Source organism: Flavobacterium sp. B167r (genome assembly GCF_056824315.1).
Window position 1 is genome coordinate 1,146,400 of the sequence record NZ_CP124859.1, and the last position, 57,671, is coordinate 1,204,070.

Annotated in this window: 55 protein-coding genes; 13 read left to right on the forward strand and 42 right to left on the reverse strand. The window is 33.6% G+C overall.

Translation table 11 applies throughout. From position 1 onward, the window contains the following. The first annotated feature begins 130 nt into the window (after nucleotides 1-130). The 10 genes from QLQ96_RS05265 (at nucleotide 131) to QLQ96_RS05310 (ending at nucleotide 10,483) form a co-directional block, all read left to right on the forward strand. Entirely contained in the window at nucleotides 131-577 is a 447-nt protein-coding gene (locus tag QLQ96_RS05265) for a GNAT family N-acetyltransferase (RefSeq protein WP_482495276.1), read from the forward strand. Nucleotides 578-672: 95 nt separating this feature from the next. Then, nucleotides 673-2,133, forward strand: coding sequence for a lipopolysaccharide biosynthesis protein (locus QLQ96_RS05270; RefSeq protein ID WP_482495278.1), 1,461 nt, complete (start codon nucleotides 673-675; stop codon nucleotides 2,131-2,133). A gap of 28 nt (nucleotides 2,134-2,161) precedes the next feature. After that, complete coding sequence (gene dut / locus QLQ96_RS05275) at nucleotides 2,162-2,596, forward strand: dUTP diphosphatase (protein WP_482495280.1); 435 nt, start codon at nucleotides 2,162-2,164, stop codon at nucleotides 2,594-2,596. A gap of 62 nt (nucleotides 2,597-2,658) precedes the next feature. Next, nucleotides 2,659-3,675: a sugar phosphate nucleotidyltransferase gene (locus tag QLQ96_RS05280; RefSeq protein WP_482495282.1), complete on the forward strand. Its 1,017-nt coding sequence runs from the start codon at nucleotides 2,659-2,661 to the stop codon at nucleotides 3,673-3,675. 51 nt (nucleotides 3,676-3,726) lie between these two features. Continuing rightward, nucleotides 3,727-5,076: a tetratricopeptide repeat protein gene (locus QLQ96_RS05285; protein ID WP_482496918.1), complete on the forward strand. Its 1,350-nt coding sequence runs from the start codon at nucleotides 3,727-3,729 to the stop codon at nucleotides 5,074-5,076. 12 nt (nucleotides 5,077-5,088) lie between these two features. Further along, on the forward strand, nucleotides 5,089-5,868 hold the full coding sequence (gene lolB1 / locus QLQ96_RS05290) for a lipoprotein insertase outer membrane protein LolB1 (RefSeq protein WP_482495284.1): 780 nt from the start codon (nucleotides 5,089-5,091) through the stop codon (nucleotides 5,866-5,868). 24 nt (nucleotides 5,869-5,892) lie between these two features. Next, nucleotides 5,893-7,149 (forward strand): murein hydrolase activator EnvC family protein, encoded by a 1,257-nt coding sequence (locus tag QLQ96_RS05295; protein WP_482495286.1) that lies wholly within the window; start codon nucleotides 5,893-5,895, stop codon nucleotides 7,147-7,149. Nucleotides 7,150-7,289: 140 nt separating this feature from the next. Beyond that, nucleotides 7,290-7,682, forward strand: coding sequence for a 30S ribosome-binding factor RbfA (rbfA, locus tag QLQ96_RS05300; protein ID WP_144216310.1), 393 nt, complete (start codon nucleotides 7,290-7,292; stop codon nucleotides 7,680-7,682). Nucleotide 7,683: 1 nt separating this feature from the next. Then, the gene (locus QLQ96_RS05305) at nucleotides 7,684-8,883 is read left to right on the forward strand and encodes an ABC transporter permease (protein ID WP_482495288.1); all 1,200 of its coding nucleotides are present in this window, start codon (nucleotides 7,684-7,686) and stop codon (nucleotides 8,881-8,883) included. Between the two features lie 172 nt (nucleotides 8,884-9,055). Then, entirely contained in the window at nucleotides 9,056-10,483 is a 1,428-nt protein-coding gene (locus QLQ96_RS05310) for an MATE family efflux transporter (protein WP_482495290.1), read from the forward strand. A 45-nt stretch (nucleotides 10,484-10,528) separates the two neighbouring features. Here QLQ96_RS05310 and dusB read toward each other — a convergent pair whose 3' ends face one another. The 33 genes from dusB to flxA all read right to left on the reverse strand — a co-directional run bounded on the left by dusB (nucleotide 10,529) and on the right by flxA (nucleotide 43,635). Further along, entirely contained in the window at nucleotides 10,529-11,521 is a 993-nt protein-coding gene (gene dusB / locus QLQ96_RS05315; protein WP_482495292.1) for a tRNA dihydrouridine synthase DusB, read from the reverse strand. 258 nt (nucleotides 11,522-11,779) lie between these two features. Beyond that, nucleotides 11,780-13,066, reverse strand: a complete 1,287-nt coding sequence (gene flxY / locus QLQ96_RS05320) for a flexirubin biosynthesis putative acyl-CoA ligase FlxY (protein ID WP_482495294.1) — start codon at nucleotides 13,064-13,066, stop codon at nucleotides 11,780-11,782. Further along, nucleotides 13,063-14,727 carry a C45 family autoproteolytic acyltransferase/hydrolase gene (locus tag QLQ96_RS05325; protein WP_482495296.1) on the reverse strand — a complete coding sequence of 555 codons (1,665 nt, stop codon included), beginning with the start codon at nucleotides 14,725-14,727 and terminating at the stop codon, nucleotides 13,063-13,065. Before QLQ96_RS05325 ends, flxY begins: the two co-directional genes overlap by 4 nt. Nucleotides 14,728-14,732: 5 nt before the next feature. Further along, nucleotides 14,733-16,250, reverse strand: a complete 1,518-nt coding sequence (locus QLQ96_RS05330; RefSeq protein WP_482495298.1) for a phytoene desaturase family protein — start codon at nucleotides 16,248-16,250, stop codon at nucleotides 14,733-14,735. Continuing rightward, a complete protein-coding gene (locus QLQ96_RS05335; RefSeq protein WP_482496920.1) occupies nucleotides 16,251-19,925 on the reverse strand; it encodes a 1-acyl-sn-glycerol-3-phosphate acyltransferase in 3,675 nt (1,224 codons plus the stop codon). 161 nt (nucleotides 19,926-20,086) lie between these two features. Beyond that, nucleotides 20,087-21,262 carry a DUF2062 domain-containing protein gene (locus QLQ96_RS05340; RefSeq protein ID WP_482495300.1) on the reverse strand — a complete coding sequence of 392 codons (1,176 nt, stop codon included), beginning with the start codon at nucleotides 21,260-21,262 and terminating at the stop codon, nucleotides 20,087-20,089. Nucleotides 21,263-21,278: 16 nt separating this feature from the next. Next, on the reverse strand, nucleotides 21,279-21,764 hold the full coding sequence (locus QLQ96_RS05345) for a hypothetical protein (protein ID WP_482495302.1): 486 nt from the start codon (nucleotides 21,762-21,764) through the stop codon (nucleotides 21,279-21,281). Nucleotides 21,765-21,766: 2 nt separating this feature from the next. Further along, entirely contained in the window at nucleotides 21,767-22,138 is a 372-nt protein-coding gene (locus QLQ96_RS05350; protein WP_482495304.1) for an ApeI family dehydratase, read from the reverse strand. 5 nt (nucleotides 22,139-22,143) lie between these two features. After that, the gene (locus QLQ96_RS05355; protein WP_482495306.1) at nucleotides 22,144-22,737 is read right to left on the reverse strand and encodes a porin family protein; all 594 of its coding nucleotides are present in this window, start codon (nucleotides 22,735-22,737) and stop codon (nucleotides 22,144-22,146) included. Nucleotides 22,738-22,774: 37 nt separating this feature from the next. Further along, on the reverse strand, nucleotides 22,775-23,410 hold the full coding sequence (gene lolB2 / locus QLQ96_RS05360; protein ID WP_482495308.1) for a flexirubin biosynthesis protein LolB2: 636 nt from the start codon (nucleotides 23,408-23,410) through the stop codon (nucleotides 22,775-22,777). Further along, a complete protein-coding gene (lolA2, locus tag QLQ96_RS05365; protein WP_482495310.1) occupies nucleotides 23,376-24,011 on the reverse strand; it encodes a flexirubin biosynthesis/transport protein LolA2 in 636 nt (211 codons plus the stop codon). Before lolA2 ends, lolB2 begins: the two co-directional genes overlap by 35 nt. Beyond that, nucleotides 24,001-24,693 carry a polysaccharide deacetylase family protein gene (locus QLQ96_RS05370; RefSeq protein WP_482495312.1) on the reverse strand — a complete coding sequence of 231 codons (693 nt, stop codon included), beginning with the start codon at nucleotides 24,691-24,693 and terminating at the stop codon, nucleotides 24,001-24,003. Before QLQ96_RS05370 ends, lolA2 begins: the two co-directional genes overlap by 11 nt. An 80-nt stretch (nucleotides 24,694-24,773) precedes the next feature. Next, complete coding sequence (locus QLQ96_RS05375; RefSeq protein ID WP_482495314.1) at nucleotides 24,774-25,835, reverse strand: beta-ketoacyl synthase N-terminal-like domain-containing protein; 1,062 nt, start codon at nucleotides 25,833-25,835, stop codon at nucleotides 24,774-24,776. Further along, nucleotides 25,835-27,031: a beta-ketoacyl-[acyl-carrier-protein] synthase family protein gene (locus tag QLQ96_RS05380; protein WP_379700463.1), complete on the reverse strand. Its 1,197-nt coding sequence runs from the start codon at nucleotides 27,029-27,031 to the stop codon at nucleotides 25,835-25,837. The genes QLQ96_RS05375 and QLQ96_RS05380 overlap by 1 nt, the downstream gene beginning before the upstream one ends. Nucleotides 27,032-27,168: 137 nt before the next feature. Then, nucleotides 27,169-27,426 (reverse strand): phosphopantetheine-binding protein, encoded by a 258-nt coding sequence (locus QLQ96_RS05385; protein ID WP_482495315.1) that lies wholly within the window; start codon nucleotides 27,424-27,426, stop codon nucleotides 27,169-27,171. 2 nt (nucleotides 27,427-27,428) lie between these two features. Further along, nucleotides 27,429-28,046 (reverse strand): 3-oxoacyl-ACP synthase, encoded by a 618-nt coding sequence (locus QLQ96_RS05390; protein ID WP_482495317.1) that lies wholly within the window; start codon nucleotides 28,044-28,046, stop codon nucleotides 27,429-27,431. Between the two features lie 28 nt (nucleotides 28,047-28,074). Continuing rightward, on the reverse strand, nucleotides 28,075-28,899 hold the full coding sequence (locus QLQ96_RS05395; RefSeq protein WP_482495319.1) for a hypothetical protein: 825 nt from the start codon (nucleotides 28,897-28,899) through the stop codon (nucleotides 28,075-28,077). A gap of 20 nt (nucleotides 28,900-28,919) precedes the next feature. Further along, nucleotides 28,920-30,059 carry a beta-ketoacyl synthase N-terminal-like domain-containing protein gene (locus QLQ96_RS05400; RefSeq protein ID WP_482495321.1) on the reverse strand — a complete coding sequence of 380 codons (1,140 nt, stop codon included), beginning with the start codon at nucleotides 30,057-30,059 and terminating at the stop codon, nucleotides 28,920-28,922. Nucleotides 30,060-30,178: 119 nt separating this feature from the next. After that, nucleotides 30,179-30,628 (reverse strand): acyl-CoA thioesterase, encoded by a 450-nt coding sequence (locus tag QLQ96_RS05405; protein WP_482495323.1) that lies wholly within the window; start codon nucleotides 30,626-30,628, stop codon nucleotides 30,179-30,181. Continuing rightward, complete coding sequence (locus QLQ96_RS05410; protein ID WP_482495325.1) at nucleotides 30,603-31,868, reverse strand: ABC transporter permease; 1,266 nt, start codon at nucleotides 31,866-31,868, stop codon at nucleotides 30,603-30,605. Before QLQ96_RS05410 ends, QLQ96_RS05405 begins: the two co-directional genes overlap by 26 nt. A gap of 7 nt (nucleotides 31,869-31,875) precedes the next feature. Next, the gene (locus tag QLQ96_RS05415; protein WP_482495327.1) at nucleotides 31,876-32,574 is read right to left on the reverse strand and encodes an ABC transporter ATP-binding protein; all 699 of its coding nucleotides are present in this window, start codon (nucleotides 32,572-32,574) and stop codon (nucleotides 31,876-31,878) included. Between the two features lie 63 nt (nucleotides 32,575-32,637). Continuing rightward, nucleotides 32,638-33,636: a BtrH-related acyltransferase DarH gene (gene darH, locus QLQ96_RS05420; protein ID WP_379700472.1), complete on the reverse strand. Its 999-nt coding sequence runs from the start codon at nucleotides 33,634-33,636 to the stop codon at nucleotides 32,638-32,640. Further along, the gene (gene DarG / locus QLQ96_RS05425) at nucleotides 33,637-34,041 is read right to left on the reverse strand and encodes a flexirubin biosynthesis protein DarG (protein WP_482495329.1); all 405 of its coding nucleotides are present in this window, start codon (nucleotides 34,039-34,041) and stop codon (nucleotides 33,637-33,639) included. A 334-nt stretch (nucleotides 34,042-34,375) separates the two neighbouring features. Continuing rightward, nucleotides 34,376-34,846, reverse strand: coding sequence for a hotdog family protein (locus QLQ96_RS05430; RefSeq protein WP_482495331.1), 471 nt, complete (start codon nucleotides 34,844-34,846; stop codon nucleotides 34,376-34,378). Nucleotides 34,847-34,853: 7 nt separating this feature from the next. Next, entirely contained in the window at nucleotides 34,854-35,285 is a 432-nt protein-coding gene (locus QLQ96_RS05435) for a hotdog family protein (protein ID WP_482495333.1), read from the reverse strand. Next, nucleotides 35,285-36,418 (reverse strand): dialkylresorcinol biosynthesis protein DarB, encoded by a 1,134-nt coding sequence (darB, locus tag QLQ96_RS05440; protein WP_482495334.1) that lies wholly within the window; start codon nucleotides 36,416-36,418, stop codon nucleotides 35,285-35,287. The genes QLQ96_RS05435 and darB overlap by 1 nt, the downstream gene beginning before the upstream one ends. 17 nt (nucleotides 36,419-36,435) lie before the next feature. Continuing rightward, nucleotides 36,436-37,338: an NADPH-dependent FMN reductase family protein gene (locus QLQ96_RS05445; protein ID WP_482495336.1), complete on the reverse strand. Its 903-nt coding sequence runs from the start codon at nucleotides 37,336-37,338 to the stop codon at nucleotides 36,436-36,438. Between the two features lie 134 nt (nucleotides 37,339-37,472). Next, nucleotides 37,473-38,372 (reverse strand): LpxL/LpxP family acyltransferase, encoded by a 900-nt coding sequence (locus QLQ96_RS05450; protein ID WP_482495337.1) that lies wholly within the window; start codon nucleotides 38,370-38,372, stop codon nucleotides 37,473-37,475. Further along, a complete protein-coding gene (locus tag QLQ96_RS05455; protein WP_306154150.1) occupies nucleotides 38,372-38,626 on the reverse strand; it encodes an acyl carrier protein in 255 nt (84 codons plus the stop codon). The genes QLQ96_RS05450 and QLQ96_RS05455 overlap by 1 nt, the downstream gene beginning before the upstream one ends. Then, on the reverse strand, nucleotides 38,619-39,854 hold the full coding sequence (locus QLQ96_RS05460) for a beta-ketoacyl-[acyl-carrier-protein] synthase family protein (protein ID WP_482495339.1): 1,236 nt from the start codon (nucleotides 39,852-39,854) through the stop codon (nucleotides 38,619-38,621). Before QLQ96_RS05460 ends, QLQ96_RS05455 begins: the two co-directional genes overlap by 8 nt. 169 nt (nucleotides 39,855-40,023) lie before the next feature. Beyond that, complete coding sequence (gene flxB, locus QLQ96_RS05465) at nucleotides 40,024-40,755, reverse strand: flexirubin biosynthesis SDR family reductase FlxB (RefSeq protein ID WP_482495341.1); 732 nt, start codon at nucleotides 40,753-40,755, stop codon at nucleotides 40,024-40,026. 95 nt (nucleotides 40,756-40,850) lie between these two features. Further along, nucleotides 40,851-42,074, reverse strand: coding sequence for a WG repeat-containing protein (locus QLQ96_RS05470; RefSeq protein ID WP_482495343.1), 1,224 nt, complete (start codon nucleotides 42,072-42,074; stop codon nucleotides 40,851-40,853). A 40-nt stretch (nucleotides 42,075-42,114) separates the two neighbouring features. Then, on the reverse strand, nucleotides 42,115-43,635 hold the full coding sequence (gene flxA / locus QLQ96_RS05475; protein WP_482495345.1) for a flexirubin biosynthesis tyrosine ammonia-lyase FlxA: 1,521 nt from the start codon (nucleotides 43,633-43,635) through the stop codon (nucleotides 42,115-42,117). Between the two features lie 102 nt (nucleotides 43,636-43,737). Between flxA and QLQ96_RS05480 the strand changes: the two genes are divergently transcribed. After that, a complete protein-coding gene (locus QLQ96_RS05480; RefSeq protein ID WP_482495346.1) occupies nucleotides 43,738-44,988 on the forward strand; it encodes an NAD(P)/FAD-dependent oxidoreductase in 1,251 nt (416 codons plus the stop codon). A 209-nt stretch (nucleotides 44,989-45,197) separates the two neighbouring features. Here the strand turns inward: QLQ96_RS05480 and QLQ96_RS05485 are convergent, their stop codons facing one another. The 4 genes from QLQ96_RS05485 to QLQ96_RS05500 form a co-directional block, all read right to left on the reverse strand. Further along, nucleotides 45,198-45,533: an L-rhamnose mutarotase gene (locus QLQ96_RS05485; RefSeq protein WP_144216235.1), complete on the reverse strand. Its 336-nt coding sequence runs from the start codon at nucleotides 45,531-45,533 to the stop codon at nucleotides 45,198-45,200. Nucleotides 45,534-45,544: 11 nt separating this feature from the next. After that, a complete protein-coding gene (locus tag QLQ96_RS05490) occupies nucleotides 45,545-46,399 on the reverse strand; it encodes a fumarylacetoacetate hydrolase family protein (RefSeq protein ID WP_482495348.1) in 855 nt (284 codons plus the stop codon). Between the two features lie 183 nt (nucleotides 46,400-46,582). Then, on the reverse strand, nucleotides 46,583-47,347 hold the full coding sequence (locus tag QLQ96_RS05495) for an SDR family NAD(P)-dependent oxidoreductase (RefSeq protein WP_482495350.1): 765 nt from the start codon (nucleotides 47,345-47,347) through the stop codon (nucleotides 46,583-46,585). Nucleotides 47,348-47,385: 38 nt separating this feature from the next. Further along, entirely contained in the window at nucleotides 47,386-49,041 is a 1,656-nt protein-coding gene (locus tag QLQ96_RS05500; RefSeq protein WP_482495352.1) for a UxaA family hydrolase, read from the reverse strand. A 149-nt stretch (nucleotides 49,042-49,190) separates the two neighbouring features. Between QLQ96_RS05500 and QLQ96_RS05505 the strand changes: the two genes are divergently transcribed. Further along, nucleotides 49,191-50,054: an AraC family transcriptional regulator gene (locus QLQ96_RS05505; protein ID WP_482495353.1), complete on the forward strand. Its 864-nt coding sequence runs from the start codon at nucleotides 49,191-49,193 to the stop codon at nucleotides 50,052-50,054. A 162-nt stretch (nucleotides 50,055-50,216) separates the two neighbouring features. Here the strand turns inward: QLQ96_RS05505 and QLQ96_RS05510 are convergent, their stop codons facing one another. From QLQ96_RS05510 to QLQ96_RS05530, 5 genes are all read right to left on the reverse strand, one after another. Further along, a complete protein-coding gene (locus QLQ96_RS05510; RefSeq protein ID WP_482495354.1) occupies nucleotides 50,217-50,996 on the reverse strand; it encodes an L-fucose dehydrogenase in 780 nt (259 codons plus the stop codon). A 246-nt stretch (nucleotides 50,997-51,242) separates the two neighbouring features. After that, nucleotides 51,243-52,928 carry a sodium/sugar symporter gene (locus QLQ96_RS05515; RefSeq protein WP_482495356.1) on the reverse strand — a complete coding sequence of 562 codons (1,686 nt, stop codon included), beginning with the start codon at nucleotides 52,926-52,928 and terminating at the stop codon, nucleotides 51,243-51,245. A gap of 251 nt (nucleotides 52,929-53,179) precedes the next feature. After that, complete coding sequence (locus tag QLQ96_RS05520) at nucleotides 53,180-54,238, reverse strand: UDP-glucose--hexose-1-phosphate uridylyltransferase (protein ID WP_482495358.1); 1,059 nt, start codon at nucleotides 54,236-54,238, stop codon at nucleotides 53,180-53,182. 17 nt (nucleotides 54,239-54,255) lie between these two features. Then, the gene (galK, locus tag QLQ96_RS05525; RefSeq protein WP_482495360.1) at nucleotides 54,256-55,416 is read right to left on the reverse strand and encodes a galactokinase; all 1,161 of its coding nucleotides are present in this window, start codon (nucleotides 55,414-55,416) and stop codon (nucleotides 54,256-54,258) included. Nucleotides 55,417-55,452: 36 nt separating this feature from the next. After that, nucleotides 55,453-56,505, reverse strand: a complete 1,053-nt coding sequence (locus tag QLQ96_RS05530) for an aldose epimerase family protein (protein ID WP_482495362.1) — start codon at nucleotides 56,503-56,505, stop codon at nucleotides 55,453-55,455. 101 nt (nucleotides 56,506-56,606) lie between these two features. On the opposite strand from QLQ96_RS05530, the gene QLQ96_RS05535 reads away from it, so the two are divergent. Next, complete coding sequence (locus QLQ96_RS05535) at nucleotides 56,607-57,605, forward strand: GntR family transcriptional regulator (RefSeq protein ID WP_482495364.1); 999 nt, start codon at nucleotides 56,607-56,609, stop codon at nucleotides 57,603-57,605. Nucleotides 57,606-57,671 lie beyond the last annotated feature (66 nt).

Sequence of the window (57,671 nt, forward strand, 5' to 3'; positions counted from 1 at the left end):
TTTAAAGATAAGTATTTTATAAAACAGTTTGTACAAAAATTCTTCTTTTTTTAAAATTTATTTTTTCATATATAACTTCTATTTTTCTTAGCCTATATTTTAAGTATTTTTGAATTCTATTTTTAAAACGATGACTTTACAAATAAAAGAGCTTACTACCATTGAAGATATGGAGGCTCAAATAGATACGATTCGATTTTTATATCCGAATATATCTCTTGAAAAATATAGATCATTTCTTTCTGAAATGCTTCCACATAATTATATTCAAATCGCAATATTTGAAGATGAGATTTGTCTTGGTCTAACGGGCTGTTGGTCAGCGACAAAACTTTGGACAGGAAAATATCTTGAGATTGACAATTTTGTTGTTAATCCTAAATATAGATCTAAGGGAATTGGAAAAATGCTTACCGATTTTGTCGAGAAAAAAGCGATAGAATTGAATTGCAGCAGTATAGTTTTGGATGCATTTACGGGAAATTTTGGTGCTCATAGATTTTATTACAATCAAGGCTATGCTCCAAAAGGATTTCATTTTGTAAAAATCTTAGACGAAAGTAAAATGACTGTTTAAAAACAAACATAAGTTTTCTTTATTGCATCAACAAAAGCACCATTAAACAAAAGAAATGGTTATTTTTGTCTTACAAACATTATTAGAATCATATTTTGGGATTATATAAAAATCTATTCAAGCAGACAGCAATTTATGGACTGGCGACAGTTTTACCAAGAATGCTGAGTTTTTTATTAGTGAGATTATATACAGGAATTTTACCTACAGCAGAGTATGGTGAAGTTTCGATTGTATTGTCTTGGATGGTTTTCTTTAACGTAGTTCTTTCTTACGGAATGGAAACTGCATTTTTTAGATTTTACAGTGCTGAAGATGATAAGAAAAATGTAATTGCAACGTCTACCATTTCAATATTTTGGACTTCTATTTTATTTCTTTTTGCTGGTTTGATTTTTAGAAATACGCTGGCAAACTTAGCAGAAGTCGATGTTCAGTATATTACCTATACAGTGTGGATTTTAGTATTAGACGCCTTGGTTTTAATTCCGTTTTCTAAGCTCAGAGCCAACCAAAGGCCAATGGTTTACGCGGCAATTAAAATAGGAAATGTTGTAATTAATTTATTACTGAATATATTTTTCTTGATTTACCTTCCAAAATTAGCAGAATCAAATCCGAATTCTGTTTGGGATAATTTATATGTACAAAATTTCCAGATTGCTTATATTTTCATTGCAAACCTTCTGGCAAGTTTGGCAACATTTATTGTGCTTTCTCCAAATTATCTTTCGCTTGGGCGAAAATTCGATCCAGTGCTTTGGAAAAAAATGATGAAATACGGACTTCCAATTTTGGTAGCTGGATTGGCTTTTGCTGTAAATGAACATTTCGATAAAATTTTATTAGGTTATCTGCTTCCTGAAAATTTAGCAAAGTCGGAAGTAGGAGCGTATTCTGCTTGTTACAAATTAGGATTATTTATGGTTCTTTTTGCAACGGCTTTCAGATTAGGAATTGAGCCTTTCTTTTTTAGTCATGCAAAAAATGAAAATGCACCGCAGACTTATGCTGTGATTACCAAATATTTCGTGATTTTAGGATCATTGATTTTGCTAGGTGTAATTGTTTTCGCAGACGTTTTAAAATATTTATTGTTAGAAAACAAATCGTATTGGGAAGCAATGAAAGTTGTGCCATTAATTATTTTGGCAAATTTCTTTTTAGGGATTTACAATAATTTATCAGTTTGGTATAAATTGACTGATAAAACAAAAATTGGAGCTTACATTTCTATCGTAGGAGCGATTGTTACCTTGATTTTAAATTATTTATTAATTCCGAAATATAGCTATTATGGTTCTGCAATTGCGACCATTTCGGCTTACGGAAGTATGATGCTTATTTCTTATATTTTAGGAAATAAATATTATCCGATTCCTTACGATATGAACAAGATTGGTGCTTATTTAGGTGTTTCAATAGTATTTTCAATAATCTCATTTTACGGATTTAGAGAAAAATATTATGTTGGAATTCCGCTTCTTTTAATTTTTATGTATATGGTTTACCATTTTGAAAAAGATACTATTAAAGGAATAATGAAAAGAAAATAAGACGTTTTAAAAAATTATATTCAAAACAATGAAAATTCAAATTATCAATAAATCACAGCACGATTTACCAAATTATGAAACGATTGCATCTGCAGGAATGGATTTGCGTGCCAATATTATAGAACCAATTACGTTAAAACCTTTAGAAAGAACTATTGTAAAAACAGGACTTTTTATAGAATTGCCAATTGGTTACGAAGCACAAGTAAGACCAAGAAGCGGTCTGGCTGCAAAAAAAGGCGTAACTGTTTTAAATTCGCCAGGAACTATTGATGCAGATTACAGAGGAGAAATAGGAGTAATTTTAGTAAATTTATCTAATGACGATTTTGTAATCGAAAATGGAGAACGAATTGCACAGCTGATTATTGCTAAACACGAAAGAGCAGAATGGATTGAAGTTGAAACACTTTCTGAAACATCAAGAGGTGAAGGAGGCTTTGGAAGTACTGGAGTGAAATAAAAAAAAGGAAAGACCAAACCCAATGAAGATTTTTTAATCTTCCCATAAAAATCAAATAAAGAATGAAAATAATTGTGCCAATGGCAGGCCGCGGATCAAGATTGAGGCCTCATACTTTAACAGTTCCAAAACCGTTAATTCCAGTTGCTGGAAAATCTATAGTACACCGTTTAGTTGAAGATATTGCCAAAATATTGAAAGAACCAATTGAAGAAGTTGCTTTTATTTTAGGTGACGAAGCTTTTTTTGGAGATGATGTTGTAGCAAGTTTAGAAAATTTAGCAAAAGGATTGGGAGCAAAAGCATCAATCTACCGTCAAGATCAGCCACTAGGAACTGGACACGCTATTATGTGTGCAAAAGATTCTTTGTCTGGGCCAGCTGTAATTGCTTATGCTGATACTTTAATCAGAGCAGATTTCGAATTGGATCCAGAAGCAGATGCTGTAATTTGGGTAAAACAAGTTGATCAGCCGGAGGCTTTTGGTGTTGTAAAACTAAATCAGAATAATGAAATTATAGAATTGGTTGAAAAACCAAAAGAATTTGTTAGCGATTTAGCCGTTATCGGAATTTATTATTTTAAAGAAGTTGGAATTTTAAGAAACGAACTTCAAAATGTTTTAGATAATAATATTCAGAATGGTGGAGAATACCAGATTAATGACGGTATCAAAGCAATGATGGCTAACGGAAAGGTTTTTAAAACTGGAAGCGTTGATGAGTGGATGGACTGTGGTAATAAAGATGTTACAGTTGAAACTAATACAAGAATGCTAGGTTTTCTTCATAACGATGGAGAACATTTAGTAGATTATGGTGTTACTTTAGAAAATTCAACAATCATTCCTCCTTGTTATATTGGAGAAAATGTGGTTTTGAAAAACACTACAATTGGTCCCAATGTTTCTCTTGGAAAAGGATGCCATGTAACAGACAGTACAATCAAAAATAGTCTTGTTCAAACGTATTCTAAAATTAAAAATGCTAGTCTTGATAATGCAATGATTGGAAATCATGTAAGTTACGATGGTAAATTTACAAGCGTTAGTATTGGAGATTACGCTGTATTAGAATAAAATAAAAATTAACAAAATTTCGTTTTGTTTAGAAAGTAGTTTTTACAAATGATGAAAAAAAGAGTTTTTACAGTTTTGTTTTTTGCTTTATTTAGCACATCATTTTCGGTTTTTGCACAGACAGAACCCGAAGATATTGCTATGGCAACAGATGAATATCAAGACTCATTTTATGAATCTTTAAAACAAAAAGGAATTGAAAATTATGATAAAGCCATTGTATCATTGGAGAAATGTATTAAACTTAAACCCAATGATGCAGTTGCTTATTTTGAGTTAGGAAAAAACTATCTGGCGCTTAAACAATATCAGAATGCGCAAGATGCTTTTGAAAAAGCGACACAGCTTGATCCTAAAAACAAATGGTTTTGGCTTGGAATTTACGATGTAAGTTTCGAGACAAAAAACTATCCTTTAGCAATTGAAATTATTCAAAAAATAATTGTTTTTGACGAAGAATATAAAGACGATTTGATTTCGTTGTACATGATTACCAATCAGTTCGATAAGGCTTTGACTGCGATAAACGAAATGAATGATAAGTTCGGAAAATCTTCTGATCGCGAAATTTATAAAGCACAGATTTTATCGCAAGGAAAATATCAGAATGCTGAAATTAATAATTTAGTTGAACAGATTAAAAAAAATCCGAAAGAAGAATCGAATTATGTAAATCTGATTTTTTTGTATTCCAAGAATAACGAAAATGAAAAATCGCTAGAAGTTGCAAAACAATTGGCAAAAGAAATTCCAAATTCAGAATGGGCGCAGGTGAGTTTGTTCAAAGGATATTTGGATGCCAATCAAGCAGATAAAGCTATCAAGTCGATGAATGTGATTTTAGCAAGTTCAAAAATCGATTCAAAAATCAAACATAGAACTTTGAATGAGTTTTTGATTTACGCAAACAAAAATCCACAGTATTCTGCCGATTTAGAAAAAGCCATTTCTTATTTTGACAATGATAAAGATGTTGATGTTGCCAAAGAAATTGGAAAATTTTATCATAGCAAAGGACAGTTTGAAAATGCTATTAAATATTATGAAAAAGATTTAAGCGTCAATTCAGATACTGATCTTGAGACCAATATGTTATTATTAGAAGCATATTCTCAGGCGAAAAAATATGATCCAATGACAAAAAGAGCCATGATGTTGATTGAAGTTTATCCAAGTCAGGCTCAGTTTTATTACTATGCAGGTTTAGGAAGCAATCAGCTGAAACAATTTAAAAATGCCAAAACCGTCTTAGAAATGGGTCTTGATTATGTAGTGGATGACGTAAAATTAGAATCAAATTTTAATATTCAGTTAGGAGAGGCATACAATGGATTGGGAGATGCAAAGAAAAAAGAGGAATACTTTTTGAAGGCAAATGAATTATTAAAGAAGAAAAAATAAAAGAGAATTCAGATGAAAAAATATATATCAATACTAGTATTGTCTATTGCTGTAATTTCATGTAAATCAAAAGCAGTAGCGGTGCAAGGAAATACAAGCCAGGCAATTGCACCAAAAGAAGACAAAAAAGTAATCGAAAAGCATTACGATAATAAGTTAGATTTTTCGACTTTATACATAAAAGCAAGTGCAAGATACGCTGATGAAAAACAAAGTCAAAATGTTACAGCTGAAATCAGAATCCAAAAAGACAAACAGATTTTAATAAGCGTTCGTTTCTTAGGAATTACGATGGCAAAAGCCTTAATCACACCAGATGCAGTAAGCTATTATGAGAAAATAAACAGCACTTATTATGAAGGTGATTTTAGTAGCTTAAGCAAATGGTTAGGAACAGATTTAGATTATTCTAAAGTTCAGAATCTGTTGGTTGGAGAAGCTTTTGACGATTTAAGAAAAGGAAAATATACGCAAACTATTGTAGAAAATTTATTCAGATTAGACGAAGAAAAAGATGCTAATTTGAAGAAAACCTTTTTCTTAGATGGAGAAAAATATTTAATTCAGAAGGAAGAGATTTCGCAGCCATCAGAAAATAGAACGTTGCAAATTGCCTATTCAGACGCTAAAAATTTTGATCAAGGAACGTTGCCAACAAGTATCGAAATCAATGCAATTCAGCCAAAAGGCAAAACAAGTATTAACTTGAATTATAACAATATTTCATTTAATGAAGAACTTTCTTTTCCGTATAGTGTTCCAAGCGGTTATAAAAAAGTTACAATTAAGTAAATTTGCAAAAATAAAAACATAAACATGCCAAAATTTCTCCTAAGCCTAGTTTTAGTTTGTGCCACTACATTTGTGTGGGCGCAAGATTCTCAGCAAGAAAAACTGGAGCAGCGTAAAGCTCAAATTCAGCAGGAAATCAGAGATAACGAAAAGATGCTGCAGTCTGTTCGAAAAAAAGAGAAATCTGCTGTGAATGAATATTTGATTCAGGCAAACAAAATCAAGCTAAAAGAAAAATTAATTAATACAACGGCAAAACAAGAAAGACTGCTTAGTAATGACATGTACATTAATCAGGTTCAGGTTAATAAACTTAAAAAAGAATTAAAAGTTCTAAAAGAAGATTATGCTGAAATGATTTTAAAATCATACAAAAGCCGTTCGGAGCAAAGCCGTGCAATGTTTATTTTATCTTCTGAAAGTTTCTTGCAAGCTTACAAAAGAGCACAATATTTAAAGCAATACACTACTTTTAGAAAAAACCAAGGTATTGAAATTCAATCTAAAAGTGCTCAATTAGTTGAATTTAATGCAAAATTGGATGGACAAAGACAGGTAAAAAAGAAGATTATTGTTGAGAATCAAAAAGAAAAAGTTACTCTTGAAGTAGAGAAAAAAGAACAGCAAAAATTAGTTAATTCGCTTAAAAAAGATAAAAATAAAATTGCTGCAGATATTCGATCTAAGCAAAATGAGTCAAAACGAATTGACAAGCAAATTGACCGTTTAATTCGTGAAGCCATTGCAGAAGCAAACAGAAAAGCAGCTGCAGAAAGAGCAAAAGCTAATCCGGGTTCACCTGAAACAAAAACGGCACCAGTTTCTTCTTCTAAAATTGCATTAACACCAGAAGATAAAATCTTGGCTGCAGATTTTAAAGCAAACAGGGGAAGGTTGCCTTGGCCAGTAGAAAAAGGATTTATCTCTCTAGGATATGGAGATCAGCCACACCCGCTGCATCCTTCAATTACGGTTCATAATTCTGGAGTGGAGATTACAACAGAAGATGGTGCAAGTGCTAGATCAGTATTTGCTGGAGAAGTTTCTAAAGTAATCGTTTTGTCACCAGTGAACAAGGCAGTTGTGATTCAGCATGGAGATTTTTTCACAGTATATCAAAACTTAAGTTCTGTATCAGTTAGTCAAGGAGATAAAGTGACTATCAAGCAAAATATTGGAAAAGTGAGAACAAGTGGAGACACAGGAAAAACAATCATTAAATTCTTGATTCTACAAAACACTTCAAATAATAATCCGGAAGGTTGGCTGCAAAGCAGATAAAAATCAAAGGGAGCGTTTTTGCTCCCTTTTTTATAGAATAAAGAAAGCTTGATTTCAAATTGAAATCAGCATAAAAAGAAATTATTTCTTTCGTTAAGCTGAAATTATACGATTGAATTTAAAAATAGTATTTTTGCACTATGGAAACAAATAGACAGAAAAAAATAGGCGGTGTTCTTCAGAAAGATCTGGTTGACATTTTGCAAGGTGAAGTGAGAAAAAACGGAATTACAAACTTGGTAATTTCTGTATCCAAAGTGAGTGTTACTACAGATTTATCTGTGGCAACGGTATATTTAAGTATTTTTCCACAAGAAAAAGCCAAAGAAACTTTAGAGGCAATAAAAACAAATACAACTTTAATCAAACATGATTTATCGCAACGCGTGCGTTTACAATTACGCCGTGTTCCGAATTTGGTCTTCTTTATTGATGACTCTTTGGATTATATTGAGAAAATCGACAATGCACTTGCAGGAAAAGAAAACCCAATTGAAAATCGTGACCTTTTAGAAAAAAGAAGAAAGTCGTAATTTGAATTTCCCTTTATACATAGCCAAGCGTTATATTTTTAGCAGTAGTAAAAACAATGCTATAAATATCATTAATCGTATTGCCAGCATGGGAATCATTGTTGGTACGATGGCTTTGTTTGTAGTTTTATCTGTTTTCAGCGGGCTTAAAGTTTTTAGTCTTTCGTTTACCAATGAAATAGATCCCGACTTAAAGTTGGTGAGTACTTACGGAAAGTCTTTTTTACTTACACCCGATCAAGAAAATCAGGTAAAAAAAATAAATGGTGTTGCTTCTTACACAAAAATAATAGAAGAACGTGTTCTGTTTTTATTTAAAGACAAACAGCAAGTAACTTACTTAAAAGGAGTTGATAGTTTATATCCAGTTGTAAACGATATCAAGAAGAAACTCTTTAATGGTCAGTGGCTTAAGCCGGATAGTTTTCAAGTTGTAATTGGATACGGATTAGCTCAAAATTTCTCTATGGGAATTCTTGATTTTGAAAATCCGCTACAGATTTTTGCTCCTAAACCTGGAAAAGGAGCAATTGAAAATCCGGAAGAAGCTTTTACAAAAACAGATGTTTTACCTGTTGGTATTTATTCGATTAGCGAAGATTTAGATTCAAAATATGTATTTGCAGATTTAGGATTGGCGCAGGAATTGTTAATGTACAAACCCAATCAAATCTCTGGAATTGAATTTAAATTAAAGGAAAACGCAGATGAAGGAGCAATAAAGACACAGCTCAATTCTATTTTTAAAAATAAAATCACTTTAAAAAATAGAGCACAGCTGAACGAGTCTTTGTATAGAATGCTCAACACCGAAAATATTGCAGTTTATCTGATTTTTACATTAGTGATCATTGTGGCGCTTTTTAATTTGATCGGCGCCTTGATTATGATGATTTTAGAAAAGAAAGGAAATCTTAAAACCCTTTTCAATTTAGGAACAGATATCAGCGGCCTTCGAAAAATATTTTTGCTTCAAGGAACTTTATTAAGTGTTTTTGGAGGTTTAATCGGATTGGCTTTAGGGATAATACTTGTACTACTACAACAAAAGTTTGAACTTATCATGATTACGCCAATTTTGGCTTATCCAGTTGTTTTTACGGTAGAAAATGTTCTTATTGTCATGACCACAATTATTTCATTAGGTTTTGTGGCTTCATTAATTGCAAGCAGCCGAGTTAGTAAAAAACTGCTTGATTAATAACTTCTTAAGAAATATTAATTATATTTACCGCCTTAAAAAACTACAGCATATGATTGTTTCTGCCTAATCCTATTTTATTTTTTAAGAATAATTAGGATACTTACGTTTACTTTTTTAGTTCAGATTGCAACTACATCTGGACCAATTTTATCATTTATCCTAAAATATCATGACAGAAACAATTATAAAGAAAAGCTTCTTTTCTAAAATTTTTACCACTTTAAAACAAGCCTTAAAAGGCGACGAATCTTTTGACTATACTTCTGGAAGTATAAAAAAAGCTGTAATTCTACTGGCTATTCCGATGGTTTTGGAAATGATGATGGAATCGGTTTTTGCATTGGTCGATTTGTATTTCGTTGGACATTTAGAACATAGCAGCTTTGCTATTCAGACCGTTGGTTTAACTGAATCGGTATTAACTGTAATTTATTCTCTTGCCATCGGAATGAGTATGGCAGCAACAGCAGTTGTAGCAAGACGTATAGGAGAAAAAGATCCTGTCGCTGCAGCGAAAGCTGGAATGCAAGCGATTATTATTGCTTTTGCAGTTAATAGTTTATTGAGCATTTTCGGAATTATTTATGCCAAAGACATTTTGATTCTAATGGGATCCTCAATAGAATCAGCTGAACATGGTTTCCGATTTACACAAATTATGATTGGTTCAAGTTTGTGTATTATGCTTTTGTTTTTGATAAACGGAATTTTCAGAGGAGCTGGAAATGCAGCAATTGCAATGAAAAGTCTTTGGATCGCCAATATTTGTAATATTATTTTATGTCCGATTTTAATTAATGGTTTCGGATTCATTCCAGCTTTCGGTTTAGTGGGAGCAGCTTTGGCAACGACTATCGGAAGAAGTATAGGCGTTTTTTATCAAGTGTATCATTTGTTTTTTGGAAATGGAGTTTTAAAAATAAAGATTTCCTATTTCGTTCCAGATTTTAAACAGATAAAAGCTTTAGTAAAAATTGCAGCTCCAGGAATTTTACAATTTGTAATTGCATCTTGCAGTTGGATTTTCTTGGCACAATTAGTCGCAACAACAGGAGGCGATCACGGTTCTGCGGGATATCAAACGGCATTAAGAATTATGATGTTTTTCATCCTTCCAGCTTGGGGATTAAGTAATGCTGCAGCAACTTTGGTTGGGCAAAATTTAGGTGCGAAACAAATAGAACGTGCCGAAAAATCGGTTTATACGACTGCAAGATATAATGTGATTTTCATGGCTACGATTATGATTATTACTTTGGGTCTTGGACAGTATATCATTTCGTTTTTCACGAATGACGAACAAGTAAAAACCGTTGCAATTGAAGCATTGCAAATTATGAGCATCGGATTTATTTTTTACGGAATCGGAATGGTTCTCATCAATACTTTCAATGGGGCAGGAGATACTTGGACACCAACAGGAATTAATTTTTTCGGTTTTTGGTTGTTCCAAATTCCATTAGCTTTTGTATTAGCGAAACATTTCAATATGGGACCAACGGGAATTTTCATTGCTATTCCGGTTGCTGAAACCGCAATTACTTTGGCAGGAATTTTTTTCTATAAAAGAGGAAAGTGGAAGAGAGTTCAAGTATAATAAAACATAAAAAAGACCTTCAATATTGAAGGTCTTTTTTATGTTTTAAGCAAATTCGTATCCTGCGTAAACCTGTTCGATTTCTTTCATAATAGCGAATAAATCTTCAGGCGCATCAGTAGTAACTAATTTTTGTTTGAATTCTTTAAACGAATGAATTCCTTTGAAATAATTGGTATAATGGCGACGCATTTCTACAATACCTAAACGTTCGCCTTTCCAATCCATTGACCATTGCAAATGATTTCTAGCCGCTTCAACACGATCAATAACCGTTGGAGCAGGTAAGTGCTCACCCGTTTTAAAATAGTGTTTTATTTCGTTAAAAATCCACGGATAACCAATCGCAGCACGACCAATCATGATACCGTCAATTCCGTATTCGTTTTTATATTTTAATGCTTTTTCTGGACTGTCGATATCGCCATTTCCGAAAATAGGCATTGTAATTCTTGGATTGTTTTTTACACGCGCAATGTGCGACCAGTCAGAATGACCTTTGTACATTTGAGCACGAGTTCTTGCGTGAATCGTTAAAGCTTGAACACCAATATCTTGAAGTCTTTCAGCAACTTCATCAATATTAATCGAGTTTTCATCCCAACCTAAACGCGTTTTTACGGTTACAGGCAAATCAGTTCCTTTGATAACGGCTTGAGTCAAACGAACCATCAAATCAACATCTTTTAAAACTCCAGCTCCAGCACCTTTACAAACTACTTTTTTAACCGGACAACCAAAATTGATATCCACTAAATCAGGTTTTACGGTAGAAACAATTTTAGAAGACATTTCCATTGCTTCTTCATCACCGCCAAAAATCTGAATTCCGACAGGACGTTCATAATCAAAAATATCCAGCTTCATGCGGCTTTTTATAGCATCACGAATTAATCCTTCCGACGAAATAAATTCAGAGTACATCATGTCAGCACCATGCGTTTTGCATAATCTGCGAAACGGCGGATCACTAACATCTTCCATCGGTGCGAGTAATAAAGGAAATTCGGGTAATTCTATGTTGCCAATCTTGACCATCTTCAATATTTTTTGCAAAATTACAACATTTAGTTCAATTCACAGCAAAACAATTAAGAAGCTGAAATTAAACCATATAAGCGATATAAGTTCATTTAAATTGGAACGTAAATATTTTAACACATAGATACATAGAAAATTGCAACTTTAAAAAAAGGCGTTTCACTAATTTAAATTCACATAGTTTTGCGATTCGCATTTACACAAAGTTTTAAATGAACTTATATTACTTATATGGTGAAAATATTTATGGTGTAATTATCGGTAATCAAAAAATCGAATTGGTTTTCGACTCATTGGATTAAAAACGATAGGGTTAAGAATTTCTTTTGAAACCAATTCTATTTTTGGAGTTACTCTCAATTTTGCTCTAAAGTGATCTTTTATTTCCTGTAAAAATTCTGGAGACTGATTTTTTACAGCAATTTTAATTAATATTTCGTCTGTGCCTAAATCGTTCGTTGAAATTTCAATCAAATGATTTTCAATATTATCAAAACTGCTCAAAACATCATTCATCGCAGGCGGATACAATGTTGTTCCTTTATATTTGATCATTTGTTTTTTTCGACCAACAACAGGTCCGACACGTAAAGTATTTCTGCCGCATTCGCAAGGATCGTCATGAAACTGTACAATATCTCCAGTTTTAAAACGCAACAAAGGCATTGCTTCAATTCCTAAAGTGGTAAAAGTCAGCTCACCAGTTTCACCGTTTTTAACAGGCATATTATTTTCATCCAGAACTTCAACAATAATTAATTCTGGATGATGGTGCCCACCTTTTCCATGTTCACATTCTGTAAAAGCAGTACTCATTTCAGTAGAAGCATAAGTCGAAAACAAGTTAATATTCCATTTATCGGTGATTTTTTTCGATAGAATATTCATTGAAAAATCTTGTTCTCTCAAAGATTCTCCAATGCAAATTGCACCTTTTATACTTGAATTATTATAATCGATTCCGTGGATTTCGGCATATTCAATTAATTTCAAAAGGAAAGAAGGGACCGTAATTAAATAACTCGGATTGTATTTTAAAATCGAATCCCATTGCATTTCTGGAATTCCAGCGCCAACACGAATTACACCAACTTTCAATTTTCGAAGACCAAGAAAATAAGCCAAACCAGCCATAAATTTTCTATCAATTGTCGTCATTAATTGTACAACATCGCCTTCTGCAATTCCGGCGCAAGCGAAAGAAATCGCTTCATTATAAGCCAATCGATCTAAGTCAGAATCGGTTAAACCAAAAGTTACAGGATCTCCTAAAGTTCCAGAAGTTGTAGCATAATCGATAATTTTATGCTGTGGAACACACAAGAAATCATCATTATATTGTTGTAAATCCTCTTTGGTTGTAACAGGTAAAAATTGTAAATCTTCCAGTGTTTTAACTTTCGAAATATCAATATTTTGTCCAGCAAAAAGTCTTTTGTAAAACGGAGAATTCTCGCTGATATATTCTAGAAGTTCAACTAATTTTTGTTCTTGAAAAACTTTAATTTCTTCTAAAGAATCTTTTTCTATTGCTGGAATCATTTTAATTTTCTTTTGACTTTTTTTAAATATTTTTCAATTTCTTGTTTCTGAGGAACTGTAGTGACTTCATGACTCAAAGCCTTTTCAAAATTTAGCTTTGCCTGAAGAAATTCCTTTTTTTGGTAAAAGTACAATCCTGTCTTATAATATACAACCCAATAATTCGGGTTTAATGCTTGATAATTCTGAAGAAATTCTGGAGAAACGGTTTCTTTCTTTTCTAAAATAGAATCTAATTTATGATCTTCAATTTTGAACTTTTTAAAATTCTGAAAAGCAACAGTTTCCACAAAAGGATCTTTTGCAATATTCAAATTTTCTTTCTGAAACGATTTTGTTGAATTTTGGCTTTCGCCGAAAATCGAATTCAAATCATAACAAACAAATTCGCCCAATTGAAAAGGATTTGCAGAAACCCAAACCAATTTTTCTTTTGGTTTAAAGATAATTCCGTGATGCGCCAAAAGCTGATTTAAAGCTTTTTCGTTGCCAAAACCTAAAATTTCATTTTTTAAACCGTCTTTATTTCGAAGAATTTCCGAAGCAATTTCAGGATTTACTTTTGGGTTTTCAGACAGCAATTCCTGCATTCTTTCATATCGATATTCAGAATGGCTGTTGGCAATTTGCTCCAGATTTCGTTTGTCTGCTGCAAAAGCTTCGCCTTGAAAATGATTCGAACAAATTAATTGATCACTGTTCGGAACATCGTAAACGTCCATTTTATTTGGTGAAACTTCAATTAAAATGGCTTTGTTATCATTGGCGCTTCCGACCATAATCGATTCAGAAACAAATACTTTTCTTTTTTTTGCGATAGCAATTGCTTCATCTAGATTTTTGGCGTGCTGTAAAATTTCACGAGTTAAAATCGAAATCGGAGTTTTCGCGCTAAGCGGAATTTTAGATTTAGAAGCGTTTATCGTGACAGTCAAACCTTCGAGATTCATTCCAGAAACCGCGCCAATCATTCCAGGCCAAGTCACCATCATAAACGGAAATCCTTCTTTTGGTTTTATGAAGGCAGCTATTTTATTTTCCGCGAAAGCGTCATTCACATAAAAATCAAAATTTCGCGCCAAGATCAAATTTCCATCTTCCGATTTTTCATTCCAAGCGGCAAATGAAGAACAGCCAACCAAAGCCAAATCTTGCAATGCGTGGCCAATATCGTGTGCCGCGTGCAAATACAAACCACGCTGATATTGAGGAGCGATATTGTCAAATTCGTTTGAAGTATATTGAGAAACGCCATAAATCTCCGTTTGATATTCATCAGGAACATTTAAATACAGTTTGCGATTGTACCATTTTAGAAAATGCCGAAGCAGTTTCTGCTGAAATTTTGACGGAATAAGATCTGTAATCTTAGAGAAAAAAATACGTTGCTGTTTATGCAAAAGCGAATCAGTCAAAGCGCCAGTTGAAAGTCCGATTTCTAGTGGATCTCCTTCGACATACAATTCCCAAAGACCTTGTTTATTTTTTAAAAGTGAATTTTTTCCAGAAATGAAAACGCTGTCGGATAATTTCTCAACGACAGGTTTTGTATTGTTAAAAGCTGAAATATCAGGCGTATGTTTTTTTGATTTGGAAGTACCGCAGGAAATCAGCAAGCTTAAAAAACCGATGAGGAAGAGGTAAAAAATTCGGTTTTTCATAATGATTATTCTGATGCTTTTTTAATTTTTCCCAGCAGATATTCTTTTCCTACAATTTCTGAGCAAGTTAAGACCGCTCCAACCGTAACTCCCAAGACACCGTGCATGTTAATACTTTGGCCTGTAAGATAAAGATTTTCTACCTTAGTTTTAGTCGGAATCATCGTTTTCATCGGATTATTTGAATCTTTAACATATCCGTACATATTTCCACCGTCTCCGCCAATATAATCTCGGTACGAAAGTGGAGTAGAAGTATGCACCGATTTGATGCAATCTTTTATTCCAGGAAATTTTTTCTCGATTTCTTCTAAAAACTTTGCAGCTTTTTTGGCTTTGAAATCATCGTAACTTTCGCCTCTTTCGTTTTCTTCAAAAGTGGTGTTGAAGGTGTCTTCCCAAGCCTTAACATCATCATATTTCATGTACGTTAAAAACGTCATTCCGTCTGCCCATTCTTCGTCTTTTTTCGACGGATTCATAGATGCCATAAAAGTTTTCGGCCACGAATTTTCGTCATATTCATACGAAGTCCAAACATCTTCTGGACTTTTAAAATGGTAATAATTATGATTGATGTATTTGAAAGTTTTCGGTTTGAAAACAATGTATAAACTGAAAGCAGAAAGAACACTTTCAAGATTCTGAATTCTATTGAAAAACGGTTTTCTGAAATTTTCCTGACCCGCCATTTTCAAAGTTGTTTTCGGTTCAATATTCGAAATGAAATACGTTCCAGAAACTTCTGTTCCGTCTTTCATTTTAACTGAATTTACCTTTTGATTTTCAACTTCAAATTGCGTTACTTCTTTGTGTTTGAAGAATTCGCCTCCGAATTTTTTAAGCTGTTTCAGAAGCTGTTTCGTAATTTGACTTCCGCCATTTATGCATCGCCACGAACTTTCGATGTATGAATTGACCACTAAGGCATGAACGTAAAATGGCGATTTGTCAGCAATTCCGGCATAAAGAAAATTAGATCCTGCCAAGACCGCTTTTAGTTTCTCATTTTGAGTAAAAGAATCGATCGTTTCTTTCGCGTTAAGCGTTAGAATTTCATCTTCATATTTTCCTTCAGATTCTAGATTGTAAAGTGGAAATGTTTTGCAAACCGCTTTTATTTTTTGGCAATAACTTTCTAGATTTTCTTTTTCTTCAGGAAAAAATTGAGTTAGTTTTTCAATGAAATTTTCGAAACCTTGCGCATGCGGATATTCGGTTTTATCGTCATCAAAAGAAATAATATCAAAACTATTTTCGTCTAATTTTTTTAGATTCAAATGATCCATTATTCCAATATATTTGAAATATTGATGAAGATTTTGGCCTTCGCCTAAACCTCCGATGTAATGAATTCCAGTGTCAAAAATGGTTTTATCTCTTACAAAAGTCTGAAGATTTCCGCCATATTGATTGTTTTTTTCGAGTACACAAACGCTGTAGCCTTCTTTTGCCAGAATAACAGCAGAAACCAATCCGCCTAAACCGCTGCCAATTATGACTACATCGTACTGTTTTTTCATTTATTTTTTCTTTAAAACGATTAAAGCATTTTCTTCAGAAACAATTTCAAAATCCTTTAACTGATTTTTTAAACGAGAACAATTCACTAAAATTATAGAAGAAGTGGTTGAAATTATTTTTTCGATTTCCGCTTCATAACTTTCATCAGAAATTAAAAGGATATCGTAATGATTTTCAATTGCTGATTCTAATTTTTCGAGATAGGTTATTTTTCTCTTTTTGACTAAATAATTCGTTTTGGCAACCAGCAATTTTTCTTCGTCATTTATAAAAGAAACTATTTTTCGTTGTGGTTCCTGCAGCGCCAACAAGACATCCAATTGCCCGTAATCGTTTCCTAAATGAAGCAGTTTTGCTTTTGGCGCAATGTATTTGTTTAGGTTGTAATACGTTTCTAGATTTTGTTTTAAATCTTTTTTGACGCTATTTCCAATTTCGATTTCTTTATAATCGTAACTGTTAATGAGCATGGTTTTGAAATAATCTGGATCTTCGAGTTGTTCGCGAATTTTACGATATTCTCCTTTAAAGAAAGCACTTATTTGTTTAGTTCTTTCCGTATAATTAGTTCCAAATGAAAGATTTTCAGGTGTGATTCTTTCTAAAATTGTAACGGTTAATTTTCCGTGATGAATGACAAAATCGCCTTTCGGAATTAACTCCGAAGCACCATGAATAACAACAGGAAGAATATCTATTTTGAATTCTTCGGCAAGGAAAAAAGCACCTTTATGAAATCTCTTGATAACATTGTTTTCTGATCGCGTTCCTTCTGGAAAAACCATTAACGAATATCCTTCGTTTACTTTTTTGCGTAAATGTTCGACTCCGCCTTCAAGACCTTCAGAAACAGGGTAAAAACCTGCTTTTCTCACAACGCCGCCAAAAATAGGAGAGTTGTAAACCCAGTCGCTTACCAAGAAAATGATTTTTGGACTCAGCATTCCGATGGATAAAATGTCCAGAAATGAAGAATGATTGGCAATAATCACGGCTGGTTTTTCGAAAGTTTCATTGAAATTATTAATGACTTTTTTGCGAATAAACGGATTCGAATACAATACCGATTTCATGAATTTTGAAACCACATATCGGAAAGCTTTCATTTTTGACTTTTTACTAAAAGGCAAAATCGGCATTAGCGTAAAGCTGAAAATTGACATTACAATTCCGCCCAAACCATAATAAGCAAATGAAATTACACCATGAGTGAAAGTTCGCAACTGAAAAGGAGGATTTCCTTTTTTCGGACGATTCGACAAAAAGACTTTGAATAAAATCGGATAGAAAATGAATGTAATAATCAGCGCGGCAAAAACCCCAATTAATGAAACCGATGAAATTGACGTAAGTGCTGGATGTTTGGCAAAAATCATCGCGCCGATTCCTAAAATTGTCGTGATTACCGCCAAAATGATTGACGTTCTATAAATGGCAATTTCGTTGACTCCGTTTGAATATTCTTTTTGTAATGCGCTTGTCATGAAAATACTGAAATCGACTCCATGACCAAAAATTAAAGTGCAGACAATCATGCTGAAAATATTCATTTGAATGCCAAAAACGCTCATAATTCCTGCGGTTACAATTCCCGTTAAAGCAATTGGAATACAGCTGATAATAACCAATTCGATTCTTCGGAAAAAGAAAAATAGAATTAAAATTACAGCGACAAAAGAATAATTTACAAGCGAATTGAAATCGGTTTTTAAAGTGCTGAAAAATGTTTCGTTCATTTGCTGACGATCGATTGCAATCACATTTTCTGTTTTAGAAGTAGATTTTACAAAAGCATCACGCTGTTCTGGAGCGACTTTTACCAAAGAAGAAATCGTATAAAAACCATTTTTCTCTGTGATGAATTCTTGTAGCTGAAGTGCTTTTATTTGAAGATAATCATTTGAAGAAATTGGTTTGAAATCTGAATCTAATTGGTCAAAGAACAAATTATAAGTTGTCGGTTTAAAACCAAGTTTAGCGCCTTCAGCAATTAATTCTGATTTTACGAATTGTTTTTTCTGCGAATTCCAAAATGAATTCCATTTCTCAATTTTTTGAAGTTGTGCTGCCTTGGAAAGTACAATTCCGCCAACCGAACTGAAATTTAGAATTTTATCCTGCTGTTTTTCTGTATTTAAATTTTCGAAAAGAAGACTATTATGCTGCAAAGCTTCTTCCATAGTTTTTCCGTAAGAAGCCACGTAAATCGTTTTGGAAGTTAAGCTCGTGCTTTCTTCCAATTGCTTTTCAGCAGCTTTAATATCTTTTGGGATAAAATTCAGCTGTGACAAATCGTTATTAAAACTAACATCATTATAAGTAAAACAGCAAATAATGGTAATGATAACGCAAAGTCCGATTAAGATTTTATTATTATGAAAAGAAAAATGAGCCATTTTATCGATGACATTTTTCTTGTGTTCTGCCGGATTTTCTTTCGGTTTATATAAATGAGGAATAATCAAAAGCGAGAAAATAGCCGAAGCCATAACGATAACAGCAGCAAAAATTCCGAGATCATTCAGCGCATCCGATTTTACAAAAAGCAAACATAAAAACGCAACGGCAGTTGTAGAACTGCTCATAATCACCGGCATTGTAATGTCTTTGTACAATGTTTTTACATCGCTGTTGTGTTTGTAATGCGTGAGAATATGAATCGAATAATCAATTGTGATTCCCAATAAAATAGAACCAATTCCTAATGAAATAGCTGAAATTTGTTCTCTAACGAAATACAAAAAGGCAACCGCAAACAATCCTCCAAAAACCGTCGGAAGAAAAATAATCAGTGGTATTAAAACTTTTCGATAAAATAAAATCAAGATCAGCATTAAGGTAAACATCGCGATGGATGTCGTCAAAATAATATCTCCTTTAATCTGATTTGCATTTGCAACAGCAATTAAAGCAGAACCAAAATAACTGATCGAAGTTTTTCCTTTAAATTTTTGATTTAAATTTTCTTGAATTGATTTAAGCTTTTCAGCAAAAATGGTATTCTTTTCTGTTTCGCTCGAAGGAATATTCGAAGTGATAAAAAGCAACAATTTCTTTTTATCCTTCGTCATTACAAAACCATTTTCTAGTGTAAAATCGTCGCCAATGTTTAATTGCTGTAATTTTTTTAAAGCAATAAACGAAATCCCAAATGGATCTTGCAGAATAAAATCTTTGGTAATAAATCCAGACGGAGAAATAATCGATTTATAATTTCCTTGAACGGTTGCTGCAATACTATCTTTTTGCAGTTTCTTTTCGATGGCCGCATAATCTTTATCATCTAAAAAAAGAGGAAGATTATTGTAAACAAAATCAATAGTTTCTTGAATGTTTTCTTCGTCAATTTTTCCTTGAATTCCTGTTATATAAGGTTTGCAAGATTTAGAAACGCTGTCTGAAAATACAGTTGCCATTTCTTTTAAATCTTCGGCAGAACCGTTTTTATCCAAACTGAAAATTACGGTAGTTTTATCGGCAAAGTTTAATTGTTTTAAAACTTTGGCAGTAACATCGGTTTTGTCGTTGGTCGGAATAAGTTTGGTAATATCTTCTTCAAACTTTAATCTTGAAGCGAAGAAACCAAAAACAACAAGCATCAAAATAGCCAAAAGAACCGATAGAGATTTTCTTCGGGTTACAAACAAATGAATGGCGTAGAAATATTGATGCATGATAATTTTATTTTTTGCCACAGATTAAAAGATTAGCTTTAGTTTGTCACCCTGAGCGAAGTCGAAGGGCGTTCCAATTGGACGTGGGCTTCGACTTCGCTCAGCCTGACAAAATGGATGTAAAAATCACTTTAATCCTTTTAATCTGTGGCAAACATAACTTAAATATTTTTTTTGTTTTTAGAACTAAAAGCAGTTAAAAGTAAATAACTTATTAAGCCAACTGTTAGTGCAGAAATCGATGCTAAAATAAGACTTCCTACGATATATTGGGTAGCATTTTTTTGAATATCGTCGAGCGTAATCGAACTATCCAAAACCAAAGGCGCATCGGTGGAAACAAAGACACTTCCAATTTTAAGCGAAGCATAAATAATAAACGGAATAAAAGGCGGGAAACTTACGTTTGAAGTAAGATAAGCAATGACTTTGTTCAGCCTGAACAATGCAGCAAAAGTAAAAAGAAGTACAGTTTGCAAGCCCCAAAAAGGCGAAAGTCCGATAAAAATACCTAAAGCGATTGCCGCAGATTTTTTAAAATCAGAATCTTTGCTTTCTAAAATATCTTCTAAAAAGAACCTTTTAAAACCTTTTTTTTTTGCTTTTCTAAAAAAATCTCTCGGTTTTATGTACAGCAAAGCATTGGTTACCAAAACGGTATTCAAAATACTGATTCGGGTAAAATCTTGAAACGGACGGAAATGCGAAACTCTTTCTGCAGGATCATACAAAACCTGAATCGGAATATTTTTAACAACAATTCCTTTCCATGCAGCGCGCACAATAACCTCGATTTCAAATTCAAATTTATTGGTGTAAAAACGTTTTGGCAACAATCGAAGCGGGTATAATCTAAATCCAGATTGTGTGTCGTCTAGTTTAATTCCAGTTTCAAACTTGAACCAAAAGTTCGAAAATTTGTTTCCAAAACTACTTTTCTTCGGAACATTTTCCTGAGTCATATTTCGGCTTCCAATCAAAAGGGTGTTTGGTTCTTCTTGAATTGCTTCTAAGAAAACAGGAATATCAGTTGCAAAATGCTGTCCGTCAGAATCGATTGTAATGGCATATTCAAAATTCAATTCAAGCGCTTTTCTAAATCCGTTTCTCAGCGCTCTTCCTTTTCCTAAATTTTTAGGATGATGAATTTGAGTCAGTTGCGAATACGATTTTAAAATTTCGCTTGTAGAATCGGTTGAACCGTCATTGACAATAATGACATTTGTGGTGAAATCTAAAATAGAATCCAGTACTTTTTTCAGTGTTTTTTGATTATTGTACGTAGGCACAATAACGCAAAAGTTAGTCGAACTAAGTAATTCCTGCTGTGATTTCATGTGGTATTTTTTGAGCTTATTTTACAAATTGCTTCTCTTTTTCAGAGAAACTTTTAGATTGCAAAACAAAATCTTTAAGATAGTCTTTCAAAGCGGCACCTTGCGCTGCATAATATGCTGTGATGAATTTTTTATCTTCTTTAATATTTTTCTTGTAGCCCGTAATTGCAGGAACATCTTCTTGAACGCTTAGTCGGATCATTCGCATTTCGATATTGCTTGGATCACTTTTTATTGTTGCTTCAAGCAATTTTGCACCTTCTTTAAAACGTTCCATTTTCTGGCCTAATTTCTTTTCAAATTTAGAATCTACTAAAATAGAAGCGGCTTTGTAAGCCACTAAAATTTTATCGTCATTATTAGAAACGCCAGCGAGTTTTTCTACAAAATCTTTGGCATTTGTTTCTGATTTTGCCACATCAGAATACATTTTGCGGATCGAAGCCAAATCTGGAGCGCCAGCAAAACTAACCCATAAAAATAATGTCAGTAAGAGTTTCATAATTATATTTTTTTGTACACCGTGCTCAGTTTAAGAGCAGTAGTGTCGTTAAAGTAAGTCGTGTTTTTCACTTTTACCAAACCGTCTTCAGTTGTTGTAACATCAAGTTCCAATCTTAATTCTGGTGTAACTTCTGGATTAATTAGAGCCATGAATTTTACATTTGCTAAAGACTGAATCATTAGCGAACTTTTTGAAATAGATTCTGTTAATTCTTTAATTATCTGAATCATACAAACACCAGGCATAATAGGATTTCCAGGAAAATGCCCTTTAAAAACCTCATGTTTTGCGTTTACAAAAATTGTAATTGTATATTTTGAATCGGATGTTTTTTCTTCCGATAGTATTTTATAAAAATCTTGTAAAATCATATTTTTTATTTTGTCTTGAAAGTATAGCTAATACCGATCTGAAAAACTTGATTCAAAATCACATCATCGTAATAATAATCATTATCATTATGATATCCATTATAGCCATAAATATCAACTAATCCCTGCTTAATTCTCGCTTCAAAAGTCAGTCCGTTTGGTAATGAGTAACCAATACCGCCAACTAATGCCAAGTCAAAATCTTCTGGATCAGAATTGATGTAGTTATCACTAACTTTTAAATCTAATGACGGTCCTGCCAAAAGATGAAAACCACCACCACCAAAGTTAAATTTAGCAACTGCTCCGAGCGTTATATAATTCAATTCGTAATTTATAGAATGGTAACGGCCATCTTCAAAGTATCTTCCTTCATCACCTTGTCTTGAATAGGTTATCTCAGGTTGTACAGAGAAAAATTTATTGAATTTAATATTTACTAATCCACCAACATAAAAATCTGTTTTCGAACTGTTGTCATCAACATTTGATAATGTTGATATATTCAAACCTCCTCTAAGTCCAGGGCTAGCTTTAACCTGAGCATTTGCTTGGATTCCGATAAATAAAACAAATGCAAGTACAGCAAATTTTCTCATTTCTAATTGATTTAAAGTTTATGGTTAGTTTAATTTTCTATTCTGATTTCAGCTGTTGCAAATCGATTTTCAGCTTAATATTTTGATGAATTATTTGAATCTTCTCAGCAAAAATATTGTTTTCTGAATTGAAAAGCAGTGTAAATTTTTCTTTTGTTTTGGATGAATGAACGATCTTTTCTAATTTCTGATCTTTTTTGGAGATAAAAATATAATTGTCGCGTTTGCCGTCTGCCGATTTATAAATGTCAGCAGATTCATTTTCAAATTGTTCTTGAATCTGATATTCTTTCTTTAAAAGCAATCTGAAATCTTCTTTTAAAGTATTGATCAATATTTTTCGATCTAATTCTGAAACAATAGAGTTGACTTTAAAATCAGTTTCTGAGATTTCAAAATCCATTAATTTATTTCCAAATTCAGTTGTAAAAACCACTCGATGCGTGGTATCGTTTATTTTCTTGGCAATGAAAATTCCAGACAATTCATTTCCGTAAACGCTGATATTGGTTTTATAAACATAATCAGCTTTTGAATCTGTGAAATACGGAACGGTGTAAGACGTTTTGTCTAATTTTTTAGGCGTATAATTTTTTGTGACCGAGCCGCAAGAAATGAAAACAATTGCCAAAAAGCAATTAATTAGTAAAAACTGAATCGTCGATTTTTGCATTGATCACTTTATTTTTAAGTACAATTCGGGTATAATCTTCAGATGATTCTAACAATTTTACCTGAACAACTGTTGCTTCTTCTTTGTCAAAAGTAAGTTCGATTTGTTTGATGTATTTTTTCAGCGTCGCATCTTTCGGAATAAATTTCGCCAGATTCTGACCTTTCAATTTAAAATACGAAATCGTAAATTCTTTGTCATCAAACATATTGCCGCTCACACTTCCCACAATTAATTTATTGATTCGGGCGAATATTTTACTGTTTCCAATATCAACAGCACTTTTCTTTCCTTCGTCATTAATCAGGATTTTTCCGTTTTTGAAAGTAATGCTGTAATTATATGGTTTCTTGTATTGCCATTGCAAAAGAGCAGGTTCTTTAAAAATCATTTTCCCTGAAGTTTCAATGTCTTTCGATAAAAAATCCAAATGTTTGTACTGAACAAAATCAGTAGTCAAGGTTTTGATTTTTTTGGCCACTACATTTACATCTTCTTTAAATTGAGTGATTTCTGCAGCAGTCATTTTTTGCTCTTGTGCAGACAAACTCAAATTAAAAATGGTGAATGTAAATAAGAATAGAAATATTTTAGTTCGCATAAGCTTTAAGATTCAAAAGTTCTTCAATCGAAACGACTTGGTAATTATTTTGCTGTAAAAATTGCAAAAACTGTTCCAGTACCAAAACAGAATGTGTTCCTGTATCATGCAAAAGTACGATTCCGCCGGGAGAAATGTGCTTAATCATTCGGTTTAAAATCAATTCCTGATTTTTTGTTCCTCCGTCAAGCGAACGAATATTCCATCCGATTACTTTATGTCCCGTTACTTTCAAAGCTCTTCGAATTGAAGGCGTCGTAACTCCATAAGGCGGACGAAAAAAGTTGCTTTTTTTGGAAATGAATTTTTCCAAAAGTTCATCTGTTTTCTGAAGTTCATCAGTTATTTTATCTTCATTATAAAAATCAAAAAACTTAGAATGAGAATAAGAATGATTTCCAACTAAATGACCTTCAGAAATAACCTTTTGAAAAATTTCAGGATGCGCTTCGATATTTTTTCCAATGCAGAAAAAAGTGGCTTTGGCATTGTACTTTTTCAGAAGTTCTAAAACTTCCAAAGTATAAATGCTTGGACCGTCATCAAAAGTAAGCGCGATTTTTTTTTCTGTTTCCAACGGATTATTGCAGAACGCTTTTACATGATAATTGGAAGAAATTCTAGCTGAACCAAAAGCATTTATCCCAATCCAGATAAAAATTATAGCAAAAAATAACCACAAATTTATTGCAGTATAAAGATTCAGAAGAAATATTAAAAGCAATAAAAAGATAAAAAACAGCGATATGTTTTTATGCGTTATCATTTTGACAGCAGCGTAAAACTATGGTTTTTTCCGTTTAATTGATTGTATAATAAAATCGTTTTATAGCTTGGTTTTTCGACAGTATTTACTTTTACAATTTCTGGAATTTCCTGTGTTTTTAAAATTTTGGATGCCATCCAAAATGCAAAAGCCGAAGCCGTATCATATTCCCCACTTAAATGTTTATAATATAAAATTGGAGTTTGAGCGAAAGTATTTTCAGCTAGATTTTTATAATAATTTTCAAAATTGACATTTCCATCAAAACCTAAAATCAAGGCATCAATATCTGAAATTTCTAAATTATTTGATTTTAGAAATGATTTAGTCGCAGCTTCAATTTCGTTTTCTTCCAATGTATTAATGATCGAAACATCTAAAATTTCAGCATACGTATTTTCTTTTCTTTCGTTTTCTAAAACAAAAAAACTAGCGCCTTCTCCATAAACTGCTCCGCTTGTATCTGAAGTCAGAACGTCGTACGGACCAGAATTATCTTTTTTAATACGGCCGTTCAGTTTGAAAAGGGCAGTAGTATAATCGCCGTTTTCATCAACTCCACCAACTAAAATTGAATTGGCTTCCTCTTCTTCAATCTGCATTTTAGCATCAATAAGAGCCGATTCAAAAGAAACTGCGCCATTCACGTAAGTGAAATTGTAACCTTTACATTGCTGTAAAAGTGCAATTTGCGCACCAACCGTATTATGCGTTGATTGAATAAAAGAAGTTGGAGTTAAAAACTCTTCGTTATTATCTAAAATGCTTTTCAGGAATTTTTCAGAATCTTCGATACAGCCTAAACCAGTTCCGGTAATAATCGCATCGACGTTTTCTAAATTGGCATCTTTCATGGCCAAAGCCGAAGCAACAATTCCGTTTTTTACACCTTTTGCCATGCGTCGGCTGGCAGCTGGCGAAATATATTCTTTGTATACTGGCGGAACAATTGCCAGTACATTTTCGTCATGATTTACAACAGCTTCTTCCAAAAAAACAGTATCAAATGTTTTTTGAGTCGAAATACAGCCTACTCCATTTATATATGTTTTCTTCATTAGCTTTTTGAAAATATAAGAGTTGAACAATTTCCTCCAAAACCAAAAGAGTTGGATAAAACGTGTTCGATATTTTTGTTTTTTAGAGAGGTCTGCGGTTTCAAATCAAATTCTTCCATCGGAATGTCAAAATTCAAGTTCGGATAAACCACATTATTTTGAATAGCTAAAACACTGTAAACAGCTTCAATCGCAGCCGCCGCCGCTAATGTATGTCCTGTAAAAGGTTTTGTAGAACTGAAATCTGGAACTTTTTCATCTTCATAAATTCGAAGCAAAGCTCTTCCTTCAGATAAATCGTTATTTGGCGTTGCTGTTCCGTGTACGTTGATGTAGTCAATTTCAGAAGGCTTTAAACCCGAAACTTCAAACGCTTTTTTCATTGCCAAAAATGCTCCGTCTCCATTTTCTGAAGAAGCAGTTTGATGAAAAGCATCGTTTGCATTTCCGTAACCAGAAACTCTTGCCAAAACTTTTTTGTTTTGTTTCGCAACAATTTCATCCGATTCTAAAACTAAAAAAGCAGCTGCTTCGCCAAGATTTAGTCCTTTTCTAGTATTGTCAAAAGGTTTGTTATAATCGTCTGATAAAATCATCAAAGTCTTAAATCCGTTGATGGTGAATTTAGCCAAAGCATCGGCACCGCCCACAATTACGCGATCTAATTTTCCCGTTTTGATTAATCTCGCGCCCAACATAATCGAATTCGCAGCAGAAGAACAAGCCGTACTAATCGTCGTAACCATTCCTTTTAAACCTAATTCTTCAGCAATTTTTTCAGCAACATCGCCGCCGTCGTGGCAAGTGATGTATTTAACCAATTCTGGTTTTTCGAAATAATCGTAATAATGTCTTTCCGTCATATCCATTCCGCCCACGCTTGTAGCAGAGATAAGTCCGGTTCTAAATTCATTTATATCGGTAATGCCGGCATTTTCAACAGCTTGTTTTGCTGCCAAAGTGCCAATCATAGCAGTTCTTGAGAAATTATTATCATCGTTCAACTGCAATTCATTGATGAGCTCTTCGTTGGTTTTATTTATTTCGCCAACTTTGATTACATCTGCGTGAACAGTAGATATATTTTGAATACGAGAAATACCGATTTTGTTTTCGATCAACGAAATATAATTTTCCTCAACCGAATTACCAATCGCAGAGATAATTCCCATTCCCGTTATAGCAACACCTTTCATCTAATTTTAGATTTATGATTTTACATTGTAGATTTGAACTTTGTCAAAGTTTCAAACTTTGACAAAGTTGATATATTTAAAGATTTTAGATTTTAAGTTTCAGTAGAAATCTAAAATCTGCAATCTAAAATCTACAATTATTTAGTTCTGTTAGCGCTGATATACGCTGCCATAGTTTCGATTGACTGGAAAATAGTTTTTCCTTCTTTCGGATCAACCAATTTAATTCCGTAATCTTTATCTAAAATCACGATCAATTCAAGTGCATCAATCGAGTCTAAACCTAAACCGTCTCCAAACAAAGCATCGTTATCTGCAATATCTTCAACTGCAATATCTTCAAGGTTTAAAGTCGTTATGATTTTATTTTTTAATTCTTCTTTTAATGCTTCCATGATTATTTATTATATAATGTATTGATAGTTTCGTTTGTATATTTCTCGTTTTCTTCTTTATTAATTGTAAAAAGAAAAGCTTTATAATTGTCATTGTAAAATTCTACCCAACCGCACAGAACTGAATCTGCTTTATTTGTGTTTAACAAAATCTCTGAATAGTTCAACAAAAATTCAGAATTGAAAGCATCAAATATAAAAAAAGAATTCTCACTTTTCAGCTGATGGCGTATACTTATTTCGCCCAAACAAATATTTGGCAGCGTATAAACAAAGACCGCCGGACTCGGAAAATAGTTTTCTTTGTCTGAAATAGATTCCTGATATTTTACATCGGTATCTAAACTCGAAGATTTATTCGCCAAAACCAAAGCGATATTATTTTCTTTTTCGTCTGAAGTTATCGGACTCAAAAGCAGTTCTGACCCTAAAAAAGCCAGTTTGCTCAAAGCATCCATTTTGAAAAACTTTGGATATTGAATTTCAAAATTTCGGTACGCTTGTTTGGCAAAATCTGCAAAATCGGTTGGTTCAATTTTGAATACAGAAGTTCCGTTCAAAACAATTTCGTTGTTTTCGATTTTGATGTAGGATTGTATGTTGGTTTTGTTTTGAGTCATTTTATTTGTATTATACAGACAAAAAATACTAATCGTAAATGATTAAATCATCTAATATAGTATCAATTAATTTAGAGTTAACTTTAAACTCATCATAATTAATTATTTCGTTTAACAAATGATATAATTCGATTGACTTTTCACCATAAAGATTAATTAGATATTCTCTCGGAAATTCGTCTTCATTAAAAGCTAAATTTTTATGTTTATCATAAATGGATATTCTTGCAAAAAAGTGAACAAGATTATAAACTTGTTTATTTGGTAATACATCATTAAGATTCTGTTCTCTAAAATTTAATGCAGATTCTTTTAAATCTAGATTTTGATCACCTAATTCTTGTTGAAGTCTTTCTAAACCAATTTTTTTAGCGTTAAATTCTGTCCAAAAAAAGAAATTGTCATATTCAGCATTTCCATTATATACATTTCCTAATTCATTAAAGTGATTAATATAATCAATAACATGAACTAGTTCATGAGTAAGAGTACTAAAATATTGCTTAGAATTAAAAATATCTTTTCGAAGTAGAATAATAAATTTATAAAAATCTTGATCTATTGGTAAGATAGTCGAACCGGCACATTCTTGAAGCGCATTTTCAAGAATGAAATTTTTAGTTTTTTGAGTTGAATATTTTATCGTTTCAGCCTTAATATCTTCTGAAATTATTATTTCAATTTTTTTACCTTTAATCAGGTCTAAGTTTTTGATAGAAAAGAAATCGAAAATTAAATTTTCAATCTTTGATTTTATTTCATCATTATCTGTGCTTATGTAAATATTCAATTTAGTTGATTCCTCTTGAATTTTTGTAGTGAAAAAATTTGATATTATTTTATATATTTTCATTCAAAGTAATAAATAAAGTTTTACTTCACTTTCTCAAAAACCACAGCCGTATTACAACCTCCAAAACCAGAAGCCGTTTTCAAAAAATAATCAATCTCTTTTTCTTGATTTTTTTCAATCACATTAATAGTTTCGCTTACACCAATTTCATCAAAACCTTTTGATTCAAAAAGCTTATTTTGGTTGGCGGATTCTATAGCAATTACTGTTTCTAATAATCCCGAAGCACCTAATGTATGACCGTAAAATCCTTTTAAACTATTAATGGGAACGTTTTGTAAATCTAAACGATTTAAAGCAATCGCTTCCATTTCGTCGTTGAAAGGTGTTGCGGTTCCGTGAGCTGAAATATAGTCTAATTTGTTTGCTTCAATTTGAGCTTCTTTCAAAGCATTCTGAATACTTCTAAACAAACCTTCGCCTGTTCTTGATGGACCCGAAATATGATTCGCATCGTTAATTGAACTGTCTCCAATCACTTTTATTTTGGCATTTTTAGCTTCCGCCGAAACTAAAACGGCTGCAGTTGCTTCACCTAAACTTACACCAGTTCTGTTTTTAGAATACGGTTTGCAAGGCAGTTCGCTCATCGCTTGAAAAGCATTAAAACCAGACAAAACAAATTCTGAAACTTCGTCTCCAGCTACGACAAAAATATTATCGTAAAGCTCAGATTGAATCATTCTTTTGGCAACAGAAACGGCTAAAATTCCAGAAACGCAAGCATTTGAAACTACAATTGGTTGTGTTTGAATTCCGAAGAAATCGGAAACGTTTTTTGCCAAAACATCTAAATGTGCGTTGTTAAAACTTTCTTCAGAATTGTCTTTTAAAGCTGTTACATTTCCTTTTGTGGTAGAAAGTATAAAAGCTGTTTTTGAATTTAATTCGACTTTAGAATTTTTGATAATCGGCTCTAAAGCGAGAATCATCATTTTTTCTAAACGGGAATACTTGGTTTCAGTGCTAATTTTTGCAAAAGCACTATTTATTTTTTCATCGCTGATTATAGATGCATAAAATGGATTTGGCATCAAAGAAATATCACTATGAAGCTGAATTCCAGAATCGCCATTAAGAATCGCTTCAATATTCGACTGAACATCAAAACCTAAAGGCGTGATACAATTCGTTTCGTTGATGTATATTTCTCTTATCATTTTATGATTTTATTTCTCCTGCAAGGTTTTCAAAACCTTGTAGGTCTCTTTGATTTCGTTTTATTGATTTATTTAGAAATTATACCTACAAGGTTTTGAATACCTTGCAGGAAAACGTGTTATTTCAACAACCCAACTTTTCGTTTCCATTCCTCATAAAAAGGAGGATTCGTTAGCATTAAATTTCCTGATGCATCTAAAAAAACCTGAGTTGTTTCGCCTGTGCAGGCAACTTCTCCTTTGTCATCAATAATTTTAAAACGGTAAATCATTTTGGCTGCTGGAGTATCAACAACGGTTGTTTCTATTGTGACAACATCTCCGTAGCGCAAAGACAATTTATGTTCGCAAGTCGATTTTACAATTGGCGTGGTGTAACCCGTTTTGGCAATATCCAAATAAGTAAGTCCGTGTTGGCGCCCAAACGCTTCTCGTCCATCTTCAAAATACGTGATATAATTGCCGTGCCAAACAATTCCAAGCGGATCTGTTTCGTTAAAACGAATCCTAATTTCATGTGTAACGGTTAGATCTGTAGCTTCTTTAAACTGCTCTTTTCTTTTTATCATAAAATAATGCGATGGAAGTTGTAATAATGAAAAACAAAAATAACAAAGTTATTCTTGGAATGATTTCGACGAAAGAAACCTTTCGAAGCAATACATCGTAAAACGCTTCTAATCCCCAGTTCATTGGAGAAGATTTTGCGATATATTGCATGATTTTTGGCATGGCAAAAACAGGAACCCAAACACCTCCAATTGCAGCTAAAATAATCACACTTGTTGCGCCAAAAGGAGCAGATTGTTCTTGCGTGCTTGCGACAGTTCCTAATAAAATTCCGAAGCCGATTGCTGCAAAACCTGAAAATAAGGCCACAACACTGGTCAAAAAGAAATGTCCTTCGATATTTAAAGAAGGCAATCCAATTGATGGAAATAAGAAAACGGCAACGGCAACCATCATATAAAACTGAATCATACAAATGATCGAGTAGGTGATGGTTTTGCCAATAATCACAATTAAATTGGAAACAGGATTGGTTCTTAATCGAACAAAAGTTCCTTGTGATTTTTCTTTTACAATATTGATTGATAACGGAATAACAATAAAAAAGATCGCAAAAAGTGTCCAAGCCGGAACGTTATGCTGAGCCGAATTCGGTCGAACTTCTTTGTTGTTGACTCTCGGAATTATTTCTTTGAAAGTAATAAAGTTTTTTTGCTCAAAATCGATTGTTTCTTCGCCTAATTGTTTTTGAAAAGTCGAATAAATCGATTTGGTTTCAATCTGCGAAATCATTTTATCGATCGAACTCATCACAGCATTTTTAAAACTCATTTGAACCGCTGGATCAAAATACAGTTTTACTTCTTTTTCTTTAATGACACGTTGAGGTTCGGCAGTTGTAGTGCTATCTGTCAAACCTAAATTGCTGACGATTTTCTCTACATTCTGCTCGACTTTAATTTGTAAATCAGAACTTAGATTTTCTGGAATTACAATTGCCAATTGAAATTTTCCTTTGTACACATTTTCTTTGGCAATTTCTTCCGTGATCGGTCTATTGTCAATTTGCATTACAACGGTAAAATATTTGCTTTTTTCTAAATTTTCAAAAACGGTTTTAGAAACAGATCCTTTGTCTTTATCGACCAAAAGAATCTGAATTTTTGAATCGGTTACCGCTTTAAAAGTGCTGTCTTGAATTAAGGTTACGGCAATTACCAAAACCAATGGCATGACAAATAAAATAACCAGTCCGCCTAAATCTCTTCTTAGCAAAAGGAATTCTTTTACTATCGACATCCAAATTTTATAAACCATCTCTCAACGCTTTACCAGTTAATGAAATAAAAACATCTTCGAGATTTCGAGCATCTTTTGTAGATCCAATTAATGCCGACGGAGTGTCTTGCGCATAAATCTGCCCTTGATCTAAAATGGCGATTTGCGTACAGAAATCTTCGGCTTCAGCCAAATGATGCGACGTATAAATAATCGTTGTTCCGTTTTGGTTGAGCGCTGTTAAATAATCGATAATTGCCGTTTTAGAATGCACATCGACACCAACAGTTGGTTCATCTAAAAACAAAACTTTTGGTTTGTGAAGTATACCTGCAATCAAGTTTACACGGCGTTTCATTCCGCCCGAAAAAGTCTGAACTTGTTTATCGGCAAATTTCAATAAACCTAAAAGATCCAAAGCTTCAATCACTTTTTCTTTTAAATCTGAACCTTTTAAACCGTACATGCTTCCAAAATAAAGCAGATTTTCTCTAGCTGTCAAAGTTGGATATAAAGCATATTCTTGAGGAACAACGCCGATAATTTTTTTAATTTTTGAGGAATGATGCTGATAATCTAAACCATTAATTGTAAAATGTCCTGAAGTTGGTTTTACCAATCCGCAAAGCATAGAAATCAAAGTGGTTTTTCCAGCGCCGTTTGGTCCAAGCAAACCAAAAATCTGACCTTCATTTATATTTAGCGAAACATTGTTCAAAGAATACATTTCTGCATTTTTGTACTTTTTCGAAAGGGATTCTATTTGAATGATAGACTGCAAAATATGATTTTAGCTGATCGCTTTTTTTAATTTTTTGAAAAAGATTTCTTCTCTATTGGCAATGTCCAAAAGTTCATCGGCAATAGTGTTGTAGGCATCTTCTTTGGCACTTCTGTTTTTATAAATTCTTGAAGCTTCAACAGCAAAATCGCGCCAAGAATCTCCAATTTTTGTCATTTCTTTAGAAAGTTCTTTCAGTTCTTCATTACCCAAAATAACAGAAGCTTCCTGTAAAAATGCCGCATAAATAAAACGGAAACCACCGCCTCCGGTTCCAATTTCTTCTTGCATACGAACCATTTGCGCCAAATAATGATTGGCTTTTTTAGTTCCGTGTTTTATGGGCCATTTTCTAATTTGCTTTGAAACAAATTTGATTCCGCGAACACCAACAATTGGCATTGGCGCCAACATATCTCGGCAGGTATTTTTGATTCCTTTAATGATGGCGCTTTTTAAATCAACATCTTTTGGAATCTGAATTGGATAATACATTTGTCCGCGAGGTGCAAAAGCTCCTTTGGCAAAACGTACTTTATTCATGTCTTCGTAAGTTAAAGTCGTTACGGTTTCCATTACAGGATCGCTCACTAAATATTCGGTTTCGGTTTTTCCGTAAACAACTAAATTGTGCGCGTTGAAATGAAAACGATATTCGTCTGGAAAATAACTTAAATTGTAAACTCCAACTTGTAATCCTGTTGGAATATTATTTTTTAAATTTTCGTCTAAAGCTTTATTCGCATTTGCTACAGAAGAAAATTTTTGTCTTTTTATTTTTAAATGTAAACGATTGGCAACTTTATTGAAAATCTGTCCAGGCAAAGTTCTATAACTGATTGCTGGAGCATAATTGACTTTTATGAAAGGCAGATATACAAAAAATAATCCTGAGCCAATACCAAAAACCATCGGTTCGCTAATGTTTAGTCCGCTATTTTTTAGCAGATTTGACGCTACTCCATTCTCGCAATGAGCAGACTGATGATGTGTGAAAGTTAATTCCATTTATTTGGTAATGCTGTTTTTTAATTCTTCGATTGATACTCCAAAAGCATCAGCATATTTTTTCAGGATTTTGTCGTTTAGTTTAGCAAAAACACTTGGTTTAAAATGTCTTTTTACGCGCCATTTCCAAAATCCGACATAACTGGATAAAATAGTAAGATCCATTTTATTGACTTCCATAAAATATACAATCGGACTCACTTCGCCATCTAAAACTTGTTGTTTAGCATCAGCAATTCTTTCGTTTATTTCATCAATAGAATTTGAAAGTGCTATTGTTTTAGGTTCCCATCCTGTACTTAATGTTGTGGTATAATTGCCATTTTCATCTGTTGCGTACAAAAGCTCTTTAACGTTGTTTTTCGTTAAGTTGCTTTGATCCTGAGGTACTTTATCTTTTTCCATAATTATATTATTAAAAACTACACAAATAATTGTAGTAAAACCAAAACGGGAGCTATTTCTATTATAATTAAAAAAGCGAGATTTATGAAGGCTAAATTCTTGTGTTTCTTCATAAAGAAATAAATCATTTCTAAAAGGAGAAATAAAGAATAAGCTTGAATTAAAAAGAAAGCCAAACCGAAAAAGCCAATTTTTGGATCTAAATGTCTGTTATATGGATTAGGGTCGTAAGTGTATTTGCTATATGCAAAAATCCCAATAAACAGCAATACAAATATTCCTATTCGAATTAGTAAATGATAAAGAGGTTTTTTTATATACATTTTGAAATTTATTACTCAACAATTGAAATTGTTTTCTGAATAAACAAATTAATTTCGCATTCTAAGAGTATCTGGTCTTCGAGTAAGCTTTTGCAGCTCATCGTGCATAAGGTGTAATCGTCTCCTGTGAATTTAGAAACCAAATCGGCTTTGGTTATAATAGAATCACCGACTTTTGGAAGCGAATGAATTTTTACATTTTTCAAAGCACTGATAAATCCAATTACATTTACGTTTTCATTTTCTAGTCCGTTGTCGTCAAAAAAGTATTTCTTTCCCACAATTGCCGAACACGTCTGAGCAGTATTTTCGATTAAACCTGCTTCATTAAAAACACTATTCTGAACAAAAATATTGTCTTCTTTGATCAAGAATATAGTTTCTACAAAGTTGGCATCAATATCCAAAATCAAATCCACCATAAGCATTGGCGCTCGGTGCGGTAAATAATTTTGTATGTCAACAGCAGAAGTAGTTTTCATTCTTTTTTTATTTTGCCAAAACAGTTTTCATTTGCCCTCTGGCAATTTCTTCATTATTTAAAGTCGTCACAATATCAACTAAAGTAATTCCGGCAAATTCTTGCAGAATCGTTACTTCAGACTGAATGTTGTCGTCTACGTTCGGAAGCTTTTTAATTTCAATTTCTTTAATAGAACCAATGTAGCCTGTTGGAGCAATTTCGTTTTTTAAAAAATATTGATAACTCGTATGCAATGCCACAGATTGTGCCATGTGTTCGATTAAACCTGCTTCTAGAAATGTATTTTCAACAGCAAAAATATTATCGCTCTGAATTTTTAAACCAGAAACCAAAGAAGTTTCAGTGTAAGAATGCATAGCGTCTACCATCACAAAAGGAAACTTTTGAGGTAATAAATTTTCTACCATTTCTTTTTCTAGAGAAGCCATTGTTTCCATTAGCAAACAGTTAAATACGCATACGCGAAAGAGAATCTTCCGCTTTCTGGAACAGATAATAAAATTTTATCTCCTTTTTTCAAATTCCCTGAATTCATTAATTCTTCAAGAGCCAAATAAATAGAAGCAGAGCCTACGTTTCCAACTCTAGAAAGATTCATGAACCATTTGTCATCGCTCATTCCGATACCTCTTTCAGTTAATCCTTTTTTCAATCCTTCCACAAAAAAGTTAGAAGAAACGTGAGGAATAAAGAAATTAATATCTTCCGATTTAATATTGTTTTTATCCATGGCGTCTTTCATGCTTTCAGCACCTTTTGACAGGATAAATTCGTCTAATAATTTAACGTCTTGTTTAATTGAGAAAACAGACTCGTTCAGCCATTGTTCTGGTGCATAATCGCTCCATGATTTTATTTCACCATTTTCCAATTTATCACCTCCTGCATACATGCAAGTTTCTAATTCATAAGCATATGAAAAAGCTTCCATCCATTCTATTTTTAGCGAAATTGGTCCTCTTGGCTTGTTTTCTAAAAGAAAAGCTCCCGCACCGTCAGATAACATCCAACGAAGGAAATCTTTTTTGAAAGCAACAATAGGCTGTTCTTCAAGGCTTTTTAAATTATCAGCCTCATGATTGTATTTTTGAGCATTCAGCCAAGTCGAAACTTTTTCAGATCCTGTGCAGATTGCGTTTTTTGAATTTCCAGATTTGATAGAAAGAAAACCAAATTTTAAAGAGTTCATTCCGGCGCAGCAAACGCCAGTTGAAGAGTTTAATTCTACCGATTTGTTTTTTAGCAGACCATGAACCATCGCAGCGTGTGAAGGCAGGAAAATGTCCGGAGTTGAGGTTCCGCATGAAAGTACTTCTACATCTTGAGGCGTAAAATTTTCGTCGAATAACGGTAAAATGGCATTTTTTGTTAATTCGGCATTACTGTGTGTGCTTTTTCCTTCTTTGTCAACAGCGTAATATCGGCTTGTAATTTTATTGTTGCGCAAAATAATGCGTCTTGCTTTAGAAGCAGTATCATTGATAAGGCCTAAATAGGCTTCCATTTCATCATTAGAAACGGCTTCGTTTGGCAAATATTTTGCAGCTTTTGTAATATATACTTCAAACATAATCTAAATTTCGTCTTCTAAACTCCCTGATAATATTGAGTTTCCTTTTTTATAGTTTTTAACTTAAGCGGATAGGTAATAAGGTGCAATATATACACTATTGGTGAAATTAACCATATTGCAAGGAATAAATAAACATTAAATACTTTAAGCAGCTGTTTTCGGTTTTTTTGATTTTTATAAATGATATTTGACCACTTATTGAAAATTTTATTGGCCGTTTTGTCGACAGTCACTAAATACGAACTTGTTTTTACAGCACCAGCATTAACTAATTTTGGCTGTAATTGCTCTAAATTATTTTGTTGTAAAGAATCGAGCATGATTTCTCCAAACTGACTTGATTCTTGTATGTCTTTTTCTGAAACTCCTGGAAGCGGAAAAATACCTAAATATTTCTTCTTCACTCCAGAAAACATCCATTCTACAATTGTAATAACGCTGATTAGATTTCCAACGCGGTCTACCAAAGCTACGTTTCCAACCAAATTAGCATTTGCTTTTCGCAATAAAACCTTGATTTTTTCCTGCGCCATGATCCACATGTTTCTAGATCCGCTGATGGTAATAACAGGCGTATTGTTCAAAATTTTCTTGGCATCGTCGCTTTTCAAAAATGAATTAATCGGAATTGAAGGTGATAAATACCAAACCTGATAATGAAATAATACCAAGTCAAATTTTGTATTTAAAATTTCTTCTGAAACAGGTTTTAATGCAGTCGGAATCTGTAAAAAAGATTCTGGAAATGCATCAAAAAAAGAGTCTTTATTCCACGGGAAAGGAAAAGGTTTTTCTAATTGTATTTCGTGAAAAGTAAGATTTATTTCCTCCGAATTTAGAAACGGTTTTGCAATATTTCGTGCAATAGATTCTAGCTGTCCAGACTGAGAATAATAAATTACGAGAACATTTTTCATTAGGATTTGGCTTTGGTGGTCAGCAAAAGTAAGTAAATTTATTTAAACGAATTTTCTTATTTCGACCAACGACATAGAATCCTTAATTTTTTGATTTATTGAAAAAAAACAAACCGAAAAGTATCTGTTTGATGTTATTTTGATAATGAATCCTTATTTCCGAACTGATTCCAAAAATCAAAATAATTAAACCATTGCAAAGGATATCGGTGCAAAATGCTTTCTACGCTTTTTACATATTCTTTCAAAAGTGCTTTTTCGTCGCGGTGTTTTACTTCGGCTTCTCTTGCGTATAAATGGTAATGCAAGTTTGGCTCTTTCATTACATAAACAAAAACTACAGGGACTTTCAATCTTGAAGCAATTAAAAATGGACCCGCAGGAAAATTGGCTTCTTTGCCCAAAAGGTTTTCAGAAAGTGATTTTGTTCCTTCAAAATAACGGTCGCCTGTAAAACAGATTAATTCGTTATTAGCCAAAGCGGCATTGATCTCAAAAATATGAGAGAGATCTTCCTTTATAATAATAAATTTTACGGTAGGTTTTTGAGAAACGCTTTCTAGATAATTCTTAATGGCAGAATGTTCTAAATCTGTTGTAACAAGATTGATTTGAAAATTAAGATCGATATCTCCTAAAAAATGTTCTGCAATTTCAAAATTACCAACGTGCGCACTTATCAGTACACCGCCTTTTTTTTCGGCTAGTAATTTTTTTAGCGTTTCGATTCCGTCAAATTCGTAAGTGAATCTGTTTCGCATTCCGGCAGAAATAGAAACTTTATCAATAATAGTTTGTCCAAAAGTGTAGTAACTTTTGAAAACCATTTTTTTGGATTTGAAATAGGAATATTGAAGCCTCTCTTTAAAATAATAGAAAATGGCTTTGTTGCTTTTTCTTAGAAATAAAAAATAATACGAAGCAACAAAATAAAGTAGGACATAAGCAGATTTGATACCCGCTTTTTTAATCAAAAAAACGAATATTCTATAACCTAAAACAGTTCCTTTTGATTTGCCATCCCATTGACTCATTAAGCTGACTTGGCTTTGATTTTGTTTTCGATTAGGTCATAGAAACTCTGAAAATCAGAAATTCCAACAAAATCTGCTTCAACTAGTTTTACACCAAAGTTTGCTTCAATTGAAACCACCAAATCAACATAATCCAGACTATCTAAACCAAGTGTATCTTTTAAATTAGCATTTGGTTCAATGTCGTCATTGTCTACTTCAAATTCATCAACTAAAAAACCGTTTATTCTTGCTATAATCTCTTCTTTATTCATTGTTCAATTTAAACTTTTTAACCACCAACGCAGAGTTGGTTCCTCCGAACCCGAAAGAATTGGACAAAAATATGTCAAATTTTTTGTTTAACGTAGTTTTAACTAAATTTAATTTTGACGCATCTTCATCTGGGTTTTCCAAATTGATGTTTGGCGCGATGAAATCGTGCTGCATCATTAGGATAGAATAAATGATTTCGCTTGCTCCCGCCATCCAGCATTCGTGGCCTGTCATCGATTTTGTAGAACTTACAGGAGGATTTTTTTCTCCAAAAACTTCAAAAATAGCTTTTGCTTCATTGGCATCTCCAACAGGAGTCGAAGTTGCATGAGCATTTATATATTCAATAGCTGAAGCTTCTAATTTGGCATCATCTAATGCGCGTTTCATTGCAGTTGAAGGCCCGTCTACGTTTGGAGTTGAGATATGTCCTCCGTTTGAAGAAAATCCGTAACCGCCAATTTCTGCGATAATATTCGCACCGCGCGCAATAGCAGATTCGTAACTTTCTAGGATTAAAGTTGCTCCACCGCCACTCGGAATTAAACCGTCACGATCAGAATCAAATGGTCTTGAAGCTTTTGTTGGATCGCCTTCTCTATTAGAAAAAACGCCTAATCCGTCAAAACTGCTCATAGCATATTTGTTGATTTCCTGTGCTCCGCCAGTAATTACAATGTCTTGAAAACCGCTTTTAATTAAAAAATAGGCCAAACCGATAGAGTGAGAACCGCTGGCACAAGCTGCACTAACAGTAAGATTGATGCCGCGAAGTTTAAAAATAGTAGAAAGATTCATAGTAACCGTAGAATTCATCGATTTGAAAATCGCACCAGAACCAATAAGAGCAGTGTCTTTTTTCTCGCGAACAATATCTGTTGCGTCAATGATTGCTTTAGAAACGCTGTCGTTTCCGTACATAATGCCCACTTCGTGATCATCAAAAAAAGCATCATCGATGTTGGCATTTTTAAGAGCTTCTATAGTAGCCATATAAGCGTACTCGGTTTCTTCACCGATGCTCATACGTTGTCTTCTAGTCAATAAATTTTTAAGATCAGCTTTCGGAACCATTCCTGTTAGGGCTGACTGAAAACCAAATTCTTTACGTTCAGAATCAAACTGAATACCAGATTTTCCTTCATATAACGAATCTTTTACTTCGTCTAAAGAAGTTCCGATACAAGAATAAATTCCCATTCCAGTAATTACAACTCTTCTATTCATCGTCTTTCAAAAGTAATTTTATATCCTTAAAGTGTAATTGTTTAAACAAAAGGCACATTTTTTCTTGCCACAAAGGCGAAAAGGCACAAAGTTTTTTTTAAATTTATTTTAATAAAATTTTGCGACTTATTGTCTTTTTAAATGAACCTCACAAACATTGGAGAAATTCTTAAGAATATATTCCGCCGTTAATATTAATAATTTCTCCTGTAATATAGCTTGCTTTTTTAGAAATCAAAAAGCTTACCAAATCTGCCACTTCTTCGGCTTCGCCAAAACGATTTACCGGAATTAGTTTCAATAATTCTTTTTCGTCCAGCTGACTTGTCATATCGGTTCTAATAAAACCTGGAGCGACAGCATTTACAGTAATATTTCTTTTGGCAACTTCTTGAGCCAAAGCTTTGGTTGCTGCTACAATTGCACCTTTTGCAGCCGAATAATTGGCTTGTCCTGCAGTTCCTTTTACTCCAGAAACCGAAACCATATTTACGATTCGGCCGTATTTGTTGCGTAACATTTTTTGAATGAAAAACTGAGTTACATTAAAGAAACCGTTTACACTAGTATTCAAAACACCGTTCCAATCTTCTGGAGTCATCCACATAAAAAGACCGTCTTTTGTGATTCCGGCGTTATTTACAATCGCTTCAACCAATTTTTCAGGATTTGCTTCCTGCCAAGCAGTTAAAACATTTTGTACTTCTTCAAAATTAGAAACATCAAAACCTAAGATTTCTCCGGTTGCGCCTAGTTTTTGTACTTCTTGCAATGTTTCTTCGGCAGCTGTTTTATTCGAATGATAATTAATTAGAATATGATAATCAGATTCTACGGCTAATTTTTTACAAATCGCACTTCCAATTCCTCTCGAACCGCCTGTTACTAATACACATTTCATTTAATGTTGGTTTTGTTTTTATTCGCTAAAAATGAAACCGTATTCAAAACGACGATTTCATTTATGCAAAGGTCTAATTTATTTGGGAATAAATATTATTTCTTTTTCTTCGGAGCAGGTTTTGCTACTGGTTTTTTTGTCACAGGTTTAGTTTCCTCTTTTGGTTTTTCGACAGGAGCTGCAGCAGGCTGAGGTTTTTCTGCACTTTTAGAAAACAGTTCAGCATTTTCAAACCATTGGTTGGCTAAAACGGTTCCGTCTGGTTTAAGAAATCCCCATTTCCCTTCATTTTTTACTCTGGCAACACCATCAATAAATCCTTTGTCTTGCTGCGTGAACATTGCAATAATAGCATTTGTTGTAATACCGTATTGCGTTGGAATAATCAGTTTTCCAGATTCGTTAATGAATCCCCAGTTGCTTTCTTTTACTGGAGCCAAACCGTTTGTACTGAAAACTTCTGCATCGTTGTAAGTTGGTTCAATAACAAATTTTCCTTCTGGATTAATGAATCCCCATTTTTTTCCAACTAAAACTGGAGCTAAATTTTTAGAGAATGCTTTTCCTTTATCATAAATAGGAAGAATTGCCCAATTTCCTTTTAAATCGATGTATCCGATTTTTCCATTCTTTTTAGCGAAAGTCAAATCTTGAGTTTCGAAATCCCAGATTTTTTCTGCTCCGTCAACCGGAATAAATTTTCCTCCGCTTACAAGTCCGAAAGTTTTATCTTTTCTAGCCCAAGTTGTGTTTTTGAAATAATTTCCAATTTCGGTATAAACAGGTTCTACTAATTCTTTTCCATTAGTATCAATAATTCCCCAGTTTTTATTTAGTTCCACTCTTGCGAAACCATTTTCAAAAGATTTGATCTGATCGTATTTTGGTTCTAAAACAACCGTCATTTTGTTATTGATCAAACCCACTTTATTGTTTTGTCTGATAAAAGCAACGCCATCATTAAATTCGAATAATTTATCAGATGCAGGTGCTTTCTGGATTTCTCCTTTCGTATTAATATAAACCCAGTCTTTATCTTTTTGCACAATTGCAATTCCGCTGTTAAAGTCTTTCGCATCTTTAAAATCGGCTGGAATTACCCACGTTCCTTTTGCATCTATAAATCCCCATTTTCCGCCGTTTTCTACAGCAGCCAAACCTTCAGAAAAACTTCTGGCAGATTTATATTGAGGTTCGATTTTAAAAGATCCATCTTTAGTAAGATATCCAATTTTGGAGTTTTTTTTAACTAATGCTAATTCTTGACTATTAACAAATTGAATGCAGCTTAGCAATAAAAATACAAGTGACTTTTTCATGGTTTTAAGATTCAATATTAATACTGTAAAATAAAGATTTTTAACTGTTGATTAAATAATCTTTTACTTTTTGTACAAAAGGATACATTACTTGATCCTCTTTAAATTCTGGAATTATGTTGCGAACATCGTCGTACCATTTTCTAGTAACAGATGAAATTTGATCTTTTTGTCCTAAATAATCAATTGCCTGAACAATTGTAATTAATTCGATAGCTAAAACTTCAAATGAGTTTTCGATCACTTTTGATGTAATCACCGCAGCATTTGTTCCCATACTTACAATGTCTTGATTGTCATTGTTGTTTGGAATACTGTGAACATACATTGGGTTTGATAACATTTGGCTTTCTGCAGTTGTTGAAGTGGCAACGAATTGAACTCCCTGCATTCCGAAATTGAATCCTAAAGTCCCTAAGTTTACGAATGGAGGCAAAATTTCGTTGATTTTTGAATTCAATAAATAATTCAATTGACGTTCTGCCAACATCGTTAATTTCGTAATAACTATTTTCAATTTATCCATTTCTAACGAAATATAATCTCCGTGGAAATTTCCTCCGTGATAAACGTGTTTGTTCTTAACGTCGATAATTGGATTATCGTTTGCCGAGTTGAATTCGTCTTCCAAAATAGAAGCTACATTATTAATAGTTTCTAAAACTGGTCCCAAAATTTGAGGAACACATCTTAATGAATAATATTCCTGAACTTTTTCTTTGAAGATTTCTTCCGTGTTTTCGCCAGAATATAAGTGGTCTTCTCTTTTACGGATCAACGTACTGTCAGAAAGATTTTTTCTCATTCTTTCTGCAACTTCCTGCTGTCCTTTATGACGTTTTGTTTGATTTAATTCTTCTGAGAAATGATCGTCGTAAGCTTGAACTAATTCGTTAATAGCACAAGAAGCTTTTAAAGACCAATCTAATAATTTTGAAGCATAATGAACATTTACAACTCCAATTCCTGTCATTACAGAAGTTCCGTTGATTAAAGCCAAACCTTCTCTAATTTCTACTTGAATTGGTTTTAAACCTTCAATTTCGAAAACTTCTGCCGTTGGACGTCTGTCTCCTTTATAAAAAACTTCACCTTCACCAATTAAAACCAAAGCTAAATGTGATAATTGTACCAAGTCTCCGCTGGCACCCACACCGCCATGTTCAAAAATTAAAGGTGTAATATCTCGATTGATTAATTCTGCCATTAAATGAATAACAGAAGAATGAACTCCTGAATTTCCTAAAGAAAGTGTATTTAATCGAGCTAAGATTGCTGCTTTTGCGCACTCAGCGTTCAAAGGTTTTCCTGTTCCTGAAGAGTGGCTTCTAATTAAATTATATTGCAACTGAATTTGATCTGACTCTTTAATTCTATATTGAGCCATTGGACCAAATCCTGTATTTACACCGTATATTACTTTATTTCCTGAGAATTCTTTTAAGAAATTAAAACTTTCGTTTACTCGATTTAAGACCACATCGCTTATTGCAACTTTACTTTTTCCAAAGATTATGGCTTCAAATTCTGCTAAACTTAAATATTCATTTATTGTATTCATCAAATCGTTTTTGGTTGTGCTAATTTAATTTTATTTATCAAAATAAATGTAGTTATTTTGATGATGGCAAATGTAGGTTAATTAAATGATAATAATTCTAATATGACAAAGGAGTTTGTTGATGTTTTAGTGATTGGTGCAGGACCATCTGGATGTGTTTCGGCATCGTATCTTTTTAAAAACAACGTAAAGGTAAAAGTTGTAGAAAAAACGAAGTTTCCGAGACTTGTAGTAGGCGAAAGCCTTATTCCGCGAGTGATGGATCATTTTGCTGAGGCTGAATTGTTTGATGCGCTTGATGCCATGAACTTCGAAAAAAAATTAGGAGCTCGTTTTATTAGAGGAGAAGAAATCTGCAATTTTGATTTTAGCATTAAATTTGGAGAAGGTTGGGATTGGACTTGGCAAGTTCCAAGAGCTGATTTTGATAACACAATGGCGCAGGAAGTCATAAGAAAAGGAATCGATTTAGAATTTGAAACAGAAGTTCTGGAAGTTTCTTTTGAAGGAAAAAAATCAAAAACAATCGTAAAAGATGCAGCCGGGAATTTAAAAGAAATTCACGCCAACTTTATTATCGATTCTAGTGGATACGGACGTGTTTTGCCAAGACTTTTAGATTTGGACACACCTTCTAAATTAGATCCGCATTCTTCTATTTTTACACACGTAAAAGATATTAATAGACCAGAAGGCGAGGAAGGAACTCAGATTTCTTTTGATATTTTGGAAACCGAAGTTTGGCTTTGGGTGATTCCTTTTTCAAATGGAAATACAAGTTTAGGAGTTGTTGGTCCGACAGATTTTATCAATTCTCTTTCTGAAAATAAAGATAATGCTGAGGCTTTGAGAAATGCCATTCAGAAATCGGATTATTATATCAAAAGATTTAAAGGAACAGAATTTTTGTTTGAGCCGGTTAAATTAGAAAATTATTCAAGAGCTGTCAAAAAAATGTACGGAGATGGTTTTGCTTTGACAGGAAATAGCTCAGAATTCTTAGATCCAGTTTTCTCTTCAGGCGTAGCTTTCGCAACTGAATCTGGAATGTTGGCAGCCAAATTATATTTGAAAGAATCACAAGGAATTCCTGTTGATTGGGAAGTAGAATTTACTCAATACATGAAACGCGGAATTGCAGTTTTCACCACTTATGTACAAGAATGGTACACAGGAAATCTTCAAACGCTGTTTTTCCATCAGCCAGAAAATCCTGAAGTAAAAGAAAAAATATGCGCGGTTTTAGCAGGATATGTTTGGAACGAAGAAAACCCTTTTGTCAAGAAACACGATCACGTAATAGCAAATATGGCGTATTTACTGAATATGCAAAAAGAACAAAGCCCTGAATAATCAGGGCTTTTTTTATTTCAAAGTAATTCATTCCGCTAGGAATGTCTCGTCGGTTGAAACGAAATTTGAATCGCAATTATACGTTCCATAGGAACGTTTGATTAATTTTGGGATATATTATTTCCGTAAATCAGATGTCCCTACAAGACATATTCACCACGGCATTTTTTTTCTACCGATGAGATATTTCTAACGGAATATAGAATGAATTACAATTCAAATATCTTATCCATTAAAATCCATTTTTGTCCTGGTTTTGCCCAAGGAAGCGCTTGCTGGAATTTCCACATTAAAGTTTCCCATTCCTGAACTTTTTCGTTTGCAGCGTCGGCTTTGTCTTTTTTCTCGAAAGAGAAATTTTCATCACCTTCGATGATCATGAAAAGTCTATTTCCTGTGCAATAAATATCCAAAACTAAAATTCCAGCATCTTGAATGCTTTTTTTAATTTCAGGCCAAACATTTTCATGCAGCTCTTTGTATTCTGCAATTAAGTTTGCATCGTCTTTTAAGTCTAAAGCCAGACAGAATTTTTGTGTTGCCATAATCTTAAAATTTATCCTTGGTAAGCTACAGCAGTTTGTTTGCTAGTACCTAAACCTTCAATTCCTAATTCGATTACGTCGCCTGCTTTGATGTAAATTGGATCTGGTTTAATTCCCAAACCAACTCCCGGAGGCGTTCCAGTACTAATTACATCGCCAGGAAGCAATGTCATAAACTGGCTTAAGTAATGCACTAAAAAAGGAATTTTGAAAATCAAGTTTGAAGTATTACTGTTTTGGAATGTTTTTCCGTTTACAGTTAACCACATTTTTAAATTGTTTACGTCGCCAACTTCGTCTGGAGTTGCCATAATTGGTCCAAGAGGAGCGAAGGTATCAGAACCTTTTCCTTTTGCCCATTGTCCGCCGCGCTCGATTTGGAAAGCTCTTTCGCTGTAATCATTCAAAAGGCAATATCCAGCGATGTAGTTTGGTGCATCTTCTTCAGAAACATAGCTTGCTTTTTTACCAACAACAAATGCCAATTCTACTTCCCAATCTGTTTTTTCACTGTTTTTTGGAATGATCAAATTGTCATTTGGTCCGCATAAAGAAGTTGTCGATTTAAAGAAAATAATTGGCTCTTCTGGAATCGCAGCGCCAGTTTCTTCACAGTGATCAACATAATTTAATCCGATGCAGATAATTTTTGAAGGACGTGCAACTGGCGAACCTAAACGAACTGAATCGCTAATTTCTGGAAGTGCAGGATTGTTTTTTAAAGCTTCTTCTAATTTCTTTAATCCGTCATTTTCAAAAAAAGCTTCGTTGTAATCTGTTACGATAGACGAAACATCATATCTTTTATCATTTAGTAAAACCCCTGGTTTTTCTTTTCCTTCTTCTCCAAATCTAATAAGTTTCATAATTTTTTATTTTTTAATATTTTTTTGCCACAGATTTAAAGGATTAAAAAGGATTTTTATTTCCTGTTTTGTCTGGCTGAGCGAAGTCGAAGCCCGATTCCAATTGGAGCGCCCTTCGACTTCGCTCAGGGTGACAAACTAGAGCTAATCATTTTAATCTTTTAATCTGTGGCAATTTCTTTTTTAGTTATTCAATTTAATAAACCCTCCATCAATTGGGTAATCAGAACCAGTGATGAAAGAAGACTCGTCGCTGCATAAAAATAAAGCTAAAGTTGCGATTTCATCAGGTTTTCCCATACGGCCGATTGGCTGTGATTGAGATAATTTTTCGAAGATTTCTTCTTCTTTCCCTGGATAATTTTTAGAAATAAATCCGTCTACGAAAGGCGTGTGCACTCTAGCAGGAGAAATCGAATTACATCTAATTTTATCATTCAAATAATCTTTTGCAACCGATAAAGTCATGGCCATAACTGCACCTTTTGCAGTAGAATAAGCAAAACGATCAGGAATTCCAACCCAGCAAGCAATAGAAGCTAAGTTTAAGATTACACCTCCACCAGAGCTTCTTAGCGCCGGAATAGAAGCGTGAAGACAGTTGTAAACTCCTTTTACGTTGACATTCATAATTCTGTCAAAATCAGATTCAGAAGTCGTGTCTACTTTTCCAACGTGAGCAATTCCAGCGTTGTTTACCAAAATATTGATATTTCCAATTTTCTGGAAAGTTGAGTTTACTTGTTCGTGGTTAGAAACGTCACAAGCGTGAGCAAAAACACTTCCGCCAGCAGATTTGATTTCTTCAACCGTTTCTTTTGCGCTTTCTTCAGTTAATTCTAAAATATGAACTTCAGCTCCTTGTTTAGCAAATAAAACAGAAATCGCTCTTCCTATTCCGCTTCCGCCGCCTGTGATAATTGCTTTTTTATTTTGTAATGAAAACATTTGATATAATTTTTATGTGTTATTTTTAATTGAGTCTTTTACAAAGATACGCCACGTTTCCACGGAATAAAATCGTCTTGGTTTAATTGAACCGCTTTCGGAATAATTTCGCCGCTTGCCGCTTTGATGCAATATTCTAAAATTTCTTCGCCCATTTCTTCAATAGATTTTTCACCGCTAATGATTGGTCCGCAGTCAATATCGATAATATCTTTCATTCTAGTTGCTAGAACAGAATTTGTTGCAACTTTAATAACAGGACAAACCGGATTTCCAGTTGGAGTTCCTAAACCTGTTGTAAACAAAATTAAAGTTGCTCCAGAAGCCGCTTTTCCAGTTGTTGCTTCAACGTCATTTCCTGGCGTACAAACCAAACTTAAACCTGGTTTTGTAACCAACTCGGTATAATCTAAAACATCAACCACAGGAGAAGTTCCGCCTTTTTTGGCAGCTCCAGCACTTTTGATTGCATCGGTAATTAAACCATCTTTGATATTTCCAGGAGATGGATTCATATGGAAACCAGAACCTACTTTATGAGCCAGTTCATCGTAAGATTCCATTAAATCTATGAATTTTTTAGCATTATCTTCTGTAATACATCTGTCGATTAAGTTTTGCTCAGCACCGCATAATTCTGGGAATTCAGCCAAAAGAATTTTTCCGCCTAAAGCGACAACCAAATCCGAAGTATAACCAACAGCTGGATTTGCAGAAACACCGCTGAAACCGTCGCTTCCTCCACATTTTACTCCAATGCATAAATCGCTTAAAGGAGCATCTGTTCTTTCGTATTTGTTGATTTCGATTAAACCTTCAAAAGTCTTTTTGATGGCATTAGTAATCAGAACTTCTTCGCTTTCTGTCTGCTGCTGTTCAAAAATAAACAACGGTTTGTCAAACTCTGGATTTTGTCTTTTTACATCATTTACAAAATCTTGAACTTGTAAATGCTGGCATCCTAAACTCAAAAGTGTGATTCCTCCAACGTTTGGATGATTTGCGTAAGAAGCCAATAAAGCACTCAAAGTAGAAGCATCTTGGCGAGTTCCGCCGCAACCGCCTTGGTGATTTAAGAATTTAATTCCGTCCACATTTTCAAAAACACGTTTGTTTTTTGGCGTCGGATTCAATTCAATATTAATATCATTAATGTCATTTCCGTTCAAATAACCTTCCAGTAATTCGTGCGTAAATTGATTGTATTTGTCTGTTACCGCATAACCTAATTGCTTGTGCAAAGCTTCTTTGATCACGTCAAGGTTTCGATTTTCACAAAAAACAGTAGGAACAAAAAGCCAGTAATTTGCCGTTCCAACGCGTCCGTCTTTTCTTTTGTAACCTTTAAAAGTTCTGTTTTCGAATTTAGAAACATCAGGCGCGTTCCATTCGTAAGAAGCATTTCTGTAAGCGTAAGGATCTGCGGCGTGCTTTAAATTTTCAGTCGTCATTAAACTTCCTTTGACAATATCATTTTGCACTTTTCCGACCAAAACGCCATACATATTTACTTCTTCTCCCTGCTTCATGTCTTGCATGTAGAATTTATGTTTGGCTTTGATGAGGTCTTGCAAAACGTAAGTTTCGTTTTCAAAAAGAATAGTTTCACCTTTTTGTAAGTCGGTTAAAGCAACCAGAACATTATCGTCCGGATGTAGTTTTACCACTAGTTTTTTAGTTGTGTTTTCCTGCATTATTTTTTGTTTTTTTCTTTTTTGTGTTGTCGTTAAGCGCTTTATTTTCAATAAAATTTGGGCAGTAAACGAAAAATAAAATTAGTTTTTTTAGCCTTTTGTTGTTAGTCTAATATTATCCGTGTATAATCTTTAATTATCTTTGCAGTATGAAATTGGAGCAAATTAAAATAACGTCATATCTCAATTCAAGAGTTTCGGTACTGAATCGTATTGAACCGTTTTTTCAGGCGCCATTTCATTCGCATCCAGAATTGGAATTGGTATATGTAAAAGAGAGTTTTGGAAAACGAATTATCGGAAACTCGGTAATGCCGTTTGAACCTGGAGATATGGTTTTTTTAGGTTCTGATATTCCGCACGTTTGGCTGAATGACGAAAAATATTATCAAGGAATTGAAGATTTAAAAGCTAATTCGATAGTTGTATATTTTCATAAAGATATTTTCGGACCGACTTTTTACGAATTAAAAGAAACTCAGAAAATAAACGAACTCTTTTTTCAAGCAGGAAAAGGAATTTCGATTATCGGAAAAACAAATAAACAGATTGCTAAAAAACTTGAGAAATTAGTTTCTAAAAAAGATTTTGAAGTGATTGTCGGACTTTTTGAAATCTTATCTATTCTTTCAGACAGTCAGGACAAGATTTATATTAATGACGAAATTTATTCGTTGATGCAGAAAGATTCAAAAGTTGATCGCCTTTCGGAGGTTTTTCAATACGTAAATAAAAATTTCAAAAAGAATATTTCCTTAGATGAAATTGCCGCTGTCGCGAATATGACACGGACTTCTTTCTGCAGAATGTTTAGAGCAAAAACAAAAAAGAATTTTGTGGATTATCTTCATGAAATCAGAATTTCAAATGCTTGTAAATTGCTTTTGGAAACTGATAAAAGCATGTCTGAAATCGCTTATGATTGTGGTTATAAAACGGCTTCTAATTTTAATAAACTCTTTAAGAAGTTTAAAGGAATTACACCTTCGGAGTTTAAGAATAGTGCTATATAAAAATGCCACAGATTTAAAGGATTAAAAATGATTTTACTCTGCTTTTTGTCAGGCTGAGCGGAGTCGAAGCCCACGTCCAATTGGAACGCCCTTCGACTCCGCTCAGGGTCACAAACTAAAGTGAATCATTTTTAATCCTTTAAATCTGTGGCTGAAAAAAAATTAAATAGATCGATCTAAATGTGTGTAACCACCGTCTACATAAATGATCTGCCCAGTTGTATGGCTTGATTTTTCAGACAACAAGAAAACCACCATATTAGCGATTTCTTCTGCTGTTGTCATTCTATTTTCTAACGGAATATTTTTAGTGATTGCCGCTAATTTTTCTTCTTTATTTTCGAAAGTGTTAATCCACGTTTCGTAAAGAGGAGTGTAACATTCTGCCACAATTACTGCGTTTACACGAATGCTGTATTTTAATAATTCAACAGCCCATTCTCTAGTTAAAGCATTTCTTCCTCCGTTTGAAGCAGCGTACGCTGAGGTTCCGCCTTGTCCAGTTTCGGCAGTTTTAGAACCAATGTTTACGATTGCTCCTTTCGATTCTTTCAAATAAGGAAGAGCATGTTGCGCCATTAAATAATAATGCACTAAATTTTTGTGAAGTGAAGCAGCGAAATCTTCGTAATTTCCGTTTTCTAATCCAACGCCATCATTAACTCCGGCATTGTTTACCAATCCGTCAATTCGACCAAATTTGGCGATTACGGCTTCCACAGCTTTTTTGCAGTCTTCAGGTTTTGTAAGATCAGCAGCAACTTGATGTGCTTCCTTTCCAATGGCTTTTAATTCTTCTACGGCTTTGATGTTGTCATCTTCGTTACGTCCAACGATAAACGGAATCGCATTTTCTTCGGCTAGGACTTTTACAATTCCTAAGCCAATTCCTTTTGCGCCTCCAGTAACGATAATGATTTTTTGGGTTAATGATAACTGCATGGTATTTATGTATTATAATTTAAAAAATTCTGTTTAATTTTTTTGCCAGATTGTATGATTTAAAACCCAACTTTGTCAGGCTGAGCGAAGTCGAAGCCCACGTCCAATTGGAACGCCCTTCGACTTCGCTCAGGGTGACAAAAAAAGAATCATTTTAATCTGTGCCGAATATAGTTTAAAAATTTACAGCTGTTGTTCATGACAAACAACAGCTGTAAAGATAGAGAGAATTGAACTGATAATTTATTACCAGAACTTAACATAAAGCGCAACAATGATCAGCATCGTGATTACGATAAGAACAGTTGTTTGCGGTTTAACTTTGAACATTCCAGGTTCTGTCTCGAATGCTTTAGGGTTTACTTTTGGTCCAGCGAAACTTATAAGGATCATCGCAATCATTGTAAATAAAAATGATAATCCCATACAGATGTGAAACGGAATTTCGAAAGCTCCTTTTCCATTGCTGTAAGCTGTGTATAAAAGTGTGTCGTTTCCAAATAAAGCTGGAGCGTATTCGTTGAATAAAACAGATAATACGAATCCTAAAATTACACCCACGATTGCTGCTGTTCCGGTAGTTCTTTTCCAGAACATACCTAAGAAGAACATAGCAAAAACTCCAGGGCTGATGAATCCTGTGTATTTTTGGATGTATGTAAATCCTCCAACACCACCGATTCCTAATACGTCGTTCCATGTGAATAAAACGGCAAGAAGCATTGCAGCGAAAACAGCAAGACGTCCGATGTTTACCTGCTGTTTTTCACCAGCATCTTTCTGAATGTATTTTTTATGAATATCTAATGTATAGATTGTAGAAATACTGTTTACTTTTCCAGCCAAAGAAGCCACAATTGCAGCCGTTAAAGCTGCAACAGAAAGTCCTTTTAATCCAGTTGGAAGGAATGTCAATACAGCAGAATATGCTCCGTCTTTTCCTCCAACCAATTGAGGTAAATGTCCGTTCGTGTATAAAACGTAAGCAGCAATACCAGGGAGCATTACGATTAATGGCATTAATAATTTCAACATACCGGCGAATAAAATTCCTGTACGGGCCGTTTGCAAATCTGCCCCAAGTGCTCTTTGGGTAATGTATTGGTTACATCCCCAGTAGTTTAAGTTGATGATCCAGATACCTGCAGCGTAAGATAACAATCCTGGGAAAGTCAAATATTTGTCGATTTCAAGCTGTGAAGAAGTCGCAGTAGGTTTTGGGATAATCATTTTGAAATGCTCTGGAGCTTCTCTCATTAAAACTTTGAAACCTGCAATTGCATTTTCGCCAACACCGAAATATTGTCCAACAGTTGTCAAAGCGATATAAGAAGTTACCAAACCTCCAATAATCAATACAGCAACTTGAATAACGTCTGTGTAAGCCACAACTTTCATTCCTCCAAGAGAAATAAATAAAGCAAAAACAGCTAATCCCACCATGATTACGTGAAGATATTGTCCGCCTGCAAGTCCGTTAATGGCAACAGCTCCTAGGTATAAAATAGAAGTTAAGTTTACAAAAACGTATAAAAACAGCCAGAAAACGGCCATAATAAGCGCAGTAGATTCATTGTAACGTGTTTTTAAGAATTGCGGCATCGTGTAAATCTTGTTTTTAAGATACACAGGAATAAACCATACAGCCACAATAATAAGTGCAATAGCAGCAAGCCATTCGTAGGCAGCAACAGCGATTCCTAAAAAGAAACCTTCACCGCTCATTCCGATGAACTGCTCAGCAGAGATATTAGAAGCAATAAGAGAAGCTCCAATTGCCCACCATGTCAAATTTCCTTCAGCTAAAAAGTAAGCCTTAGCATCCTGTTCGTCTTGTTTACGTTTGCGGTAAACGGTGTAACCGTAGACCGAGACTACGATAAAGTAAATAATAAAAACCGCATAGTCTGCGAAAGCGAGGTTTTGGTTCATTGTTAGTAGTATTTTAAATAATTATTATAGGGTTGTTTGTTTATGTGGTTTTAAATCAGTTTTTATGTTGTCAAATCTTGTTAAAAATGCAAGATGTGTTTTATTTCTGTTATTTTTTTGCGAAAACAAAAGCAGAAGCCAAATGTAAAATAAAAATTTAGAAATCAGCCATTAGCAAATGTGTTTTTTACATTTATTAATCGGGAATTGTGTTAAATTTTTATTTTTGGCTTTAGCACAACATTAAACCATTAAGCTTTTACTAGACTTTTGTAATGTACATCTGAAAGCTGTCTTAAAATTTCGGCACTTTTTTCAGGTGTAATATCACGTTGCGATTCGCCTAACATTTCGTATCCGACCATGAATTTTTTTACCGTTGCCGATCTTAACAAAGGCGGATAAAAATGCATGTGAAAATGCCATTCTGGGTGAATTAAACCATCTGTTGGCGATTGGTGAATTCCTGACGAATATGGAAATGAAGTATTAAATAAATTGTCATACTTCGTTGTAAGCTGCTTTAAGATTTTCGCGAAAGCGCTACTTTCATCAGCAGTGAAATTCGTGATTTTGTTTATGGCTCTTTTGCTGACAATCATAGTTTCGTAAGGCCAGATTGCCCAAAACGGAACTAATGCCACAAAATGATCGTTCTCAATTACGATACGATCGCCAGCTTTCAATTCGGCTCTAACATAATCTTCCAATAAAGTTCTGTCATTTTTATCGAAATATGATTTTAAGCTGTTTTGCGTTTTTTCAACCTGAGTTGGCAATGAAGACTGTGCCCAAATTTGTCCGTGTGGGTGCGGGTTGCTGCATCCCATAACACTTCCTTTGTTTTCAAAAATCTGAACGTGGTTAATGAATTTAATATTTCCTAAATCGGTATATTCTTTCTGCCAAGTTCTAATGATGTTTTCAATATCAGCAATTTCCATTTCTGGTAAAGTCAGGTCGTGTCTTGGCGAAAAGCAAACGACTCTCGAAATTCCCTGTTCTGGTTTTGCTTTAAAAAAGGTATGTTTAATATCGTCTTCAAAAATAATATCGTCCTGTTTCATGGCAGCAAAATCATTTTCAAAAACAAAACTGCTTTCGTATTGCGGATTATTCACTCCGTTGGCACGAACATTTCCCGGACACAAATAACAAGTTGGGTCGTATTTAGGAAGTTCTTCGGTTGAAATAGTTTCGTTCTGTCCTTGCCAAGGCCGTTTTGCGCGATGAGGAGAAACCAAGACCCATTCGTTAATTAATGGATTAAAGCGTCTGTGTGGATCTTCGTTAATGTCAAAATTTTTCATTGTAGTGTGTTGTGGATTTAAAGTAGCGTTGTTCCGTTTGAGATTTTTACATCATAGAATTTTAATTCAATTCCAAATGTATCTAAATAAAGTTTCGAAAATTTACGCTTTACCTCATTTTCATGTCCTTTTTTAACTAAATTGATCGTACAGCCACCAAAACCGCCGCCCATAAGTCTAGAACCAATGATGGCATCATCTTCTTTTGCAGTATCAACAAGCATGTCCAATTCTTCGCAGCTTACCTCGTATTCTTGAGACAAACCATAATGGGTTTCAAAAAGCAATTCTCCTAAAAGCTCGATATTTCCTTGGTCTAAAGCTTTGCAGGCTTTGATGACACGATTGATTTCTTTGACAACAAAATGAACTCTAGAAAAAACTTTTTCAGTCATTTTATCTTTAAGGCTTAAAACCTGTTCTTCTGTCGCGTCTCTAAAACTTTTTACTTCTGGAAAATGGCTTTTTATAATCGATAAACCTTCTTCGCATTCGATCCTTCTTGTATTATATTCTGATGTGAAAAGCGAATGTTTTACATTAGAATCAAATAAAATTAAAGAGTAATCTTTGAAGTCGGCGTTGTGATATTCAAAATCTAAGGTGTTGCAATCTAACTGAATCACTTTGTTTTCAAGACCGTGAACGCTCGAAAATTGATCCATAATTCCGCAGTTGATGCCAACCCAATGCTCTGCTTTTTGTCCTAATAATGAAATGTCTTTTTTCTCAATTTTTAAATCGAACAGCGATTTGATTCCGAAAATCATTCCGCATTCTAAAGCTGCTGAAGAAGATAATCCAGAACCAACTGGAATATTACTGCTGAAAACACAGTTGAAACCGTCGAAAGAAAATCCGTTGTCTTGCAATTGTTTAATTACGCCACGAATATAATTCGTCCAAACCACATCGCTCAGTTTTACTTCCTGAGTCAAATCGATTTCAAATTCTTCATTCAAATCGATGGCAATTATTTTAGAAGTTTTGGTATTGTTTTTTTCAAAAGCAAAACAAATCACTTTGTCAATTGCAGCAGGCAAAACATAACCATCGTTGTAGTCAATATGCTCTCCGATGATGTTGATTCTACCTGGAGAAAGTACCGTTTTTTGAGGAGAAGACCCGAAAGATTTCTCGAAAAAAGCAACAGTATCTTGTATTAAAATATCATTCATTATATAGTTAGTTGTATTGTGGTTTTTGGAATTGTATTAATTTAAACTTTCAAATTTGTAAACAGTTTTCTGCGTGTATTCTTCGCCTTTCTTCAAAACTGCATTTGGAAAATGAGCTTGATTTGGAGCGTCTGGGAAATTTTGCGTTTCAAAACAAATTCCGCTTTGTGCGTTGTAATCTACATTCTCTTTTCCTTTCAATTTTCCGAAACAATTTCCGCCTACATATATATGTACACTTGGCTGATCGGTATAAACATTCATTCTCAATTTATTTTTTAAGCTGATCAATTGTCCGACAATTTCAGTTTTAGAATTTACCACAAACGAATTGTCAATTGGAAACGGACAGTTTTTAGGAGTTCTAAAATCAAAATCATGATCGGTTAAATCGGTAAAATTTCCTGTTGGAATATTGTCTGGATTTGTTTCCAGCATTTTCGCAGATTTGATAAACATTTGCTGTTCTAAAACATTTCCGTCATGTCCATCAAGGTTAAAATAACTGTGATGCGTTAAATTGATCACGGTATCTTCTGTTGAGGTTGCTTTATATTCTAATTTTAATTCATTTTCTTCAGTCAAAATATAGGTCAAATAAACCGTCATTTCGCCAGGGAAACCTTCATCCAAATGCTCGCTTAAAAGACTAAAAGTGATAGAAGGATTTTCTCCCGAAATTACACTTGCAACATTCCAGATTTTTCTGCCAAATCCCATATCACCGCCATGAAGCGTGTTGCCATTATTGTTTTCATCAAGCTTATATTCAATATCATTTAGATCAAAAGATCCTTTATGAATACGGCCCGCGTAGCGACCAACTGTAGTTCCAAAATAAGGTGCGCTTGGTAAATTATAAGATTCTAAATACGCTTCAAAATTATCAAAGCCCAAAACAACATCTACCAGTTTTCCGTCAAGCGGAATTTGGATTGAAGTTACAGTTGCACCATAATTGATGATTTGAACTTTCATTCCTTTCTTATTGACCAAATCAAAAGAATAGACCTCTTCATTACTAGGCATTAAACCGAACAATTTGCAATTATGAGCCTCTTTTAAATGCGATATTTGTTTTATTTCCATATAATTTTTACCAATAATGAAATCCAAAAATAGAAACATTTCTTATTTTTGCATACCAGTACCCACCAGTTTTTGATATTAATAGTCAAAATGACTTTATTATGAACATTATTTCAATTCAAAATAACATTGGTCTGCCAAAATATAAGCAGATTATTCTTTCAATCGAAAAAGCGATAGAAGAAGGAAATTTAATTAAGGGCGATAGACTTCCATCGGTAAATAAAGTCTGTCTGGCTTTTTCTTTGTCTCGAGATACAGTCTTATTGGCGTATGACGAACTGAAGAAAAGAGGGATTATTTATGCCATTCCTGGGAAAGGATATTATGTTAAAAGCGTTGAAATCACTATAACTCAGAAGGTTTTTTTGCTTTTTGACGAATTGAATATTTTCAAAGAAGATATTTATAATTCGTTTTTAAAAAACATCGGAAAAAATGTTCAGGTCGATATTTTCTTTTATCATTTTAATGTTCAAGTTTTTAAAAAACTAATAAATGACAGCAACGGAAATTATACAAAATACATTATCATGCCGACGAACTTAAACGATATCGTCGATTCTATAAAAACCCTACCAGTAGGCGACGTAATTATTTTAGATCAGACTAATTCAGATCTAAAAATGTTTCCGGCGATTTACCAAAACCACCAAAAAGATATTTACGAAGGTTTGATGAAAGGCAAATCGAGATTGTCAAAATACAAGAAACTGATTTTAATTTTTCCTGGTTTTAGAGAACCGCCCGGAATGAAATTAGGTTTTGAATCTTTTTGTCAAGATTATGGTTTTGATTATGAAATTATTTCAGATTTTGGCAACCAATCTATTGCTTTAGGAGATTTGTATATTATTCCTCATGATCGAGATTTGCTTTTGGTAATAGAAAATGCAATTAATCGGAATTTGAAACTTGGAGAAGATTTCGGAATTATATCGTACAATGAAACTCCATTGAAGAAAATTGCCGCAAATGGAATTACCACCATTTCAACCAATTTTGAATTGATGGGAAAAATTCTGGCCGATATGGTTTTGAAAGGAACAAAAGAGCAGATCGAAAATAGATCTGCTCTTATATTGCGTAATTCGTTATAGATTTCTCCCGCAGATTTACCAGATATCAGGGATTTTTTATTAAATCAGCCAAATCTCCTAAATCTG

Bases quoted from the DNA above. Each gene is read 5' to 3' on its own strand.
- QLQ96_RS05390 (WP_482495317.1), bottom strand. From the start codon at position 28,046: ATGACTCAAAACAAAACCAACATACAATCCTACATCAAAATCGAAAAC.
- QLQ96_RS05430 (WP_482495331.1), bottom strand. From the start codon at position 34,846: ATGAAAACTACTTCTGCTGTTGACATACAAAATTATTTACCGCACCGA.
- QLQ96_RS05505 (WP_482495353.1), top strand. From the start codon at position 49,191: ATGAAATTGGAGCAAATTAAAATAACGTCATATCTCAATTCAAGAGTT.
- QLQ96_RS05330 (WP_482495298.1), bottom strand. From the start codon at position 16,250: ATGAAAAAACAGTACGATGTAGTCATAATTGGCAGCGGTTTAGGCGGA.
- darH (WP_379700472.1), bottom strand. From the start codon at position 33,636: ATGGAATTAACTTTCACACATCATCAGTCTGCTCATTGCGAGAATGGA.
- QLQ96_RS05280 (WP_482495282.1), top strand. From the start codon at position 2,659: ATGAAAATAATTGTGCCAATGGCAGGCCGCGGATCAAGATTGAGGCCT.
- QLQ96_RS05500 (WP_482495352.1), bottom strand. From the start codon at position 49,041: ATGCAGGAAAACACAACTAAAAAACTAGTGGTAAAACTACATCCGGAC.
- QLQ96_RS05485 (WP_144216235.1), bottom strand. From the start codon at position 45,533: ATGGCAACACAAAAATTCTGTCTGGCTTTAGACTTAAAAGACGATGCA.
- QLQ96_RS05435 (WP_482495333.1), bottom strand. From the start codon at position 35,285: ATGGAAACAATGGCTTCTCTAGAAAAAGAAATGGTAGAAAATTTATTA.
- QLQ96_RS05410 (WP_482495325.1), bottom strand. From the start codon at position 31,868: ATGTCGATAGTAAAAGAATTCCTTTTGCTAAGAAGAGATTTAGGCGGA.
- QLQ96_RS05355 (WP_482495306.1), bottom strand. From the start codon at position 22,737: ATGAGAAAATTTGCTGTACTTGCATTTGTTTTATTTATCGGAATCCAA.
- QLQ96_RS05400 (WP_482495321.1), bottom strand. From the start codon at position 30,059: ATGATAAGAGAAATATACATCAACGAAACGAATTGTATCACGCCTTTA.
- QLQ96_RS05345 (WP_482495302.1), bottom strand. From the start codon at position 21,764: ATGAAACTCTTACTGACATTATTTTTATGGGTTAGTTTTGCTGGCGCT.
- QLQ96_RS05415 (WP_482495327.1), bottom strand. From the start codon at position 32,574: ATGTATTCTTTGAACAATGTTTCGCTAAATATAAATGAAGGTCAGATT.
- QLQ96_RS05535 (WP_482495364.1), top strand. From the start codon at position 56,607: ATGAACATTATTTCAATTCAAAATAACATTGGTCTGCCAAAATATAAG.
- galK (WP_482495360.1), bottom strand. From the start codon at position 55,416: ATGAATGATATTTTAATACAAGATACTGTTGCTTTTTTCGAGAAATCT.
- dut (WP_482495280.1), top strand. From the start codon at position 2,162: ATGAAAATTCAAATTATCAATAAATCACAGCACGATTTACCAAATTAT.
- QLQ96_RS05490 (WP_482495348.1), bottom strand. From the start codon at position 46,399: ATGAAACTTATTAGATTTGGAGAAGAAGGAAAAGAAAAACCAGGGGTT.
- QLQ96_RS05350 (WP_482495304.1), bottom strand. From the start codon at position 22,138: ATGATTTTACAAGATTTTTATAAAATACTATCGGAAGAAAAAACATCC.
- QLQ96_RS05310 (WP_482495290.1), top strand. From the start codon at position 9,056: ATGACAGAAACAATTATAAAGAAAAGCTTCTTTTCTAAAATTTTTACC.
- QLQ96_RS05445 (WP_482495336.1), bottom strand. From the start codon at position 37,338: ATGAAAAATGTTCTCGTAATTTATTATTCTCAGTCTGGACAGCTAGAA.
- flxB (WP_482495341.1), bottom strand. From the start codon at position 40,755: ATGAAATGTGTATTAGTAACAGGCGGTTCGAGAGGAATTGGAAGTGCG.
- QLQ96_RS05510 (WP_482495354.1), bottom strand. From the start codon at position 50,996: ATGCAGTTATCATTAACCCAAAAAATCATTATCGTTACTGGAGGCGCA.
- flxA (WP_482495345.1), bottom strand. From the start codon at position 43,635: ATGAATACAATAAATGAATATTTAAGTTTAGCAGAATTTGAAGCCATA.
- QLQ96_RS05405 (WP_482495323.1), bottom strand. From the start codon at position 30,628: ATGATAAAAAGAAAAGAGCAGTTTAAAGAAGCTACAGATCTAACCGTT.
- QLQ96_RS05295 (WP_482495286.1), top strand. From the start codon at position 5,893: ATGCCAAAATTTCTCCTAAGCCTAGTTTTAGTTTGTGCCACTACATTT.
- QLQ96_RS05285 (WP_482496918.1), top strand. From the start codon at position 3,727: ATGAAAAAAAGAGTTTTTACAGTTTTGTTTTTTGCTTTATTTAGCACA.
- darB (WP_482495334.1), bottom strand. From the start codon at position 36,418: ATGTTTGAAGTATATATTACAAAAGCTGCAAAATATTTGCCAAACGAA.
- QLQ96_RS05460 (WP_482495339.1), bottom strand. From the start codon at position 39,854: ATGAATAGAAGAGTTGTAATTACTGGAATGGGAATTTATTCTTGTATC.
- QLQ96_RS05495 (WP_482495350.1), bottom strand. From the start codon at position 47,347: ATGTTTTCATTACAAAATAAAAAAGCAATTATCACAGGCGGCGGAAGC.
- DarG (WP_482495329.1), bottom strand. From the start codon at position 34,041: ATGGAAAAAGATAAAGTACCTCAGGATCAAAGCAACTTAACGAAAAAC.
- QLQ96_RS05515 (WP_482495356.1), bottom strand. From the start codon at position 52,928: ATGAACCAAAACCTCGCTTTCGCAGACTATGCGGTTTTTATTATTTAC.
- QLQ96_RS05480 (WP_482495346.1), top strand. From the start codon at position 43,738: ATGACAAAGGAGTTTGTTGATGTTTTAGTGATTGGTGCAGGACCATCT.
- QLQ96_RS05530 (WP_482495362.1), bottom strand. From the start codon at position 56,505: ATGGAAATAAAACAAATATCGCATTTAAAAGAGGCTCATAATTGCAAA.
- QLQ96_RS05380 (WP_379700463.1), bottom strand. From the start codon at position 27,031: ATGAAAGGTGTTGCTATAACGGGAATGGGAATTATCTCTGCGATTGGT.
- QLQ96_RS05340 (WP_482495300.1), bottom strand. From the start codon at position 21,262: ATGAAATCACAGCAGGAATTACTTAGTTCGACTAACTTTTGCGTTATT.
- QLQ96_RS05470 (WP_482495343.1), bottom strand. From the start codon at position 42,074: ATGAAAAAGTCACTTGTATTTTTATTGCTAAGCTGCATTCAATTTGTT.
- QLQ96_RS05325 (WP_482495296.1), bottom strand. From the start codon at position 14,727: ATGAAAAACCGAATTTTTTACCTCTTCCTCATCGGTTTTTTAAGCTTG.
- lolB1 (WP_482495284.1), top strand. From the start codon at position 5,089: ATGAAAAAATATATATCAATACTAGTATTGTCTATTGCTGTAATTTCA.
- QLQ96_RS05395 (WP_482495319.1), bottom strand. From the start codon at position 28,899: ATGAAAATATATAAAATAATATCAAATTTTTTCACTACAAAAATTCAA.
- QLQ96_RS05455 (WP_306154150.1), bottom strand. From the start codon at position 38,626: ATGAATAAAGAAGAGATTATAGCAAGAATAAACGGTTTTTTAGTTGAT.
- rbfA (WP_144216310.1), top strand. From the start codon at position 7,290: ATGGAAACAAATAGACAGAAAAAAATAGGCGGTGTTCTTCAGAAAGAT.
- QLQ96_RS05385 (WP_482495315.1), bottom strand. From the start codon at position 27,426: ATGGAAGCATTAAAAGAAGAATTAAAAAATAAAATCATAACGACTTTA.
- lolA2 (WP_482495310.1), bottom strand. From the start codon at position 24,011: ATGCGAACTAAAATATTTCTATTCTTATTTACATTCACCATTTTTAAT.
- QLQ96_RS05335 (WP_482496920.1), bottom strand. From the start codon at position 19,925: ATGCATCAATATTTCTACGCCATTCATTTGTTTGTAACCCGAAGAAAA.
- QLQ96_RS05265 (WP_482495276.1), top strand. From the start codon at position 131: ATGACTTTACAAATAAAAGAGCTTACTACCATTGAAGATATGGAGGCT.
- QLQ96_RS05375 (WP_482495314.1), bottom strand. From the start codon at position 25,835: ATGAAGAAAACATATATAAATGGAGTAGGCTGTATTTCGACTCAAAAA.
- QLQ96_RS05450 (WP_482495337.1), bottom strand. From the start codon at position 38,372: ATGAGTCAATGGGATGGCAAATCAAAAGGAACTGTTTTAGGTTATAGA.
- QLQ96_RS05520 (WP_482495358.1), bottom strand. From the start codon at position 54,238: ATGAAAAATTTTGACATTAACGAAGATCCACACAGACGCTTTAATCCA.
- flxY (WP_482495294.1), bottom strand. From the start codon at position 13,066: ATGATTCCAGCAATAGAAAAAGATTCTTTAGAAGAAATTAAAGTTTTT.
- dusB (WP_482495292.1), bottom strand. From the start codon at position 11,521: ATGGTCAAGATTGGCAACATAGAATTACCCGAATTTCCTTTATTACTC.
- lolB2 (WP_482495308.1), bottom strand. From the start codon at position 23,410: ATGCAAAAATCGACGATTCAGTTTTTACTAATTAATTGCTTTTTGGCA.